The following is a 54,430-nucleotide window of genomic DNA, read 5'->3' on the forward strand; positions in this document are numbered from 1 at the left end:
CAGCCGCCGGCACCCCCCGCGCCTCCAGCGCCTCCCGCGCCCCCCGCGGCGCCGCCCGTCGAGCCCGCGCCGCCGCCGGTCGAGCCACCCGCGCCGCCCCCGGCGCCTCCCGCCCCGGCACCGGCGTCGATGTCCGCGACCACCCCGCCGGCCGGCGTCGAGCTCAGCCCCGGCGCCGCGACGAACCTGCCCGTCACCGTGCGCAACGACGGCGGGAGCCTGTCCGAGCCCGTCGCCGTCGCGCTGAACCTGCCGCCCGGCGTGCGCGCGATCGACGCGGCCGGTGGCGGCGCGCCGATGGCGTTCGCGCAGGACGGCGCCCCGATGTCGGTGAACTGCCCGGGCGGCGAGGGCACCGTCGTCTGCAAGACCGGCGCGGGCCTGCAGCCCGGTCAGAGCGCGACGCTGAACTTCCGGCTCCAGGCCGACGAGGACGCCCAGGGCGGCACGGTCACCGGATCCGTCACCGCCGGCGTGCAGATCAACGTCGCGGTGAGCGTCAAGGTCACCGTGAAGCAGCCGCAGGAAGCGGTGGTCCTGGAGGCGCAGGGCGACGGGCTTTCGGCGTTCCCGTGGACCCGCAACCCGCTTGTCTACGTGCGAGTCCGCAACACTGGCGAGACGACCAAGCCGGTCACGGTCACCTTCGACCACCCGCTGTGGCAGTGGTGGAGCCTGCGCGGCTTCCCGTGCGCGCCTTCCGGCGAGGGCGCGACCTGCACGACGAAGACCGCGCTGGCGCCCGGCCAGCACGTCAACCTGTGGGTGCGGCTGAAGGGCCGTCCCGACGACGGGCGCGTCACGATCACGGCCCAGCTCGGCAAGGCCTCGGCGGGGCCGGTGACCGTGGACTTCGGCTGCTACCACCACTGGTGCGGCCAGGATCCGCTGCCGACGACGACACCGCCCACACCGTCGACCACACCCACCAAGCCCACGAAACCGACTCCGTCGAAGCCGTCGTCCACCCCGCCGGCGACGACGACGGAAACCAAGCCGACGACCGAGCCCCCGACGTCGACGACCACGACGAGCGCGCCGCCGCGGCCGACCGGCAAGCCCGGCAACCAGCCGCCGACCGTCACCCCCGAGAAGGGATTCGGCTGGCTGACCGGGTAGCGTCCGCGCGGTGCGCGAGCTGCTGAAGAAGCATCGCGAGCTCCTCCGCTTCGCCGTCGTCGGCGGGATCAGCTTCGTGATCACGATGTCCGTCAACTACGGCTTGAAGTTCACCGTGCTGCGGACCCACCCGGTGACGGCGCTGATCGTCGGTGTCCTCGTCGCGACGATCTTCTCCTACGTCGCCAACCGCGAGTGGTCGTTCCGCACCCGCGGCGGCCGGGAACGGTCGCACGAGGCCGCGTTGTTCTTCGTGATCAGCGGCATCGCGCTGGGCCTGAACGCGCTGCCGCAGTGGTTCTCGCGGTACGTGCTGGACCTGCAGGCACCGCACCTGACGGCGTTCGGCGTCGAGGTGGCCGACTTCGTCAGCGGGATCGTCATCGGCACCCTGCTCGGCACGGTGTTCCGGTGGTGGGCGTTCAAGAAGTGGGTCTTCCCGGAAGAGGACGCGCGCGGGGTGGTCGTGGTCGCGGAAGATCCGGACATTCAGGACCGCAAGGCCGCCTGACCACGAGTAAACGCCGTGTGCTTCTAGACTGCACGGTGTGACCGTTGTGGAAACCGTGCTCAAGCGCACGCCCGAACCACTGCGTTCGGTGCTGATCAAGCACCGGGAGCTGCTGAAGTTCGCGATCGTGGGCGGCACGACGTTCTTCGTCGACAACGGCGTCTGGTACTTGCTCAAGCTGTCCGTGCTCGAGTCGAAGCCGACGACCGCCAAGGCGATCGCGATCATCGTCGCGACCATCGTGTCCTACATCCTCAACCGCGAGTGGTCGTTCCGCACCCGCGGCGGCCGCGAACGGGCGCACGAAGCCACGTTGTTCTTCGTGATCAGCGGCATCGCGGTCGTGGTGAACCTGATCCCGCTGTACGTCTCGCGGTACGTGCTCGACCTCGAGGTCCCCCACGTGACGCGGCTGGTGCAGGAGGTCGCGGACTTCGCGAGCGGGTCGATCATCGGCATGCTGCTGGCGATGTTCTTCCGCTTTTGGGGCTTCAAGAAGTGGGTCTTCCCGGACGAGCTGGGCGAGCGCCGGCGCGACAACGGTGACGTGACCCGGCTGCACTGACCGTCCCGGCCCCGATCACCGCGAGCCGGCCTGTGGATCTCGCGTGCTCCGGACCGCGACTCGCGTGATGGAAGACGTAACTGGCGTGATTGCCGCCGGAACTCGCGAGTCACGGCCCCGATCACGCGAGTCACGAGTCCCATCACGCCGGTTCCGTCCCTGATCACGTGATCCAGCGGGCATCACGCGTGTTTTGGCGGGGCATTTCGCGTGATCAGAAAGGCATCGGCCTGGCACCGCTCGAAACTACTTGTCTTTAGACATGTAGTTGTCTACAGTCATCCTCGTCAGTGTTCCTTCGTGAGGACGCCGTCCGGGTTCGGCCGGGCGAGCGGGACGATTCGAGGTGGTTTCCGAGCGCGAAGAGGTCGCACCCGTTCGCGGGTGACGATGGAGCCTTTTCCCGACTCGACGGGACGCGTGCCCCTGGCCGCGTCCGCATCTCTCGTCCCTTCTGACGAAACAAGGACTTCTCTTGAGCACCACCGCGCTGAAACGCGCTCAAAATCCTGCCCTCGCGAGCCTGTTCCTGTCCGTCTTCCTCGCGATGCTCGACGCCCAGGTCGTCGCCACCGCCCTCCCCCGGATCGCCGCCGAGTTCGGCGGGGCCGGGTCCTACGCCTGGGTCACCACCGCCTACCTGCTCGCCGGGAGCGTCACCGCTCCCCTGTACGGCAAGCTCGGCGACGTCTTCGGCCGCAAACGCGTGCTCCTGGGCGCGCTCGCCCTGTTCCTGCTCGGTTCGCTCGCCTGCGGCCTGGCGCCGTCGGCCGGCGCGCTCATCGCCGGCCGGGTTCTGCAGGGCGCTGGCTCCGGTGGCCTCTTCGTCTCCGTCGGCGCTTCGCTCGGCGAGATGTTCACGCCTCGCGAAGGCGCGAAGTACTTCGGGTGGTTCTCGATCTGCTTCGCCGTCGCGTCGCTCGCCGGCCCGGTCGTCGGCGGCGTGCTCACCGGGGTCGCCGGGTGGCGGTCGATCTTCCTGGTCAACCTGCCGCTCGGACTCGTCGCCGTCGCTCTCCTCAAGAGCCTCGACCTGCCGAGACGACGACGTGAAGCGCCCTTCGACTTCGCCGGCGTCGTCCTGCTGGGCGGGGCGATCACCGGGTTCACCCTGCTCACGCCGTGGTCGATCGGCCTCGGGACGGTGGCGGCCGTCGCGTTCGTCTTCACCGAGCGAAAAGCCGAAGCGCCCGTGCTGCCCCTACGTCTCTTCAAGGACCGCACGTTCACCGTGTCCGTCGTGCTCAGCGTGCTCGCCGGCTTCGCGTTCCTCGGCTCGATCAACTACATCGCGGTCCTCCTGCAGGCCGACGCCGGCCCGGCGGAAGGCGGGCTGCGGCTGGTGCCGATGACGCTCGCCGTCTCGCTTTCCTCGGTCGTCGCGAGCAAGATCATCGCCCGCACCGGCACCTACCGCTGGGCGCCGCGGCTGAGCATGGCCCTCGGCCTGCTCGCCGTGCTCGGCCTGACCACGCTCGACGCACTACCCCTGGTGCTGGCCTGCCTGGTCGTCTTCGGCCTCGCGGCCGGGCTGAACCTGCAGGTGCTCGCCATGGCGACGCAGAACACCGCACCACCGGCGGATCGCGGCGCCGTCGCCGCCGGCGTCAACCTCGCCCGCGCGCTCGGCTCGAGCCTCGGCCCGGTCGCGCTCGGCTTCGCCTACCAAGCCGGCACGCACGGTGTCTTCCTCGCCCTGCTGCCGGTGCTCGCGCTCGCCCTCGTCACGGCGTTCGCGCTCCCGCACGTCCCTCTCAAAACCGGAGAATCCCGATGATCTTCGTCCTCGGCGCCACCGGCAAGGTCGGCCGCGCCCTCGTCCCCGCCCTGCTCGACGCCGGCGCCGCCGTCCGCGCCCTGACCCGCGACCCGGCCCAGGCCCGCATCGACTCGCGCGCCGAAGTCGTCCAGGCCGACCTGGACACCGCCGACCTTCCCGCGCTCCTCGACGGCGCGGACCGCGTGTTCGTGCTGACGCAGGGGCACAGCGCCGGCCGCGAACAGGCGGTCGCGCAAGCCGCCGCGCGGGCCGGTGTCGCCCACCTCGTCAAGCTGTCCACCACCGGTGTCCACTTCGGACAGACAGATCCGATCACCCGCGCCCACGCCGAAGCCGAGCAGGCGGTCCGCGAAGCCGGGCCGGCGTGGACGATCCTGCGGCCCGGCGCGTTCATGGACAACCGGTTCGCCTGGCGCGAAACCATCCGCGACGAGAACGCCGTGTACGTCCCCGAAGGCGATCCGGCGTCCGCGCTGATCCACGTCCGGGACATCGCCGCGGTCGCGACGCTCGCCCTCACGACGTCCGGGCACGAAGGCGCCACCTACGAACTCACCGGCGGTGCGGCCCTGACGACCGGACAGCAGGTCGCGATCCTCGCCGACGTCCTCGGCCGTCCGGTGAAGTACGTGGAAGAGCCCCAGAGCGCCGCGCGCGACCGCATGATGCGGAAGTACGGCTGGCCCGCCGAAGCCGTCGACGGGTTCTTCGCGCTGAAGCGGGAGTCCGCCGAGCACGAACACGTCGTCTTCGACACCGTCGAGCGCGTGCTCGGCCGGCCGCCGCGCACGTTCGCCGATTGGGCACGTGAGAATGCGGCCGCGTTCCCCTACCATTACCGGGGGTGACCGGGGAGGTGACCGGATGGGCAAGAGCCTGCGGGTCCTCGTCGTGGACGATCACCCGCTGTTCCGCTTCGGCGTGTGCACGCTGCTGGACGCCGAACCCGGGATCGAGATCGTCGGCGAAGCCGCCAGTGGTGGCGCCGCGATCGACGCCGCGGGCGCCTTGCTCCCCGACGTCGTGGTCATGGACCTGCACCTGCCCGACCTGTCCGGGATCCAGGCGACCCGGCACATCGCGGCCGTGAGCCCGGACACCGGCGTGCTGATGCTGACGATGGCCGACGAGAGCGAGTCTGTCTTCGCGGCGATGCGCGCCGGTGCCCGCGGCTACCTGCTCAAGGACGCCGAGCCGGACGAGATCATCCGCGCGGTGCAGGCGGTCGCGCGACGAGAAGCCATCTTCGGCCCGGACATCGCGAACCGCGTGCTCGGCTTCTTCAACCAGCCACCGCCCGCGAGCGAGCCGGTGTTCCCGGAGCTGACCGTGCGCGAGCGGGAGGTCCTGTCCCTCATCGCGGCCGGGCACAGCAACGGCGTCATCGCGAACACCCTGTGCCTGAGCCCGAAGACCGTGCGCAACCACATTTCGAACGTCTTCAGCAAGCTGCACGTCGCGGATCGCGCCGAAGCGATCGTCCGCGCCCGGGACGCGGGCCTCGGCCGGTCCTGACGGGCAGCCCGTCCGGGCAACATCGGGACGCCGGTCCCATGCGCCCGGGACACCCGGACGGGCACTCTGGTCAGGTGAGGGGTGGAACTCTCGCACCGTTCGAGGGGAATGGGTGACGATGTTCGAATCCGACAGGACGCCGGTGGTGGTCCGCGCCACCGACCCGATCCTGCACAACGGCGTCTGCATGGCGCTGCGTTCGCGGGACGAGGTCCGCGTGGTGGACGGCGAAGCGGGTGATCCGGCCGTGGTCGCGCTGCTGGTCGCCGACCGGCTCGACGAGACCATGACGCAGCTGCTGTCCGCGCTGCGCCACCAGGGCTTCACCCGCATCGTGCTGGTCGCGGGGGAAGTCGACGACAACGAGATCCTCAACGCCGTCGAGCACGGGGTCTGCGCGGTCGCCCGCCGCGCCGACGCCGGGCCGGAGGTGCTCGTCCGGCTGATCAAGGCGGCCGCGGCCGGGGAGGGCGCGCTGCCGCCCGACCTGCTCGGCCGGCTGCTGAACCGGGTTTCCCGCCTGCAGCGTCAGGTGCTCGAGCCGCGTGGTCTGCACCTGGGCGGGATGAGCGACCGGGAGACGGAGGTGCTCCGGCTCGTCGCGGCGGGGTACTCGACGCAGGAGATCGCCGACCAGCTGTGTTATTCGCAGCGGACGGTGAAGAGCATCCTGCACGACGTGACCAACCGGTTCCAGCTGCGCAACCGTTCGCACGCGGTGGCTTACGCGCTGCGAGAAGGGTTGATCTGAGCACCCGGGTGGGAGGGCGCGCCCTCCCACCCGGGCACCACCGAAAGCGCTTCCCCAGCACGAAGTGCTTTAGCCGCAAGGAGATCCGGCAGCGCTAACGTGGGACGCGCTCGGCGGGCCAGCGCACTTCGGGGACGTCGCTCGGCCGCGGCACCTTCAGGAAGAGGCTGAACACCGCCGGGCGCCGGTTCGACAGCTCCAGGCGTCCGCCGTCGGCCTCGACGAGCGCCCGGGCCAGCGCCAGCCCGACACCCGTCGAGCCGCCGCCGGAGAACCCGCGCTCGAAGATGTGCGGGGCCAGTTCGTCCGGCACGCCCGAGCCCGTGTCGCTGACCTCGATCACCACCGTGCCGTCGGCGTCGCCGCGACGCGCGGCCACCGTGACCGTGCCCGAGCCGTGGCGCAGGGCGTTGTCCAGCAGCACCCCGACCACCTCGCGCAGCCGGCCCGGTGTCGCGCGCGCCATCAGGCCGTCGGCCACGCGCATCCGCAGGTTGCGCCCCTCCGAGCGGAGCAGCTCGCGCCACTCCTGCGCCATCTCCGGCAGCTGCGTCGGCAGGTCCACCGGTTCCGCGCCGACCTCGCGGGCCGCCCGCGCCGCCGCGAGCAGCTCGTCGAGCGCCTCGGCGAGCCGGTCGGCCTGTTCCTGGGCCGCCTTCGACTCGTCGGCCACCTCTTCGTCCGGGTGCACGGTGAGCGGTTCCAGCCGCAGCTGCAACGCCGTCAGCCGGCTGCGCAGCTGGTGCGAGACGTCGCCGACGAGCTGGCGTTCCCGCTGCACGAGCTGGGCGAGCGCGGTGCCGGACGCGTCGAGCGCCTCGGCGACCATGTCGAGCTCGCCGACGCCGTAGCGGCTCGGGTCGGGCCGGAAGTCCCCGCCGCCGAGCCGGGACGCGCGTTCGGCGACGTGCCGCAGGGGCTTCGCCAGCCGCCTCGCCGTCGCGATCGCCACCACCGCGCCGGTGCCGATCGACAGCAGCACGAGCAGCACGACGACCAGCGTCACCGTCGTCTGCCGTTCGTGCATCGGGCCGGCCGGGACGGCGATCGCGACCTTGCCGTCGCGCGCCAGGTCGGCCGTCTCGGTGACGGTGTCGGGACCCGGGTCGTTGCCGTAGCGCTTTTCCTGCTGGTTGGGGACCTGCACGGTGAGCAGCCCGTTCGCCGGGACGGCCGCGCGCACCTGGTCGAGGTCGATCTCCTGGCCGTTGGCGATCTCGGTGTCGAGGATCGCCGCCGCCGCGCGGGCGTTTTCGGCGAGCGTCTCGCGGTAGCTCGACTCGATCTGCCAGCTCGCCACGATGCCCAGCGGGATGCCGAGGACCGCCGCGGTGACGGCGACGGCCAGCAGGATGGCCAGCAGGATGCGACGGCGCACGGCTTATTCGGCGTTGAACCGGAAGCCGACGCCGCGGACGGTCGCGATCCGCCGCTCGCCGTCGTGGGCCTTGCTGGTGCGGCCGGCGGCCTCGTCGGCGGCGATGGCGAGCTTCCGCCGCAGCCACGACATGTGCATGTCGAGCGTCTTGGACGTCTTCGACTCGAGGTCGTTCCAGACCTCGGCGAGGATCTCGTCGCGGCTGACGACCTGCCCGGCGCGGCTCATCAGCACGCGCAGCAGCTCGAACTCCTTGTTCGCCAGCTGCACCTCGTGCAGGTCGACGGTGACCAGCCGCGCGCCGAGGTCCATCCGCACGCCGCCGGCTTCGAGGACCTCGGGCACCCGGCGGCGCAGCAGCGCGCGGATCCGGGCGAGCAGTTCCGCGAGCCGGAACGGCTTGGCGACGTAGTCGTCGGCGCCCGCGTCCAGGCCCACGACGAAGTCGACCTCGTCGGTGCGCGCGGTGAGCATCAGGACGGGCAGCTCGGTGCCGTTCGCCCGGAGCCGCCGGCAGACCTCGAGACCGTCCATGCCGGGCAGCCCGAGGTCGAGCACGAGCAGGTCGACCTTCCGGGCGGCGGTGGCGTCGAGCACCGAAGGGCCGTCGGTGACGACGTGGATCTCGTATCCCTCACGTTCGAGGGCGCGGGAGAGCGGTTCGGCGATGGCCGGATCGTCTTCGGCAAGTAGGACCATGCTCACCTGGCCAACTCTACGGCGAAGAGGCGTGAAACCATCGTGACCGTGCCTGGCTACGGAGATGATCTGGCCCTCGCCACCCGGCTGGCTGACGCCGCCGACGCGATCACGACGGCGCGCTTTCGCGCCCTGGACCTGAGGATCGAGCGCAAGCCCGACCGCACCCCGGTGACGGACGCGGACACCGCGGTGGAAGACGCGATCCGCTCGTTGCTGGCTTCGGAGCGTCCGGACGACGCGGTGCTCGGCGAGGAGCGCGGCGGTTCGGCCGCGACCGGCCGGGCGTGGGTGCTCGACCCGATCGACGGCACCAAGAACTTCCTCCGGGGTGTACCCGTGTGGGCGACCCTGATCGCTCTCGTCGAAGACGGCGACCCGGTCGTCGGCATGATCAGCGCGCCGCTGCTGGGCCGCCGCTGGTGGGCCGCCACGGGTTCGGGCGCGTTCTCGTCCGATTCCGCCGGGACCCGCCGGCTGTCGGTTTCCGGCGTCTCGTCCCTTTCGGACGCTTATCTGTCCACGACGGACGTGAACTCGTGGCGCGAGCACCACTCGCGCGAGAAGTACCTGGAGCTGGTCGACGCGTGCTGGGAGTCCCGCGCGTTCGGCGACTTCTGGCACCACGTGCTGGTGGCGGAGGGCGCGCTGGACGTGGCGGCGGAGTGCATCGTGAACCCGTGGGACGTCGCGGCGGCGCAGGTGATCGTCACCGAGGCGGGCGGCCGGTTCAGCGACCTGGACGGCGCCGGCCGGTACGACAACGGGAGCGCGTTGTCGACGAACGGCCGTCTGCACGACGAAGCGCTGGCGATCCTCAAGCGCTGACGCAAAGCCGTGAATGTCGCATCGAGGGACTTGAAGTCCGTCAATGCGACATTCACGGATTTCAGGAACCCGGCAGCAGGCCCACGGCGCCGCGCGCGACCTGCGCCCAGGCCAGCCGGCCGAAGAGGTAGTGGCACGCCACCTGCTCGCTGGTGAACCGCGCCCAGTCGTAGCGGTTGCCCTGCTCCCGCCAGAAGACCTCCCACGCCTCGTCCTCGCCCTGCATCAGGCACCAGGCGTTGTCGACCTCGGCGCCGAGCGAGACGACCTCCGGCGGCACGCCCAGCACGCCGAGCCAGCGCTGGATCGACTGCGTGTTCATCAGTCCTCTTCCCCCTTGGCCTCGGCGAGGTAGCCGAGGGTCACGAGCTCGTCGGCCGCCAGCAGCGCACGGTACCGGGTACCGCCGCCGACCTGGCCGAACCAGTTCGCGGTCTCCGACCGCCACATCGGCACCGCGCGCACCACGACGTACCGGCGGTACTCGGCGTCCAGCATCCCGGGCGGCAGCGAGCGTTCGGCGAACGGCGTGCCGTCGGCGAAGAACACCCGCCCGTACGCCGGCCCGAAGCGGTCGAGCACGGTGTTCATCGGGACCATCACCGGCTCGCCGTGATCGACGCACCCCTCCGGGTAGTGGTCGCCCGGCGGCCACGCGTACTCCGGCCCGAGCTCGCTGTGCCCGACGACGAACCGGCGGATCCACACGGCCTGCGTCGCCCGCGCGTACGGGACGTAGCCCTCGGTCAGGTGCCGGGGCACCGGCCGCGGCGGCGCGGTCGGCGACCGGCGGAACCCGGCGGTGACGTTGGTGAGCGCCTGGTCGTCGAAGATCAGCCGGGCGTCCGGGTGGTCGTTCGGGCCGAAGCCGTCCGGGTCCTCGGGCAGCGGCAGCTGCAGCGCCGGGCGGTCCATCGCCACCGGCAGGTGCCCGATCGGGAACATGTGCACCAGGAACAGCGCGACGACGCTGCCCCGCTCGGTGCGCGGCGACCCGAGCGCCGGCAGCGGCACGGGCGAACCGGGGTTCGGCGGCGGGCCCGCCACGGGCGGAGGCGGTCCGGCCGGCGCGGGCGGCACCGGCGCGGGCGGGGCCGGGGCCAGCGGGAACGGCGGCAGCAGCGGCGACACCGCGTGCGGCCACGCCGCGGGGGTGCCCGAGGGCGGGGTCGGCGCCTCTTCGAAGGCGCCGGAATCCGTCAGGCCGTACTCAGGCAGCCGGATCGGCCCGGTGTCGAGGTCGGCCTCGACCGGTTCGGAGCCCGCCTCGGAAGGCTCGGTCACACCCATCCTCCGGCTCGGTCGGTGCCCGCGGGCACACTGTTCGACTCGGCCGCGGCCGGTCCCCCTTGATACCGCACGCACCGCGTGCGGGTGCGGGTGAGGTCAGCTTTTTTCCGGGGGCTCCGGGTGGCGGAGCCCCCGGCCCGGGGCGAAGCCCCGGATGTCACCGCTGAGCGCGGCAACCACGCGGGACGGGCTCGGGCGGCCGAGCTGTCCCGCCATCCACGCGCTGGCCGCCACCAGCGTGTCCAGGTCGACCCCGGTGGCCACCCCGAGGCCCTCCAGCATCCACACCAGGTCCTCGGTCGCCAGGTTCCCCGTGGCCGACTCGGCGTACGGGCAGCCGCCGAGCCCGCCCGCCGAAGAGTCCACTGTCGACACTCCACATCGGAGCGCCGCCAGCGTGTTGGCCAGAGCCTGACCATAGGTGTCGTGGAAGTGCACGGCCAAAGTACCGACATCGCCGAACAGCCCGACCAGGTTCTCGACCTGGCCCGCGGTCGCGACGCCGATGGTGTCGCCCAGCGAAAGCTGCGAGCACCCCATGTCCAGCAGGCGGCGGCCGGCGGCGGCGACCTGCTTCGCCGGCACGGCGCCCTCCCACGGGTCGCCGAAGCACATCGAGAGGTAGCCGCGCACGTCCAGGCCGGCTTCCCGCGCCCGCGTCACGACCGGCTCGAACATCGCGAACTGCTCGTCCAGCGACGAGTTGAGGTTCTTCCGCGCGAACGTCTCCGTCGCGCTGGCGAAGATCGCGATGTGCTCGACACCCGCGTCGAGGGCCCGGTTCAGGCCCTTCTCGTTCGGCACCAGCACCGGGTAGCGGACGCCTTCGCGGCGCTCGAGCCCGGCCAGCAGCTGCTCGGCGTCGGCCAGCTGCGGCACCCACTTGGGGTGCACGAAACTCGTCGCCTCGAGCGTCGTCAGGCCAGCGCCCGCGAGCCGGTCGAGGAACTCCAGCTTGACCTCGACCGGGACGATCGTCTTCTCGTTCTGCAGCCCGTCCCGCGGGCCGACCTCCCAGATCGTGACCCGCTCCGGCAGCTCGCCCGCCGAGGGGACCCGCTCCGGCAGGCCCAGTTCGCGCGTGCCCATCAGCGGCGTCGGTCGCCGCGCGGCGGGTGCCCGCCCTGGGGCGGCAGCGGCTCGGTCTGCTGCGGCTGCTGCGGGCCGCCCGCGCGGTAGTCGTCGTACGGGTTGTCGTTGACCTCGCGGTAGATCACCGTATGCACCTTCTCGACGTGCGGGATGTCCTCGAACCGCAGCGGCTCGGCCGACGCCGACTCGATGATCAGCGTGCCGCAGCCGAAGACCCGGTCCAGCAGGTCGTGCTCGAACTGGACGCTGTTGATCCGCCCCATCGGGATGTCGATGCCGGTGCGCTTCAGGACGCCTTCGCGGGCGATGAGGCGGTCGGTGGTCACGATGAAGTGGGTGGTGCGCCAGCGCACGAGCGGCACCAGGAACAGCCACACGATCAGCACCAGGGCGACGACGCCGATGGCGATCAACCCGACCGTGTTCCACGGCGAGCCGGCGTCCTTCGCGAGGATCGCCAGCCAGATACCGGCGCCCAGGGTGACCAGGAACGCGAGCGTCGGGAAGATCAGCATCTTGAAGTGGGGGTGACTGTGCACCACGACGTGCTCTTGCTCGCTGAGCAAATCGTCCGGATAAGCCACGGCGGACGCTCCCAAGGTCGGTGCGGCGATGTCGCTTCACCGTACCGGCGAGACGCCCGGCCGGTGAGTGCAACGCCCCGAAGAATCAGGCCGGGCGGACGTGGACCACGTCACCCGCGAAGACGGTGTGCCGGCGGCCGCCGGTCAGGTCGACCTGCAGCTGGCCGGCGGCGTCGATGTCGGCCGCGCGGCCGACGAGCGACGTACCGTCCGGCAGCTGCACCTCGACGTCCTGGCCGAGGGTCGCGCAATGGGCGCGGTAGTCGCCCAGCAGGCCGGCTTCGGTGAGGTCGCCGCCCGCGAGCCGCCAGCGCTTCTCGAGGTCGTCGAGCTCCGTGAGCAGCGCGATCGCGACGTCGGTGCGGTCGGTGTTCGTGGCGCCCAGCTCGGCGAGCGACGTCGCGGGCAGGCCGCCCGGGCCCGGCTGGACGTCGCCGAGCGGCAGGACGTTGAGGCCGACGCCGAGCACGAGCGACGGCGGGTTCCCGGCGACGGCCTCGGCGAGGATCCCGGCGCACTTGGCGCCGCCGGAGAGGACGTCGTTGGGCCACTTCAGCACGGCGTCGACCCCGACGCCGGCCGCGGCCGCCCGGACGGCGAGCCCGGCGACGACGGAGAGTGACCCCAGCGCCGTGAACGGGACGCCCGGCCGCAGCGCCACGCTGAGGTACAGCCCGGCGCCCTTCGGCGAACTCCACTGGCGCGCTCGCCTGCCTACCCCGGCGGTCTGCTCCTCGGCCAGCAGAACGGTCCGGTCCGCGGCGCCGTCGTCGAGGGCTTTCCGCAGGTCGGCGTTGGTGGAGCCGGTGCGCTCGACGACGTCGATCTTCGCGTACCGGTCCTTGAGCGCCGCGGTCAGCCGGGCGGCGTCGATCTCTGCCATGTGTCCACCATATGGGAGTCCCCCTAACGTGCAAGGCGTTCGCTCGTTCACACAGAGGTGCGCTCTTCTAAATTGGACCCCGTGACGACCAAGCCGACCTCCTGGGCTCGTGGCGCGGCCTTGCGTGGCCTCGTCGCGCTGCCGCTCGTCGCGGGTCTGGTGGCCGCGGGCTGGCTGCTGGCCGACCGGTCGCCGGAGCCCGCTCCGGCGGCGCCCCTGCCGGTGGCGCGGGACGCGGCGTCGGGCCCCTCGGTCCTCGAAGTCAGCGCACCCGTGAAGGCCCAGGAACCGGGCCAGGGCGCGTCCGGCCAGGGTGGCAAGAGTCCGCTGCAGCAGTGGGCCGGCCAGCTGGCCGGGCCCCTCGACATCCCGGCGGACGCGTTGATCGGCTACGCGAACGGCGAGCTGGCGCTGCGGAGCGAAGACCCGTCGTGCCACCTCTCGTGGGTGACGCTGGCGGGGGTCGGCTCGGCCGCGTCGAACCACGGCCGGTCCGGCGGGAACCTCCTGGGCCTGACCGCGGCCCAGAGCAAGAAGTACGGCACCGACGCTTCGATCGCGGCCGGGCGCGCCCTGTGCGCGGGCGGCACCGACCTCGGCGCGGGCGCGGGCTGGTGGAAGGCCATCGCGGCCTACCACCCGGGCAGCGACACGGAGCTGTTCCGGCAGCGCGTCCTCGGCATGGCCCAGCTGTACGCGACGCTCTCCCTGGACCCGGCGGCGGCCGATTCGGCCCGGGTCCGCGCGACCCGGTTCGCCCTGGGCCAGCTCGGCCTCCCGTACGTCTGGGGCGGCAACGGCCCCGACGCGGGCGCGGCGGGCTTCGACTGCTCCGGCCTGACGAAGGCGTCGTACGACAGCGCGGGCGTGGCCCTTCCGCGCACGGCGGACAGCCAGTTCCGCGCGCTCCCGCCAGTGCCGGCTTCGCAGGAGCCCCGCCTGGGCGACCTGGTGTTCTACGGCAGCCCGGCGACGCGCATCCACCACGTGGGCCTGTACCTGGGCAACGGCCTGATGATCAACGCCCCAACCGAGGGCCAGGCGATCCAGATCCACACGTACCACTCGAAGGGCGACGACTACGCGGGCGCGGGCCGTCCGGCCTGAGTCAGCTCCCCCATCGCCCGGGCCAGCAGCGCGGCCTCCTCCTCGGGCAGCGCCTGTCCCAGCCGCACCATCTGCACGGCGGTCAGCAACGCCGTCCGGTCGTCCACCGTGCCGAGATCACCGAGGTACGGCGGCAGCAGCACCCCGAGCGCGCGGAGGTCCTTGCGCTCGCACAACTTGCCGAGCAGTTCGGTCAGCGCGGCGCTCCCGCCGTCGTCCGTCCGCAGGGCGGCGGCGATCGTGAACCGCATCCCGTCGCGGTACGGCCCGGCCGGCACGTCTTGGAGGCGCGCGGCCGCCTGCCGGTAGTGCTCCTGCGCCCGCTCGGCGTCACCGAGCTCTTCGTGCGCGCGGGCCAGGTTCAGGTGCAGCGACGGGTAGAACCCGCGGACCCGCTCGTCCCCCACGCGGTCCGCGCGCTCCAGGCACTCCTGGTTCCAGCGCAGCACGTCCTCGGGAGTCGTCTGATGCCGGGCGAGGTAGTGCGCCGCGACGCAGGCGCCGTAGTCGTCGGTCGCCGCGTCCCAAGCCTGCTCGAACAGCGCGTGCGCGGCTTCGTTGCGGCCTGCCGCTTCGGCCTGCATGCCTTCCGCGCACAGGCGAACGACCGCGTCATCGAGATCCATGGCGCTCAGGCTAGCGTTTTTGTCGGTGGTCGCCGCTAGCTTCGGCACCATGTACGAAATCGACTTCGCCGAGTTCCCGTCCACGTCGGCCACCGCGTCCGGCGAGTTCTTCGCGCGCGCCTTCGGCTGGGAGGTGACGCCGTACGGGCCGGCGTACGCGGACGTCCGCGGGCCCGGCCTCACCTTCGGTTTCCAGGCCGACACGGCCGAGCAACCCCGCGCGCCCCTGGTCACGATCCGCACGGACGACCTGGCGGCGGCCCGCACCGCGGTCGTCGCGGCCGGCGGGGAGGTGACGAAGGAACCGTTCGGCTTCCCCGGTGGCCGCCGCTTCCACTTCCGCGAGCCCGGCGGCAGCGAGCTGGCGGTGTGGTGCCCGGAATAGCCGTCACGACACCGCGGTGACGCCGTAGTACGTCGCGGGGTCGGCGGTTTCCAGCGGCAGGCCGAGCGCGAACCGCGTCACGAGGTCCGGGTTCGCGACGAAGTGCCGGGAGTACGACACCGCGTCGGCGATCCCGGCCCGGATCACGGCGTCCCCGGAGTCGCGGTCGAAGCCGTTGTTCACGATGAGCGAGCCGCCGAACAGGCGTCGATACCGCGCGAAGCCGGTGAAGTCCGGCCCGGCGTCGGGTCCGCGGAGGTGCAGGTACGCGACGTCGAGCCCGGCGACCAGCTCGTCGTATGCGGCGCGCAGGGATTCGTCCACAGTGAACAGTCCGCCCGTCCACCACGGCGAAAGCCGTACCCCGACAGCGATTCCGGAGGCACGCACGGCGTCGACGATCTCCAGCAGCAGCTTGGGGCGGCAACGCCCGTACGCGTCGGTGCGGCGGTTCGACCGCGGGTGCAGGAACTGCGCGAGCAGGTACACGCCGTTGGCCGCCACCTCGACGCCGTCGAAGCCGGCCCGCCGCGCGTTCTCCGCCGCCGCACCGTAGTCCGCGACGACGGCCCGGATCTCGGCCACGCTCATCTCGCGCGGAGTCACCGTCGGCCGCCGACCCGAGGTGGTGTGCACGGACTGTTCCGGGTTCACCGCCGACGGCCCGGCCGGCCGCGCGCCGAGGAAGTCCGGGTGCGAGACCGCGCCGGTGTGCCACAGCTGCACCACGATCCGGCCGCCGAGAGCGTGCACGACGTCCGTGACCTGGCGCCAGCCGGCGACCTGGTCCTCGGTGTACAGCCCGGGAACGTCCAGGAATCCGACAGCCCTCTCACTCACCCAGGTGCCTTCGGTGACGATCAGCCCGGCGCCGGCACGCTCCGCGTAGTAGACGGCCTGCGGTTCACCGGGCACGCCGCCGGGAACGTGCGCGCGGGTCGTCGGCGCCAGCACCACGCGGTTCGGCAGGCGCCATCCGCCCAGGTCGGCGGGGGTCAGCAAGCTCATCGGTCACCTCTGGTCGCAGCGATTCGTCGGGAGTGCGACGGTGGGTGCGGGTGAAAGGTGACCGATGGACGAGCTGGCCCGGCAGTTCGAGGCCGAACGCACGAGGCTGCGCGGGCTGGCCTTCCGGCTGCTCGGCTCGGCGGCCGAGGCGGACGACGCCGTCCAGGAAGCCTGGCTGCGGCTGAACCGGGTGGATTCGGTGGACAACCTGGCGGCCTGGCTGACGACGGTCGTCTCCCGCGTCTGCCTCGACGTCCTGCGCTCGCGGAAGGCCCGTCGCGAGGACCCCTTCGACGTCGTGCCGGAGCCCACGGCCGACGCCGATCCGGCCGACGAGGCCGAACTGGCCGACTCGGTGGGCCGCGCGCTGCTCGTGGTGCTGGACGCGCTGGGCCCGGCCGAGCGGATCGCGTTCGTGCTGCACGACCTGTTCGCGGTGCCGTTCGACCGGATCGCCCCGGTGCTCGACCGCACACCGGTGGCGGCGAAGAAGCTCGCGAGCCGCGCGCGGCACCGGGTCCGCGGCACGTCTCCGCTACCCCCGGCCGACCTGACGCGGCACCGCCGGGTCGTTGACGCGTTCCTGGCCGCGGCCCGCGGCGGCGACCTCGAGGAGCTCCTGGACGTCCTGGCCCCGGACGTCGTCCGCCACGCCGACGCGGCCGCCCTGCCGGCCGGAGCGGCCCTCGAGACCCGCGGGGCCCGTGCCGTGGCCGAGGAGACGCAGGTGTTCGGCAAACGGGCTCACTTCGCGGAAGCGGCCCTGGTGGACGGCGCGGTCGGCGTCGTCGTGGCCCCGCGCGGCCGGCTGCTGCTCGCGCTCGCGGTGACGGTCGAGGGCGAGCGGGTGGCGGCGTACGAGGTGATCGCCGACCCCGCCCGGCTCGCCGCGCTGCACGTCACGCTCCTCAGCGCTTGATCCGGTAGGAGAGGTGCGTGACGCCGGTCCCCTCGACGACCTCGGGCCCGGTCAGCTCGGTGGTGGCGTCGAGCTGGTCGAAGAACCGGACACCCGAGCCGAGCAGCACCGGGACGAGGTCGACCTGGATGCCGTCGAGCAGGCCGAGGTTGAGGCACTGCTGCGCGATCTTGGTGCTGGCGACCGCGACGTTCTTATCGCCGGCGACCTTCTTGGCCTGCTCGACGGCGCTTTCGACGCCGTCGGTGACGAAGGTGAACGGCGCGTCCGGGTGCGGCCAGTCCGCGGGTGCCTCGTGGGTGACGACGAAGACCGGCGCGCCCATCGGGTGCTGCCCGCCCCAGCCTTGGGTGATGTCGAACAGGTGCCGGCCCGCGATCAGCGCGCCGACGTTCTCCATGGCGTCGCGGAGCATCTTCGCGCTGGCTTCGGAGGTCTTGAAGGTGGCCCACTCGACGGCGGTCGGCACCTCGACGTCGCCGTTGCCGAACCACCCGAACAGGTGGTCGATGCGGTCCTGCGGGTCGGCGACGAAGCCGTCGAGGGACATGGACATGTTGGCGATGACGTCGGCCATTTCTAGCTCCTTCGTGCTGGTCGGAGGCAGTTTGCCTCGCTGATGAGAAGTCTTGCGCGATCGCCCGGCCGGAAGATCTGCCACCTGGCCGACATCCGGCGGCGGGTGGCCGATGCCTTGACAGGCACCCGCGGCTTGACGACCATGAACGTGTGTTCATGAACGCGTGTTCACGATGAAGGAGATGGGGATGACCGGGATCGTCAACACCGCCCAGGCCGAGGCGTGGAACGGCTACGAAGGGGAGCATTGGGCGTCGCACGCCGACCGCTACGACGCGGTGAACGACGGGTTCAACGGCTACGTGCTCGACCGGGTGGGCAGGGACGACCGGGTGCTCGACATCGGCTGCGGCAACGGCCGGCTGACGCGGCTCGCGGCGGCGCGGGCCCGGTCGGCGACCGGGGTCGACCTGTCCGGGCCGATGCTCGCGACCGCGCGGGCACGGGCGGCGGAGGTGCCGAACGTGGCCTTCGAGCAAGGTGACGTCCAGGTGCACCCGTTCGCCGAAGGCGGGTTCGACCTGGCGGTCAGCCGGTTCGGGGTGATGTTCTTCGCCGATCCGGTGGCGGCGTTCGCCAACGTCCGGCGGGCCCTGAGCCCCGGCGGACGGCTCGCGTTCCTCTGCATGGCGGCGCTCGCCGGCACCGATCTCGGCAAGGTATTCGGGGCGATGGCGGCGTACCTGCCCCAGCCGACGGGTCCGGACGGCAGCGGCCCGACGTCGTTCGCGGACCCGAGCCGCACGACGGCGATCCTGACCGAAGCCGGCTTCGAGGACGTGGAGTGCACCCACGTCGAGGCCGACCAGGTCTGGGGCCGTGACGTTCCGGACGCGGCGCGGTTCATCAGCGACTGGGGACCGGTCCGCCACCACCTGGGCATGGTCGACACCGCGACCGCCGCCAAGGCGACCGAAGCACTGACGGCGGCGCTCGAGCCGTTCGCGTGCCCGGAGGCGGTCCGCCTGCGCGGGGCGGCGTGGCTGGTCACGGGAAGGAGGTCCTAGGACGCTGGTTCTACGATGGCGGTGATGTCACCGAGGAAAGCCGCGGCTCAGCGGGACGGCCAGTCCCTGCACGACCTGCTGGTCGAAACCGCTCAGAAGATGATCGCCACGCACGGGACGACCGGGATGACCGTGCGCGAGATCGCGCGCATGGCGGGTGTCGCCGACGGCGTGCTCTACAACCACTTCTCCGACAAGGAGGAGCTGGTGGCCAGGGCCCTCCTGGAGCACGTGCGCACGACGGAAGCCGAGCTGGGCGAGCTGCCGGTGGCCGGCGAAGGGACTTTGGAGGGAAACCTCCGCCGCCACCTGGAGTTCGGCCTCGCCCTGCACGAGGTGATCGTGCCGGCGTTCAGCGGCCTGCTCGGGCAGCCGAGGGTGCTGGAGCGGTTCGCCGAGATCAGCGAGCGGTCCGGCTACTGGCGCGACCGCCTGCTGGCCTACCTGAGGGAGGAGCGCACCCTCGGCAGGCTGCGCCTGGAGTCCGAAGTGGACGCGACGGCGGCCATGCTGGTCGGCTACTGCCACGCCTCGGTCATGGCGGCGGTCTTCCCGCACACGGGCCCGCTCGACCCGCCCACGGTGGACTCGGTGGTGCGGGCGGCCCTCGACGGCATCGCACCCTGACACCGGCCTTCGCCCGCTTCACAGGGTTTCCGCCATCGGTATCCGTCCTTTGTGGAATTCTCGACACCAAAGCCGCCATTCGCACGGCAGAAAGGCAAAGACCGATGGACTCTGCCGCGATACCCTCGCGGCGTGGACGACGTCGAGGTCCGTGAGCTGCGGTACTTCCGCGCGGTCGCCGAAGAGCTGAACTTCTCCCGCGCCGCCGAGCGGCTCGGGATGGCGCAGCCACCGTTGTCCCGCGCGATCCGGTTGCTGGAGCGGCGGCTGGGCGTCCAGCTCTTCGAACGCACCAGCCGGCACGTCGAGCTGACACCGGCCGGGAACGTCCTGTTCATGGAGTCGGCGAAGGCACTGGACGCGGTCACGGCCGCGGTCCGGCGCACTCGCCGGGCGGCGCAGGAGCCGCCGGCGCTCGTCGTCACCGCGAAGCCCGGGTTCGCCACCGAACTGCTGCGGCGGATCGCCGACCAGCACCCGGACCCAGTCGAGATCCGGCTCGGCGAGTTCGGCGGGTTCGGCGCGCGGACGGCCACACTGCGCGACGGCCCGGCCGACGTGGCCTTGGTCGGCTGCCCGGGCGGCCACCGCGACCTGGACGTCGAGGTGCTCGTGACCGAGCCTCGGGTCGCCGCGCTCCCGGTGCGGCACGAGCTGGCGCACCGGGCGTCGCTGACCTGCGCGGACTTCACCGGTCGGGCGACGCCGTCCTGGCCGGACGCGTCGGCCGACGACCGGGCCTACTGGTCGGGCCGGGACGTGACCGGCGGCCCGGTCACGCCGGGGCCGGTGGTGCACGACAGCGCGCAGCTGCTGGAGACGGTCGCACTCGGGCAGGCGATCGCGCTGCTGCCGGTGTCGTTCGCGGAGGGGCACCCGCGGGCCGACGTCGTCTACCGGCCCGTCGCCGACGCGACGCCGTACTCACTCGCGCTCGCCTGGCCGGCGGGCGCCCGGGACCTGCGGATCGCGCGGTTCGTCCGGACGGCCGTCGAGGTCAGCGAAGCACTGCCTCGACCGGGAGCCGTCCCGGCGGGGTGACCGAGGGATCACCGGTGGCGCCCGCACGTCCGCGGCCTCGGCCTCGGCCTCGGGCTCGGGCTCGGGCTCGGGCTCGAACAGCGCACGCAGCTGTTCGGCGGGCGACCACGCCTCCGTGACCACCTTGAGCCGTGCCGGGTGCTGTCGCCCCGGGATTCAGCCCGCCTGCGCCGTCAGCTCGCCGCGGAACGTCGTGCGGTATGCGCTCGGTGACACTCCGAGGGCGGCCTGGAAGTGCTGGCGCAGCGATGCCGCCGTGCCGAAGCCGGCCTCCGTCGCGACGCGGTCGACCGGCAGGTCCGACTCCTCCAGCAGCTGGCGGGCTCGCTCGATCCGTTGCTGCGTCAGCCATTGCAGGGCCGAGATGCCGACCTCGTCGCGGAAGCGGCGGGTGAACGTCCGGGTGCTCATCGCCTCGCGGGCGGCTAGTTCGCGCAGCGTCAGCGGGCGGTGCAGGTTCTCCAGTGCCCACGCTCGCGCCGCTTTCGTGGACGACGTGCGCGGCTCGGGTACCGGCCGCCGGACGAACTGGGCTTGGCCGCCTTCGCGGTGCGGGGACACCACCGTGCCGCGGGCGACCTCGTTGGCGACGGCCGCGCCGTGGTCGCGGCGGATCATGTGCAGCACCAGGTCGATCCCGGACGCGACGCCCGCGGACGTCAGGACGTTGCCGTCGTCGGTGTAGAGGACGCACGGGTCGACCTCGACCTCCGGGAACCGGTTCTGCAGGTCGTCGGCGGAGCGCCAGTGGGTCGTCGCGCGGCGGCCGTCGAGGAGGCCGGCCGCGGCGAGCACGAACGCGCCCGTGCAGATCGACGCGATCCGCGCGTCCGCCGGGATCCGGTCCAGCGCCGCCGCGAGGGGCGGGGTCAGCACGCGCGCCATCGGCTCGTACTCGGCCAGCGATGCCGGGACGATCACCGTGTCGGCCTCCGCCAGCACCTCGGGACCGCGGTCGATCGGGATGGTGAAGTCGGCGTCGGTGCGGACCGGGCCGGGTTCGAGGGTGCAGGTCACGACCTCGTACAGCGGCTCGCCCGACGCCGAGCGCGCCTGCCCGAAGAGCCGGTGGACGATGCCCAGCTCCATCACGAGCATGCCGTCCCTGACCAGCACGGCGACGTGGTGACGCGAAGGGTGCACGAAAGCGGCCATGGCTCGATTCTTGCACATGTTGGCTATCAGGCCACTCGATCGAGGCGCCGGCCCGCGTGACCATCGAGGTCATGAACGTCTTGTGGGTTTTCGCGCATCCCGAGCCGCGCTCGCTGAGCGGGGCCCTCCGCGATGACGGGCTCCGGACGCTGCGCGAGCTCGGTCACGACGTCCGGGAGTCGGACCTGTACGCGGTGAAGTGGAACCCGGTGGTCGACGCGGCCGACTTCGGCGCCGAGGCGGGCGACGAGCGGCTGGTCGTCGGGGCGACGTCGGCCCGGGCGCACGCACGCGGCGAGCTGAGCCCGGACATCATGGCCGAGCAGGAGAAGCTCGACTGGGCGGACGCCGTCGTCGTGCAGTTCCCGTTGTGGTGGTACGGCATGCCCGCGATCCTCAAGGGCTGGTTCGACCGCGTGTTCGTGAAGGGGTTCGGCTACGGCGTCCGCGCGGCGGACGGCCGAACACTGCGCTACGGCGAAGGCAGGCTCGCGGGCAAGCGCGCGATGGTGGTGCTCACCGCGGGCGCCCGCGAGCCGGCCCTGGGTCCGCGCGGGGTGAACGGCGAGCTGAACGAGGTCCTGTGGCCGCTGCAGCACGGAACGCTGTTCTACGCGGGAATGTCGGTCCTGGAGCCCCTCCCGATCTACGGTGCCGACCGGTTGCCGGACGACCAGTTCACCGAAGCGCGGGAACGCCTACGCGAACGTCTGCGCACGCTGGAGACGGCCGACCCGATCCCCTTCCGGCCCCAGAACGGCGGCGACTACGACGAAGACCTGGTCCTGCGTCCCGACCGCGCACCCGGCGAGACGGGCCTGGCCGTCCATCTCACCTGAAGTGAGGGGCACATCGAGAGACCTGAAGTCCCTCGATGTGCCCCTCACGGCTTACGCGGGGAGGGTGAGCCGCTGACCCAAGCCGCCGTCCACCGGGAGGTCCGCTCCCGTGGTGAACGTCGCCTCGAACGCCAAGAACAGCACCGCCGCCGCCACTTCCTCCGGCCTCGCGTGTCTCTTCAGCGGCGTCACCTCGTCGCCCGTCGCTTTGAAGGCCGCCAGTACCGAAGAAGGCACCCCCGTCACCCCCATCGTCGGAGTGTCGGTGTAGCCCGGGCTGACCACGTTCACCCGGATCCCGCGCGGGGCCAGCTCGGCCGCGTACGTCAGCGCGAACGACCGGACCGCCGCCTTGGCCGCCGAATACGGCCCCATTCCGGCGATTCCCGCCCCGGCGGCCACCGACGTCGTGAACACGAACGACCCGCCCGGCCGCACCAGCCCCGCCAGTCGCTGGGCCGTGAAGTACGCGCCCTTCGCGTTGACGTCGAACGTCCGGTCGTAGATCTCCGGTGTTGTCTCGGAAAACGGTGTCAACGTCGCGAACCCGACGTTGATGAACACCAGGTCCACCGAGCCGAGGGTGTCCGCGGCGACCGAGGCGAGCGAGTCGATGTCGGCCAGCGACGAAGCGTCCGACGACAGCAGGTGCGCCGGCAGGTCCAGTCCCGACACGTCGCGGCCGGTCGCCAGCACCTCCGCGCCGCCGTCCGCCAGCGCCCGCACCACCGCCAGCCCCATTCCGTGCGTGCCGCCCGTGACGACGGCCTTCTTCCCCGAGTACTTCACCGGATCTCCTCGATGACGCTGGCGATCGCGTGCGCACCGTGGCCCGCCGCCACCGCGCGGTCGAACAGCTCCCGTACGGCCGCCGGCACCGAAGACCCGATCCCCTGCGCGCGGCTCGTCTCCACCAAGAGGCCGAGTCCGGCCGCGTTGATGTCCAATGCGGACACATCCGTCTCGTACTCGCCACTGGCCACCTGCGCGCCGATCCCCGGCAGGAACCCGCCGACCGCCGAAAGCCACGACAACGCCATCGGCGTGAACGTCGAAGGCGTGACGCCTTCGGTCTCCACCAACGCCAGCGCGTGCAGGTACCCGGCCATCGTCGACCACATGATGCCCAGCAGCACCAGGTCGTACAGCGCGGCCAGACCGGCGTCCTCGCCGAGGAACACCGGCTCCCCCAGCACCGACAACACCTCGCGCTGCGCCGAAAACGTCGAAGCCGAGCCGCTGTACAGGATCCGTGATTCCGCGGTCCCGATGCCCTGTGGCACCGCCATGATCACGCCGTCCACGTAGTCGATCCCCGCGGACGACGCCCACGAAGCGACCTCACGAGCCTGCGCGGGTGTTCCCGAAGTGAGGTTGACGAGCACCTTCGGGGAAGCGGCTTCCAGCACCGCCCGCTGACTGTCGTATGTGGACAGACAGCTGACGACGACGTCCGCCGAGGCCACCTCCGCCGGCGTGGCCGCGAGCCGCGCGCCGCGGTCGAGCAACGGTCCTGCCTTGAGCGGCGACCGGTTCCACACCACGACGTCGTGGCCCGCCCCCAAAAGCGCGCCGGCGAGGGCCGAACCCATCCGGCCCAGGCCGAGCACGCCCACTTGTTTCTTGCTTTCTCCCATGCCGATCATGCTGCGGGCGCGCTTTACGATGGACAAGTACCGACTAATAAGTCAGGTACCCACCCGAAGGTAAGGATCCTGCATGCTGGCGAGAACCTACCGCTGCGGACTGGACGCGGCGATCGACGTCGTCGGCGGTCGCTGGAAGGCCTTGATCCTCTGGGCCTTGCACGCCGAGCCGCTGCGGTTCGGGGAACTCAAGCGGAAAGTGAGCGGGATCAGCGAAAAGATGCTGATCCAGGCGCTGCGGGAGCTGGAGGCGGACGAGGTCGTGCACCGCGAGGTGTTCCACGAGATCCCGCCGAAGGTCGAATACTCCCTGACCGAGCTGGGGCAACGGCTGAACACCGCGTTGCTGCCGCTGGGCGACTGGGGCGAGGAGAACATGGCCGGCATCGCGAAGCGCCGTGGCGTCACCCCCGCGCCGCCGCACACTCCTCGAGCGTGATCGCGGCGCCTAGGCGGTCACCAGGTCCGCGCCGGTGAAGAACGTCGAGGCCGCGGACATCGCGTCGGCGTCCAGGAGCACGTCGCCGGGGCGGCTGCCGTTCCCCAGGAGCACGCCACCCCAGTTCATGCCGAGGTACTCCGCGCACAGCTCGAGCGTGCCGATCAGCGGCTGGGCCTCGCGCGCCGTCTCGCTCAGGACGCTCACGCCCCACAGCGACTTGCCGCGCATCTTCGGCTTGAAGTCGACGGGCAGCCGCATCCAGCCTGACCAGTAGTCCAGGTAGAGCTTCACGCTCGCCGCGACCGAGTACCAGTACACCGGCGACACGATCACGATGTCGGTCGCCGCGAACGTCGCGTCCATCAGCAGCTGCTCGTTCTCGCCGGGCTCCGGGTGCGAACCGGCGCCGTGGCGGCGGTCCTCGAACGGCGGCAGCGGCAGCTCGGGCAACCGGAGCCACCGCTGCTCGACATCGGAAGGCAGCTCCTTCGCCGCCCGCCGGGCCAGCATCTCCGTGTTCCCGCCGGCCCGCGCCGCGCCGACCAGGAAGAGGAAGTTCCGCGTCATCTCGAGTTCCCTCAGTTACTTGCATGTACATATAAAGACTGTCCCTGGACTATGCTGGTGTCAAGAGGAGGGCGGGAAATGACCGTCGACGAACAGTCCTGGGGACGCATGCTCGTGCTGCACGCCCGCATCGAGCAGGACCTGGGGAAAGCACTGCAACGAAGGCACGGGCTGGGCCTGTCCGAGTACCGCGCGCTCGGCAAGCTGGTCGCGGGTCCGCGCGGCGGCCTGCGGATGCAGGAGCTCGCCGAGGCGATCGGGCTCAACCAGAGCTCGGTCAGCCGGATGTGCGCGCGTCTCGAAGACGCCGGCCTGACGATCCGCGACCTGTGCGAAGACGACCGCCGCGGCGTCTACTCGGTGATCACCGACGCCGGTCGCAAGCGCTACGCCGAGACCGAGCCGACGTACTGCTCGGTGCTGCGGACCTCGCTGGACAAGGCCGCGAGCGATCCGGAGCTCGCCGCCGCGGTCAGTGCAGTCCGCGGCGCTTGACCCACATATGCCTCAGTGGTTATATACGGGCACAGGCAACCCAACGGGAGGACGCCGTGTCCGCGAAGCTGCTGACCGTCGATGATCGCCCTGTCCTGCGGCTGGAACGCCGGCTGAAGCACGCGCCCGAGAAGGTCTGGCACGCCATCACCGACCCGGCCGAGCTCGCGCACTGGTTCCCGGCGAAGGTGGACGTCGAGCTGCGCGACGGCGGCGCGATCCGGTTCACCTTCCCCGGCGAGGACAGGACGACGACCGGGAAGGTCGTCACCGCCGACCCGCCGCGCGAGTTCACGTTCGCCTGGAACGACGACACCCTGCGCTGGCTGATCACCCCCGACGGCGACGGCAGCCTCCTGGAGTTCACGCACACCTTCGGCCGCGGCGACCCGGCGATCGCGAAGCTCGCGGCGGGCCGCAACGCGAGCGGCTGGGACGTCTGCCTCGACGCCCTCGACGCGCGGCTGGCCGGCCGCGGCTTCGAGCAGCCGGCGGACTGGCACGCCCGCATGGCGTCCTATGTGGAGGACTTCGGCCTCGGGTTCGGCGAGGTCCTCGCCGACGGCACGATCCGCTTCCGCCGCGACCTCGTCTGGAAGCCGGTGGACGAGGTCCGCGCGCTGCTCCCGGACGAACCCGGCTGGCACGTCGTCCAGGATCCCCTCGAAGGCACCCGCGTCGAGTTCACCGAGCCCGCGCCCGGCGACGTCGTCGCGGAGCTGGCCCGGCGCCACGAGCAGCTCGACAAGCTGTTCGCCGCCACGCATGGCGTCGAACTGCCGGACTGGACGCCCGACCGCGTCGAGGCTGTGAAGAAGCATTACGCGGAGCGTCCGACCCAGGGTTGACGCGCGGCGCGGGCGTCCGCATTACGTTCGGTGCATGCGAATTCGCGTGGTGCTGGACGCGCTCGCGGTCCTGGTGCTGGCGTTCGGGGCCGGCGGGAACCTCGCCGCGGGGGCGTGGGCGCTGCCGCCGTGGCTGCCCGAGTGGCTCGGCTGGACCATCCTGCTGACGAGCGTCACGCCGATCCTGCTGCGGCGCTGGTGGCCGCGGCCCGCCTACGTCGCGGCGCTCGCGCTGACCGCCGCGGCCGTGCCGATCGGCGGGCCGGTGCTGGCGGTCGCCGTCGTGGCGGCCGGGTGCGCGCTCTACACCTTCGTGGTGCACCGGGGCAGCCGCGCGTCGCGGTTCGGGTTCGGGGCCGGGCTGGCCGGGATCGGCCTGGCCGCGTTCGTGGTGCCGAACCCGAGCGTCGCCACCACCGTCAACTTCGGGACGTCGGCGCTGATCGTCGGGTTCGCGCTCGGCGTCGCCGTGCACGGGCGCCGCGAGTACGCCGCGGCCGAGCGGGAAAACCACGCGCGGGAAGCGGTTTCGGCGGAGCGGCTGCGGATCGCGCGCGAGATGCACGACGTCGTCGCGCACAGCATGAGCCTGATCGCGGTGAAGGCGGCTGTCGGCAACCACGTCGCCCTGGAACAGCCCGCCGAGGCGCGGGAAGCGTTGCGGGTCATCGAGGACACCAGCCGCGAGACGCTCGCCGAGCTGCGGCGGATGCTGGGCGTGCTGCGCGACGGCACCGGCGTCCCGGCGCTCGCCCCCGCCCCGACGCTCGACGACCTGCGCACACTCGCCGAACGCGCGGAGCAGGCAGGCCCGTCCGTGGATCTCGCCGTCGAGGGGCTCGACGAGCTGCCGGGCGGCGTCGGCCAGTCGGTGTACCGGATCGTGCAGGAGGCACTGACCAATGTGGTCAAGCACGCGGGCGCGACGACGTGCCGCGTCCGCGTCACGGGTGGCGAGGGGGAAGTGAGCATCGAGGTGCGCGACGACGGCCGCGGCGGCTCCGCGACCCCGGGCCACGGCCTGATCGGCATGCGCGAGCGCGTGGCCGTCTACGGCGGCGACTTCTCCGCGGAGCCGGCGGAGGCCGGGTTCCGCGTGTTCGCGCGCCTCCCCTACGAGACGGTGGTGGCCGGATGACCCGCGTCCTGATCGCCGACGACCAGGCGTTGCTGCGCGGCAGCTTCCGGGTGCTGGTGGACAGCGCACCCGGCCTGGAGGTGGTCGGCGAGGCGTCGGACGGCGTCGAGGCGGTGGCCCTGACGCGGCGCGAGCAGCCGGACGTCGTGCTGATGGACGTCCGGATGCCGTCGATGGACGGCATCGAGGCGACGCGCCGGATCTGCGCGGAGTCGGCGGTCCGGGTGCTGATGCTCACGACGTTCGACCTCGACGAGTACGTGTACGCGGCGTTGCGCGCGGGCGCGAGCGGGTTCCTCCTGAAGGACACGCGGCCGGCGGACCTGCTGGCGGCGATCGAGGTCGTGGCTTCGGGGGACGCGCTTCTGGCGCCTTCGGTGACGCGCCGGCTGGTGGCGGAGTTCGCGCGGCTGCCGACGGGCCCGGTGAAGCGGCTGGAGGGGGTGACGGCGCGTGAGCAGGAGGTGCTGGCGCTGATCGCGCGGGGGTTGTCGAACGACGAGATCGCTTCGCGGCTCCACCTGGGGATCGCGACGGTGAAGACGCACATCGGGAGGCTGCTGCACAAGCTGGCGGCGCGCGACCGGGCGCAGCTGGTGATCGCGGCGTACGAGTCCGGCCTGGTGCGCCCGACCGCGTCGTGACCCGGCCGAGGACGTTGCCTACGCCACACGCGAAGTGACCGGCAAGTAGCTAAGCTCCCGTGGCATGAGCAGTGCGACGGAGCCGCTCGGGACGCCGCCCGAGGATGAACCGGACATCCACACCACGGCCGGCAAGCTGGCCGACCTGTACCGCCGGTACGACGAGGCGGTGCACGCGGGCTCGGCCCGCGCGGTGGAGAAGCAGCACGCCAAGGGCAAGAAGACCGCGCGCGAGCGGATCGAGCTGCTGCTCGACGAGAACTCGTTCGTCGAGCTCGACGAGCTGGCCCGGCACCGCTCGACCAACTTCGGGCTCGAGAAGAACCGCCCGTACGGCGACGGCGTCGTCACCGGCTACGGCACCGTCGACGGCCGTCCGGTGTGCGTGTTCAGCCAGGACGTGACGGTGTTCGGCGGCGCGCTCGGCGAGGTCTACGGCGAGAAGATCGTCAAGGTGATGGACCTGGCCATCAAGACCGGCCGGCCGATCATCGGCATCAACGAAGGCGGCGGCGCGCGCATCCAGGAAGGCGTCGTCTCGCTCGGCCTCTACGGCGAGATCTTCAACCGCAACGTCAAGGCGTCCGGCGTCATCCCGCAGATCTCGCTGATCATGGGCGCGAACGCGGGCGGCCACGTCTACTCCCCCGCGCTCACCGACTTCGTCGTGATGGTCGACGAGACCTCGCAGATGTTCATCACCGGCCCGGACGTCGTCAAGACGGTCACCGGCGAAGACGTCACCTTCGAGGAGCTCGGCGGCGGCCGCACCCACAACACGAAGTCCGGCGTCGCGCACTACCTCGGCAACGACGACGAAGACGCCATCGCCTACGTCAAGGAACTGCTCTCCTACCTGCCGCAGAACAACCTCTCCGACGCGCCGGTGTTCGAACCGTCGGACAACCCGGCGGGCTTCTTCGACGACGTGACCGACTCGGACCGCGAGCTGGACACGATCATCCCGGACTCGCCGAACACCCCGTACGACATGCACGAGGTCATCAACCGGGTGGTCGACGACGGCGAGTTCCTCGAGGTCCACGAGCTGTTCGCGCCGAACATCATCGTCGGCTTCGGCCGCGTGGACGGGCAGAGCGTCGGCGTCGTCGCCAACCAGCCGACGCAGTTCGCCGGCTGCCTCGACATCGACGCGTCCGAGAAGGCGGCGCGGTTCGTCCGCACCTGCGACGCGTTCAACATCCCGGTGCTCACCTTCGTCGACGTCCCGGGCTTCCTCCCGGGCACCGACCAGGAGTGGAACGGCATCATCCGCCGTGGCGCGAAGCTGATCTACGCCTACGCGGAGGCGACGGTCCCGCTGGTCACGGTCATCACGCGCAAGGCGTACGGCGGCGCGTACGACGTCATGGGCTCCAAGCACCTCGGCGCCGACATCAATCTCGCCTGGCCGACCGCGCAGGTCGCGGTGATGGGTGCCCAGGGCGCGGCGAACATCGTGCACCGCAAGACCCTCGCGAAGGCGGCATCCGAAGGCCAGGACGTCGACGCGCTGCGCGCCGAGCTGATCCAGGAGTACGAAGACACGCTGCTCAACCCGTACGCGGCGGCCGAGCGCGGCTACGTCGACTCGGTGATCGTGCCGGCGCACACCCGCGGGCACGTCGCGCGGGCGCTGTCGCTGCTGCGCGACAAGCGCGAGTCGCTGCCGCCCAAGAAGCACGGGAACATCCCGCTGTGAGCGAGGAGAAGCCCCTGCTGCGGGTGGTCCGCGGAAACCCGAGCGACGCCGAGCTGGCGGCGCTGACGGCGGTCGTCGCCGCGGCGTCGGCGGCCCGGCCCGCGCGGAAGCCGAAGCCGCGTACGTCGTGGTGGGGCGATCACGCCGCTTCGCTGCGTAAGCCGCTTCACCCCGGCGAAGGCGCTTGGCGCGCTTCGGGTTTCCCCAGCTGACCTTTCAGCGCTGAACGGCGTCGAGGAACACGGTCGGGACTTGGTTCTCGCGGACGACCCGGCCCAGCAGCGCCGCCAGCTTTTCCCGGTCCGCGGCGGGCAGGCCGTCCGCCAGGTCGGCGACGCGCCGGCACGTCGCCGCGTAGAAGTCCTCCGCCAGGTCGCGGCCTTCCGCCGTCAGCACGACCCGCACCGCGCGGCGGTCGTCCGGGTCCGACTCGCGGCGCACGAGCCCGCGCCGGACCGCGCGGTCGACCAGCCCGGTCAGGCTGGACTTCTCGAGGCCGAGCGTCGCGCCGAGGTCGCCCATGCCGTACGGCCGGCCCATCAGCACGCACAGCAGCTGTCCCTGCTGGACGGTCAGCCCGTACTCGCGGGCGGATTCGGCGTAGACGGCGTTCACCAGGAACGACGCCCGCACGAGCCCGGCGACGACGCCGAGGTCCTCCCCGTGTTTCCCCATCCCGCCAGCCTACTTCGCGACGGCTTCCCGCACGGCGGGCACGATTTCCCCGGCCCAGCGCGCGGCGGCGTCCGCGTCGGGGGTGCTGCCGCCGGGGTCGAACAGCACGAATCCCGCGGCGTCGTGCTCGAGGACCGCGCCGGTCAGCTCCTCGATCCACTGGTCCGGCGAGCCGCCGATCCAGCGGCCGTCGTCGGCGCGGGTGGCGCGCAGCGGCTCCGCCGTGATGCGACCGGGGAAGTTGTAGACGGTGGCGATGTCACCGGGGTCGCGCCCGGCGTCCACCGCGGCGGCGTCGATCAGGGGGCGCGAAGTGCGGTAGCGCTCGCTGAGCCAGTCGGCGGCGCGGCCGGGCATCCACCCGTCGGCCACGCGTCCGGTGACGGCGAGCGACTTCGGCCCCACCGAGCCGGTCCACACCGGCGGCATCGCTTCCGCGGCCGGCTCCAGGGCGGTGACCTGGTAGAACTCGCCGTCGAAGGTGACCGGCTCGCCGCCCCCGCCCAGCAGCTTCACCAGCCGGATCCCCTCCTCGAAGGCACGGACGGCCTGTCCGGGGGTCAGCTTGGTGAACCCGAGCCGCGCGATGTCGTCCCAGAGGCCACCGACGCCCATCCCGAGCACGATCCGGCCGCCGGTCAGCGCGCTCAGCGACGTGACGGTGCGGGCGAGCATCGGGGCCGGGCGCGTCGGCAGGTTGGTGACGCTGACCAGGCCGGAGATCCGTTCGGTGCGCCCGAGCAGGACCCCGATCTCGGCATAGGCGTCGAGCCGGTCGGCGTAGTACGGGTGATCGGACACGGTGAGCAGATCAAGCCCGGCGCGATCCGCCTGGACGGCGAGGTTCAGGGTGTCGGGCACGGCGGTGACCGCCGTGGACACTCCGATGCCGAAGTACGTCATGATCCCTCCCAGTGTTAGTTCGCTACACGAACTGAATATACATAGTTCTTAGCACGAACTACTGGAGGTTTGCCAGATCGGAAGCGCTAACCCGCCATGTGCCGGCGGGCTCGCATGACGAGCGCTTCGGCACTCCGGCCCGCACGCTTGAACTCGTCTGCCGTTGCCGGAGTGTGGCTGTAGCCGGCCTTCGTCTTCAGCCCCAGCAAGGCGCGAAGGGCGCGGCTCGCCTCCGCGTCCACCTTCGCCAAGAGCTGGACCGCGTCGTTGTGGTTCTCGCCTTGCGCGTGCTCGCCGAGGCCGGCGCAGCACAGCGCGTCGGCGGCGGCGATACCCGCGTGCACGCAAAGAGTCACGTACGCATCCCCGATTTCACTCGGATCCTGTTCGTCGGCGAGGCCACGCACCAGGCCGGCGACCTCCCAGAACTGTTCCGCCTTCCCCAGCCGACCCTGCAGCACATCGGGACTGCATCTCTTCGTGCGCACTTCAGCTCTTTCTCTTCCGGATCTGCCCAGCCAGCCAGGAGTGACGCCCGGCCACGGTCAGGCCATCGCGCAGGGCGTCGGCCAGCACCGGCTCGTCGCGGCCACGAGTCGCGACCTCGGCCACGGTGAACTCGAGGATCCGGGCGTCATTGCCCGTCCACCGGGAAACATCGGCAGCCAAGCCGTCAACCTGAAGGGCCCAGCGATCTTCGTCCGCGCCGTCCGGCCGGACCAAGAGCAGATCGATGTCGCTCTCGGCGACCATGGAGCCGCGCGCGGCCGAACCGAACACCGCACCGTACTGCGGGCGAAGCCGCCAGTCCGCCAAGGCGGATTCAATCCGTTCCAGCAGCTTTCCCCGCAGATCCGACAATCCGATGATGTGCTCCGCGGCCAAGTGGTCGCGGTTGAGCCGGTAGGCGAACGCATTGCCGACCCGGTCGGCGTGCACGACGCCCTGCCGGACCAGCCGTTGCAGGACCTTCCGGATCCCTTCTTCCGAACGCCTGCCCAGCACCCGGTGCAGCTGACCGGTCGTGAACGTCCCCTCGGAGCCGGCCAGGACACCGAGCACATCGCCGTCCAAAGTCGGAGTCACCGTGGTCAGCGGCCTGTTCAGCTCCATCGCCCTCACCCGTATTTTAGTACGTTTACACCAACTATAGTACGTGCGCCGCACCAGGGAAAATCAGTTTCCGTTGCACTGGCTCGGCGGCTAACGTGGGTCTCGCCCGGTGCGGCGGTGAGGGTTACTTCTCTGGTATCCCATGGGTTCGACTCCCGAAAGCCTTCACCACTTCGATCTCGGGCAACGCACTCCCGGTGCGGAAAGATCTCGGGAGCCGCGGCCACACCGATGCCCGGTGCGCAGGCGAGGGTTACTTCCTTGTAATGGGCAGGTCGGGGGTTCGAATCCCTCCCGGGCCGTTCCGGTCCGGTAGCTCAGCCTGGCAGAGCAGCAAACGTACCTTCACCGACTTCGAACTCGGGCATCGCCGTGGCCGCGGCTCCCTCATCACGAGGGGGAGAAATGAGCAAGTTCAACACCGCCCGCGCGCCCGCCGCGACCTCGCCGGTCCGCGGTGAGGCCACGCCGTCCGCCGTCACCCACGAAGGTGGCGCCGGCTACGCGCGCGACGCCCGGTCCGAGCTTTTCCTGCTCGCCGTCACCAACATGGTCGGTGAGCACACCTTCTACGAGTCCGCCGGTGCGCGCGACGCCCGCTACACCGCGCTCGTCCACGCCGCGACCCTCGAGGATCCACAGTGGACGGCCCGATTCCTGCGCTGGCTGCGCACCGAAGCGAACCTGCGCACCGCGTCGCTCGTCGGCGCGGCCGAGTTCGCCAAGGCACGCCTCGACGCCGGGCTCGACGGGCTCGGCCGCCAGGTCGTCGCCGACGTCCTGCAGCGGGCCGACGAGCCCGGCGAGCTGCTCGCCTACTGGACTTCCGTGCACGGCAAGACCATTCCGAAGCCGGTCAAGCGCGGCGTGGCCGACGCGGCCCGGAGGCTCTACGACGAGCGCGCGTACGTCAAGTGGGACTCGGCCGCGCGGGCGTTCCGCTTCGCCGACGTCCTCGAGCTGACCCACCCGGGCCCGCGCGATCCCGCCCAGGGCGAGCTGTTCAAGCACGTCCTCGACGAGCGGCACGACCGCGAGAACCCGCTCCCGGACGCACTGGAGGTCCTGCGCGCCCGCGCCGAGCTGACGGCGTGGGACGTTCCGCGTCGCCGTGCGCTGTTCGCGCAGCCGGACGCCGCGGACGTCCTCCGCGCGGCCGGCATGACGTGGGAGTCGGTCGCCGGCTGGCTGCAGGGTCCGCTCGACGCGCGTGTCTGGGAAGCGCTGATCCCGTCGATGGGTTTCATGGCGCTCCTGCGGAACTTGAGGAACTTCGACGAGGCCGGCGTTTCGGACGAGGTCGCGCAGCGCGTCGCCGGGCGGCTGGCCGATCCGGCGCAGGTCGCGAAGTCGCGGCAGCTGCCGATGCGGTTCCTGTCGGCCTACCGGGCCGCGCCGTCGCTGCGCTGGGCGTGGGCACTCGAGCAGGCGATCGCGCTTTCGCTGGCGAACGTGCCCGAGCTGCCCGGCCGGACGCTCGTGCTCGTCGACACCTCGTCATCGATGAACATGGGGTTCAGCCGCGACGGCACCCTGATGCGCTGGGACGCCGCCGCGGTCTTCGGCCTCGCGCTGGGCCGCCGGTGCGCGGACGCCGACGTCGTCTCGTTCTCGGACCGCCTGCTGGGCGGCACGCGCACCAAGGTGTTCAGGCTGCGCCGGGGCGGGTCGCTGCTGAGCGACGTCGAGCGCTGGAGGTCCGGCGGCTTCTTCCTCGGCGGCGGCACGAACACGGCGGGCGCGCTGCGGAAGCACTTCGCGAAGCACGACCGCGTCGTCATCCTCACCGACGAGCAGGCCGGCTTCGGTGACGTCGGGCAGGCGCTGCCCGCGCACGTGCCGCTGTACACGTGGAACCTGGCCGGCTACCGGTACGGTCACGCGCCGTCCGGCACCGCGCACCGGCACACGTTCGGCGGCCTGAGCGACCAGGGGTTCCGGATGATTCCCCTGCTCGAGGGCGGACGGAACGCCGACTGGCCGTTCTGAGAGAAGCCGTGGAGGCCCCCGTGACGGGATCATGGGGGCCTTCGCGGTGTGTACGGACCGTCACAGAAGTAGCCGTGGACCGGGCAGTAGTCTGCGCCGTATAGTCCACGTGGAATAAACGACCTGGAGTCATCCGGAGGGACTAAGGATCATGGCCTCGGCCAAGCTGACCCCGCTCGGCATCGCCGTGCTGGAGCTGCTCCACGAGAAACCCATGCACCCGTACGAGATGGCCCAGCTCATGCGCGAGCGGTACGTCGACACCCGGGTCAACGTGAAGGCGGGATCGCTTTACCACACCGTGGAACGCCTGCACCGCGGCGGTTTCATCGAGGTCGTCGACACGCAACGCGACGGCCGGCGGCCCGAACGGACCGTCTACGGCATGACGCAGGCCGGGCTGGACGAGTTCAGCCAGCGCGGCCGCGAACTGCTGGGCGACGTCATCAAGGAGTTCCCCGCCTACCTGTCCGGGCTCGCCGTCATCGACGAGCTGGGCAAGGAGGCGTCACTGCTCGAGCTCGAGCACCGCGTCACGCGGTTGCGCGCCGGCGTCGCCGCCGACCAGGCCGTACTCGACCACCTCACCGGGGACGGCACGCCGGAGATCTACTGGCTCGACTGGCGCTACCAGTGCGACCACCGCAAGTTCGAGCTCGAGTGGACCGAACGGCTCCTCGACGACCTGCGCTCCGGGCGGATCCCGTTCCAGGACCACCACCACCAACGCCACCTGAGCCTCATCACCAGGGAAGACGACGATGAACGCAAGACAAGCTAACCCGTGGGCCGCGCTGGGCGCGCTGTGCCTCGGCTTCTTCATGATCCTGCTCGACACGACGATCGTGTCGATCGCGATCCCGACCATGCTGCGCGAGCTGAACGCCGGGCTGAACTCCGTCGTCTGGGTGATCAGCGTCTACCTGCTGACCTACGCCGTGCCGATGCTGTTCACCAGCCGGCTCGGCGACCGCTTCGGCCCGAAGCGGGTGTTCCTGGCCGGGCTGGTCGTGTTCACCGGCGCGTCGCTGTGGTGTGGTCTCTCCGGCAACGTCGAGATGCTGATCGCCGCGCGGGCCGTGCAGGGCCTCGGCGCCGCGCTGATGACGCCGCAGACGCTGGCGTTCATCACGCACCTGTTCCCGCCGGCCAAGCGCGGCCCGGCGATGGGCATGTGGGGCGGCGTCGCCGGGCTGGCGACGATCACCGGCCCGCTGCTCGGCGGCGTGCTCGTCGACCACCTCGGCTGGGAGTGGATCTTCTACGTCAACGTGCCGATCGGCGTGGTCGCCATCGTGATGACGCTGCTGCTGGTGCCGGACTGGCAGCCGAAGCACTCGCACTCGTTCGATTTCATCGGCATCCTGCTGTCCAGCCTGGCGCTGCTGTTCATCGTGTTCGGCGTGCAGAACGGCCAGCAGTACGACTGGGGCACCGTCTGGGGCGGGATCACGGTGTTCGAGATCATCGGCGCCGGCGTGCTGCTGCTCGTGGCGTTCGTGGTGTGGCAGCGGGTGAACAAGCGCGAACCGCTGCTGCCGCTGCAGGTCTTCGCCAACCGCAACTTCTCGGCGGGCACGCTCACGGCGACGACGGTCGGCTTCGCGATGACCGGCATGTTCCTGCCGCTGGTGATCTACATCCAGTCGGTGCTCGGCCTGAGCCCGACGATGGCGGGCCTGCTGACCGCGCCGATGTCGCTGCTGTCGGGGATCGTGGCGCCGTTCGTCGGGAACCTGTCCGACAAGGTGAACGGCAAGTACCTGGTGATGTTCGGCCTGGCGGCGCTGGCCGGCGGGCTCGGGGTCATCGCGCTGCAGGCGTCGCCGACGAGCAGCCCGTGGAGCTTCATCCCGGCGCTGCTGCTGTGCGGGCTCGGCATCGGCTGCATCTTCTCGCCGATGAGCAACATGACGATGGGTTCGGTCGAACCCCGGCTGGCCGGCACGGCTTCGGGGATCTTCAACACCTCCCGCCAGGTCGGCGGCGTGCTCGGCTCCGCGGCCATCGGCGTGCTGCTGCAGGCCCAGGTCAGCTCGTCCATCGCGGACGAGGCGGCGAAGGCGGCTTCGCAGCTGCCGGAGCAGTATCGGGCGCCGTTCGCGGAAGGCATCGCGAAGGCCGCGGCGAGCACCGGGGAGTTCGGGTCGGCCGGCGGGCCGTCGCCGATGCCGGGGCTGCCCGCGGAGGTCGCCGCCCAGGCCGGCCGGCTCGCGTCGGACGCGGTCCACAGTGGACTGACGGACGCCGCCCGCGTGACGATGCTGCTGCCGATGGCCGTGCTGCTGCTGGGCGTGCTCTCGGCGGCCGTGCTGCGGCAGGTCAAGCCGCGCTGGGAGACCCCGGCGCCGGCTCCCGAGGCCGCCACGGCCTGACGAAAAGGCCTCTGAAGAACCGTGTGGGCCTCCGCGCCGGGTGTCGGGACCGGAGCGGAGGCCCGCACGAACCGCGGGAGCGGTGGTCAGCGCGCGGTCTTCGGCGCCGAAGCCGAATCCGCCCGGATGGTCGCCCGGCCCTTCGTCGCGCGGAGCCTGGTCCACAGCGATTGGGTCCTGGTGAGGGGCGTCGATTCCGTGACTCGTACGGTCATCGGTCACCTCCGCGTCTTCCCGGCGCCATATGTTGCGAGCCACAACAAACTAACTCCGAACCCGCGGTGACGCCGGTCACAATTCGGTTACGACGACGTCCGGGTACCTTCGCCGTGTGCAGTTCGTCCTCGCCTCCCAGTCCCCCGCCCGACTCGCCCTCCTGCGGTCCGCCGGCCTCGATCCGGCCGTGTTCGTCTCCGGCGTCGACGAGGACGCCGTCGCCGCCTCACTGACCGACCCGGCGCCGTCCGAGCTCGTCGCGGCCCTCGCCGCGGCCAAGGCCGAGGCGGTTCTCGACCAGGTCGCCGCGGCCCACCCGGACGCCGTCGTCGTCGCCTGCGACTCGATGCTGAACATCGGCGGGCAGATGGTCGGCAAACCGGCGAACCCGGACATCGCGCGGCAGCGCTGGGCCGCGATGGCGGGGTCATCCGGTGAGCTCCTCACCGGGCACGCGGTCGTCCGGCTCGACGGCGGGACGCGCGCGAAGGAGACCAGTGGCTGGGAGTCGACGACCGTCCGGTTCGGCACGCCGAGCCCGGCGGAGATCGACGCGTACGTCGCTACCGGCGAGCCGCTGCACGTGGCCGGCGGGTTCACGATCGACGGCCTGGGCAGCTGGTTCGTCGAGGGGCTCGACGGCGGGCACACGAGCGTGATCGGCATCAGCCTGCCGCTGACGCGCCGGCTGCTGGCCGAAGTCGGCGTGAGTGTCGTGGATCTCTGGCGGCGTCCCGCATCCTGAGAAGGGCGCCACACGAACGGGTGATCCGGAAGAGTCCTGCCTTGCCTAACGTTCTCTTTACCCGGCAAGACAAGAAACTTTCGAGCTCCGGAGTCGCCCCGTGTCTTTCGTACGGACATACACCAAGCCGCGGGTGTTCGCGGCCGCGGTTCTCGGCTCGCTCGTCGTCGGCGCCCTCCTGGGCGTCGTCGCACGGCAGACCGAAGCCGGCTGGCTGACCGATCTCCTCGACCAGATCGGCACCATCTTCACCACGCTGCTGCAGATCGCGGTGATCCCGCTGGTCTTCACGGCGATCGTGGTCGGCATCAACAGCCTCCGGAAGCTCGGCGGCGGCCGCACCGCCGCGCGCCTCGGCGGCAAGACGGTGCTCTGGTTCGCCATCACGTCGTTCATCGCCTCGCTGATCGGCATCGCCGTCGGCCGGCTCTTCGACCCGGGTTCGGGCGGCCTCGGCGGCGTCACGGCGACCGCCAAGAACGCCGACAAGGCGGCGCAGAGCGTGGACCACTGGGGTTCGTGGAGCGCTTTCGTCGACGGGCTCCTGCCGGAGAACTTCGTGAAAGCGTTTGCCGACGGCGAGACGCTGCAGGTGCTCTTCCTCGCGCTGGTCATCGGCGCGGCCGCGTACAGCCTGGGTGACAAGGCGAAGCCGTTCGTGGACTTCACGACGAGCGTGTTCGAGATCATCCAGCGGTACCTCGGCTGGATCGTCCGGCTGGCCCCGATCGGCATCATCGGCCTGATCGGCGCGGCGGTCTCCAACTACGGCGACGCGCTGTTCCGCCCGCTGTTCTCCACCACGCTCGCGGTGTACGTCGGCTGCCTGCTCGTGCTGTTCGTCGTCTACCCGATCCTGCTGCGGTTCGTGGCGAAGGTCAGCCCGATGAAGTTCTTCGCGAAGGCGGGCACGGCGATCCAGTTCGCGTTCGCTTCGCAGTCCTCGGCCGCGACGCTGCCGCTGACCCGCCAGTCCGCGGTGAACCTCGGCGTCCAGCCGGCGTACGCGGCCTTCGCGACCCCGCTCGGCAGCGCGACGAAGATGGACGGCTGCGCGGCGGTCTTCCCGGCGATCGCGGCGATCTTCGTCGCCAACCTGGCCGGGGTGTCGCTGAACTTCTGGCAGTACGCCGGCATCGTCGTGGTCGCCGTGGTCGGCGCCCTGGCGACGGCCGGGACCACCGGCTGGCTGACGGCGTTCACGCTGACGACGTCGTTCATCGGCCTCGACGCGAAGCAGGTCGCGATCGGCCTGGCGCTGATCTACTCGGTCAACCCGATCATGGACATGATGCGCACGGCGACGAACGTGGCCGGCCAGATCGCAGTCCCGGTGATCGTGGCGCGCGGCGAAGGCCTCCTCGACGACGAGGTCCTCGACGCCCCGACGGACAACCCGGAGCACAGCGACGACGGCACGGAGGCCCGCCACACGGAACCCGCCCCCGCCTGACCGTCACTTTCGCCGTGAAAGTGTTGTGGAGGTCCCGCCTCCGCAACACTTTCCCGGGGAAAGCTCCGGGTTCGGTTCAGGAGGTGGGGCAGGTGCGGAGGTCGGCGCGGGTGAGGCGGATGTCCGGCCAGCCGCGCAGGTCCGACGGGGCCGTGTACCGGCGCGTGCAGCCGACCGACTTGCCCGTCAGGTCGTACACCTGGCCCAGCACCGGGGCCGCGTCGCACTTCGGGGTTCCGGAATCCGCGCCGCGGCAGTCGTGGCGGACGACGATCACGTCCGGGCGGCCGTCGGCCGTGACGTCGTAGAGGGACAACGTCCCCGCGTCCGCGAAGTACGGCTTGCCCGGCGCGCGCCAGACCCCGCCGTTCGCGACGAGCAGTTCGCCGTACGCCGTGGTGCCCTGGTCGCCGACGTCGCCGCGGACCAGGCACGTCGGTGCCGCGCCGTCGATGCAGCGCAGCGAGTCCTGGTCCAGCCGCACGCCCAGCTGGCCGATCGACAGCTCGAACACCGTGCCCGGCTCCGGCCCGACGCGCACCCGCGCCGAACCGCCCACCGCGTCGGTCAGCAGCACCACCGGGGTCCCGCCGACGGTCATCGCCGCGAGCTGGCGGCACGGGCCGCCGCCGCACGTCACCACCGGCGGCACGGGCGCGGCCGCGGGCTCGGCCACCCCGGCGGGCTCCTCCGGCCGCGGCCGCAGCAGGAACACCGCGGCGATCGCGCCGAGGGTCACCACCGCGGCCAGCACCGCGGTGAGCAGCGCCGACCGGGGCGTGCGCGCCGCCGAAGTCCGCATGAGACAGAGCGTAAGCCGCGTCGCGACTGTGTGTGGGCAGCGGCCCGGCGGGGTGTGGCCGAAATCCCCCGGCCGGGCACCCGGCCGAGGCACCCCGCCTTCGCGGAGAGTGTCCGTCTATGTTGTCCGGGTGACCAACCCGAACCTTCCCCCCGCGCTCTACCTGCCGACCGGCCCGGCCAGCGCCGAGACCGAGGGCGCGTCGATCGAACTGCGCCGCACGCCGGACGGCCGGACCGCCCTGGTCGCGTTCACCGCGCTCGACCGGCTGATCGACTGCTGCGGCGAGCACCAGCCGTGGGCACTGGTGAACACCGAGCACCTGCCGAAGGTCCACGCGGCGAACCCGTACGACGTCATCGTGCTCGACTCCCCGCTGCCCCAGGAGCTGCGCCACCACGTCTGAGCGTGGTTCAGCTCTCACTCAAGAGACTCCCGACGTCAGATCCGTAGACTCCCCCGTACCGCGTGGGCGGTCAGCAAAGCAGCTGTCGGGACGCAGGAGGTGCGGGGTGGCCGAGCAGGTCGGCGAATCCACCGGTGGTCCGGTGACCAAGATCCTGGTCGCGAACCGGGGCGAGATCGCGGTACGCGTGATCAGAGCCGCCAAAGACGCCGGCCTGGCCAGCGTCGCGGTGTACGCCGACCCGGATCGCGACGCACCGCACGTGCGCCTGGCCGACGAGGCCTTCGCGCTCGGCGGCACCACGGCCGCCGAAAGCTACCTGAACATCGAGAAGCTGCTCGACGCCGCCAAGCGCGCCGGCGCCGACTCCGTCCACCCGGGCTACGGCTTCCTCTCCGAAAACGCGGACTTCGCCCAGGCCGTCCTCGACGCCGGGCTGACCTGGATCGGGCCGAGCCCGCAGGCCATCCGCGACCTCGGCGACAAGGTCACCGCGCGCCACATCGCCATGCGCGCGGGCGCGCCACTGGTGCCGGGCACGAAGGAGCCGGCCAAGAACGCCGACGAGATCGTCGCGTTCGCCGACGAGCACGGCCTGCCGGTCGCCATCAAGGCCGCGTTCGGCGGCGGTGGCCGCGGCCTCAAGGTCGCGCGCACCCGCGAAGAGATCCCCGAGCTGTTCGAGTCGGCGACGCGGGAAGCCGTCGCCGCGTTCGGCCGCGGCGAGTGCTTCGTCGAGCGCTACCTGGACAAGCCGCGTCACGTCGAGGCGCAGGTGCTGGCCGACATGCACGGCAACGCGATCGTCGTCGGCACCCGCGACTGCTCGCTGCAGCGCCGGCACCAGAAGCTCGTCGAGGAGGCGCCCGCGCCGTTCCTGAGCGACGAGCAGCGCAAGCGCATCCACGAGTCGGCGAAGGCGATCTGCAAGGAAGCCGGCTACTACGGCGCCGGCACGGTCGAATACCTCGTCGCCACCGACGGCACCATCTCCTTCCTCGAGGTCAACACGCGCCTGCAGGTCGAGCACCCGGTCTCGGAGGAGACCACCGGCCTCGACCTCGTCCGCGAGATGTTCCGCATCGCGCGCGGCGAGAAGCTGCGGATCACCGAAGACCCCGAGCCGCGCGGTCACTCGATCGAGTTCCGCATCAACGGCGAGGACGCCGGCCGCGGCTTCCTGCCCGCGCCGGGCACGGTGACGAAGTTCGTCGCGCCGAGCGGGCCGGGCGTGCGCGTCGACTCCGGTGTCGAGTCGGGCAGCGTCATCGGCGGGCAGTTCGACTCGATGCTGGCGAAGCTGATCGTCACCGGCTCGGACCGGAACAACGCCCTCGAACGCAGCCGCCGCGCGCTCGCCGAGATGGTCGTCGAGGGCATGGCGACGGTGCTGCCGTTCGACCGCGTGATCGTGGACGACCCGGCGTTCATCGGCGACGAGAACGGCTTCAGCGTGCACACGCGCTGGATCGAGACGGAGTTCGACAACAAGATCGAGCCGTTCGTGGCGCCGGACGTCGAGGCCGCCGAGGAAGAGCCGCGGCAGAACGTCGTCGTCGAGGTCGGCGGCCGTCGCCTGGAGGTGTCGCTGCCGGGCGGGTTCGCGCTCGAAGGTGGCGGCGGGGGCGGCACCGCCGTCAAGGCGAAACCGCGCAAGCGGGCCGGCGGCGGCAAGGCGGCGGTGAGCGGCGACGCCGTCACCGCTCCGATGCAGGGCACCATCGTGAAGGTGGCCGTCGAAGAGGGCCAGACGGTCGAAGCCGGTGAGCTGATCGTCGTCCTCGAGGCGATGAAGATGGAGAACCCGGTCACCGCACACAAAGCGGGCACCGTCACCGGCCTTTCGGTCGAGGTCGGCGCCGCCGTGACGCAGGGCACGCAGCTTCTCGAGATCAAGTAGGACAGAACGTTGCAGATGTCGTGGTGGGCCGCCCCCGAGGCGGCCTACCATCGGCAAGGTGACCGAAGTCCCGTCTCCGCAGCTGCGGATCAGCGACCAGAACCGCGAGTCCGCGCTGTCCGCGCTCGGTGAGCACATGAGCGCGGGGCGGATCGACATCGACGAATACGGCGAGCGCTCGGCGCGGATCACCGCGGCGAAGACGCGCGGCGAGCTCGTCGAGCTCTTCGCGGACCTGCCCGCGCCACACCCCCGCTACGACGACGTCCCGCAGGCTGTTGCCACGCCCGAGCCGGCGGCCGCGCCCGCGCCGCGGCAGCCCGCTTCGCCGGAAGGCTGGACCGGCCCGCAGCGGTTCGTCGCGGCGTTCGTCCCGCTGGTCTGGATCGCGGTGATCGCGCTGATCGCCACCGGCGTCGTGCACGGGGCGCTGATCCTCGTCCCGATCGGGCTGAGCGTCTTCGGCCGGTCGATGTGGGGCCACAGCGGGCACGACGACAACCACCGCCACCACGATCACCACGACCGCCGCCAGCGGCACCTGCGCGACCGGGAGCGCCGCCGCGAGCTGCGCGACTCCTTCCGCGACCACCGGCGCGGCCTGGGCCGCTGATCCGCCGTGGGCGACATGCGGTTGAGCGACGACGAACGCCAGGACGCCCTGGACGTCCTCGAAGAGCACGTCCGCTCCGGGCGGCTCGACATCGACGAGTACGGCACCCGCTCGGCGAAGGTCACCGCGGCCAAGCGGGTCAGCGAGCTCATCCCGCTGTTCGACGACCTGCCCTCGCCGCGCCCGAGCGCCCTGCTCAACGGGGCCTCCGCGCCCCAGGTGCCGGTGATGTCCGGGGAAAGCGCGCTCTCGCAGTTCCTGACCCGCGGCGCGGTCCCGATCGCGATCATCCTGGCGGTCGCGGTGCTCATCCTGTCCCGCGGCCGGCTGCTCATCATCTCGATCGCGCTGCCGCTGGTGGTCGCGATGATCGCCGGGACCCGCCGGCGGCGCTGAGCCTGCGAGAATCACCGGCGTGATGGGCGTGGTGCCGGGCGCGCTGGACGCCCGAGGCGAACGGGTGGCGGGGCCGATCTTCACCGGCGTCGGCCTGGCCGGGCTCGCCGCGTGCGTGCTCTGGGGGCCCGGCATCCGGGGCGCCACGCTGGTCGCCGTCGTCGTCGCGGCGGTGTGGATACCGCTGCTGATCCCGCTGTTCCCGCACCGGCGCACGCATCCGTGGCTCGTCGCGGGCTACTACGCCGGGGTGCTCGCGGTCGCGACCGTGCTGGTGGCGCGCGAGGACACGTTCATGGGCTTCGCGTCCTTCGGCTATCCACTCGCCTTCGTGCTCTTCCCCGCGCGATGGGGGTTCTTCGCGGTGGCCGCGACGGCGACGTTGCCGCTGCTGGCCGCCGATCCGGACTCGCGCAGCCCGACGTGGGTGCTGGTCCTGTCGATGGCCGGGCCGCTGCTGTACGCCGCGTGGTTCGTCGGCGCGGAGAGCGAGCGGCGGCGGAAGGCGAACGTCCGGCTGGAGGCCGCGCTCGAGGAGAACGCGGACCTGCACGCGCGGCTGGTCGCCCAGGCGCGGGAAGCCGGCGTGCTCGACGAACGGCAGCGGATGGCCCGCGAAATCCACGACACGCTCGCGCAGGGCCTGACCGGGATCGTCACGCAGCTGCAGGCCGCCGACGGCCCCGACCGGGAGCGGCGGCTGGAGCAGGTGCGGGTGCTCGCCCGCGACAGTCTCGGGGAAGCGCGTCGCGCGGTGCAGGCACTGCGGCCGGAGCCGCTGGACGCGGCCCAGCTGCCGGAAGCGCTTTCCCGGCTGGCCCGGCGGGTCTCCGAGACGTCGGGGGTGGCTGTCCGCGTGGAGACGACCGGGGACGCCCGGCCGCTGCTGCCGGATCTGGAGGAGACGCTCTACCGCGTCGCGCAGGAGGCGCTGGCGAACGCGGAGAAGCACGCGAAGGCGTCCCGGATCGGGGTGACACTGTCCTATGCGGACGATCTGGTGCTGCTCGACGTCGTCGACGACGGTGCCGGCTTCCGCCCCGGCGACCGCGGTGACGGCACCGGGTTCGGCCTGGAGGCGATGCGGCAGCGCGTCCGCCGGGTCGCGGGGACGCTGACGATCGAGAGCGCGCCGGGCGGCGGCACGGCCGTGAGCGCCCAGGTCCCGGCTCTCTGAAGATTGCTCCTTTCGCCGAGCAACCGGCTGCCCGCCTCGGACGTGGTGATCGTGCAGGTCGGGGAAGGGAACGAAATGATGAAGATGTGGAAGCGGGCGGGGGTGCTCGCCACCGTGGCGATCGCCGTCGCCGCACTGGGGGTTCCTGCGGACGCCGCGGCGATCCGGCTCGCCTGGCGCCCGACGATCCTGCCGCTGCCGCCCGGCGCGGGCGCGGGCAACATTACCGGGTCGGACGGGAAGGGCGAGTACACCGGCACGTTCCGGGTCAACGACGTCACCCAGGCCGTGAGCTGGCGCAACGGGCAGCCGTTCTTGCGTGGCGTGCCGGATGGGTACGAGAGGGTCGACGCCAACGGCGAAAACTCGTCCGGCGTCGTGGTCGGCACGATCCACGACTACGAGACCTTCACCAGCCGGACGTTCACCTTGGACGAGTCGTGGTACCACATCAAGGACAACCCGGCGGGCTACCAGGAAGTGACCGGCGTCGCGATCAACACCCGCGGCGACGTGCTGGGCGAGGCCTACCAGCCCGGGGTGCCCCGGGCCATCGTCCTGTGGCGGGCCGACGGCAGCGCGCCGGTGGTCATCCCGGAGACGGGGGACGTCTCGTCTCCGCGCGACCTGGACGACGACGGCACGATCCTGCTGAGCACCGGCACCGGCTCGGCGCTGTGGAAGGACGGCGTCCTGCGGAAGCTCACGCCGAGCCCGTCCGGACAGGCCGAGGGGTACGCGATCCGCAACGGGGTCGTCGTCGGGTGGCGCTTGTCGGGTGGCGGCCAGGCGGCCAGGTGGTCCACGCCGGACGGGACGGTCGGTCTGGAGGGCGGCGGGATCGCGCAGGACATCAACAAGTCCGGGTTGACCGTGGGCCTGGTGCCGACGCCGTCGGGGCCGCAGATCTACGGCAACGCGGTGGTGTGGCGCGGCACGGTCCCGGGCGTGGTCCAGGGCCCGAGCGGCTATTCGGTGTTCCGGGCCGAGGTCGCGGCCGACGACGGCACGCTGGCCGGCTACGCGTCGAACGACGCGACCCCCAGCAGCGGGGTGCCGGTGATCTGGCGCTTGACGCCGTGACGCGGCCTTGATCGCCGGGCCGGGAGCGGCGTGCTCCCGGCCTGGCTAGGCTGGGCGGAGTGGAACCGGTGGAGATCAACGCGGGCACCTACTACCTGCGCCAGCTGCGCGCCGACCGGCACATCGACGACCGGCCGCTGCTCATGGAGGCGTTCGCCGACCCGACGCACCGCAAGTACGTGCTGAACTACCGCTTGCGCACCCTCGACGAGGCAACGGAGTACGTGGCGCTCCGGGCGGCCCAGTGGGCGGGCGACGAGCGCTGCTCGTGGGCGATCGCGGAGCCGACGTCGGGCCGGTTGCTGGGCGAGGTCGGCCTGCGCGAGCTGAACCTGTCCGCGAACTACGCCGAGGCGACGATCTGGGTTCACCCTACCGAGCGAGGCAAGGGCATCGCGACGACGGCGTTGAACGCGGCCTTGCGTTTCGGCTTCGGCGGCCTGGAGCTGACCGAGGTGAGTTACCGCTACGAGGAGAGCAACACGGCATCGGCGATCGTGGCGGAGCGCTGCGGGTTCACGTTGGTAGGGCCGGAGCCGGATCCCGCGCCGACAGGCGAGCGCCTGATCCGCTGGCACCGCACGGCCTGACAACAGCCCCGCCGCTCCCAGGGGGGCGGCCCCGAGGCCAGTCTATCGGCGCCTTCGGACGGAACCCCGTCCGAAGGCGCCCCGCAGCCGCTGTTGTCCACAACTCACCAGGGCTGGGGACAACCTCAGCTCACCGGCTCCGTGATGCCCGCGCGGGCCTCCGGGGCCGCCGACCTCAACGCGTCCGCCGCCTCGTCGCTCGGCTGGGACTGGGACTCACGCTCCGCCTCCACCCGGGCGTTGTAGACCTCGATCTCCCGCTTCACCGTTTCGGGTGACCAGCCGAGGACCTCGCCGACCAGCTTCGCCACCTGCTCGGCGCAGTCGACTCCGCGGTGGGCGTACTCGATCGAGATGCGCGTCCGGCGGGCCAGGACGTCCTCCAGGTGCAGCGCCCCCTCGTGCGAAGCCGCGTACACCACCTCGACGCCCAGGTAGTCCGGTGCGTGCTCGATCGGCTTCAGCAGCTCCGGGCGGCCGTTCGCCGTCGCCAGGACCTCGTTGACCAGCGAGCCGTAGCGATCGAGCAGGTGCCTCACCCGATAGGGGTGCAAGCCGTGCTCGGCGGCCAGGTGGTCGGCCTGGTTGACCAGCGCGTGGTAACCGTCCGCGCCGATCAGGGGAACCTTGTCCGTGATCGACGGCTGTGAACGACCCGGCAGGTCCACCGCCGCCGCGTCGACCGCGTCCGCCGCCATCACGCGGTACGTCGTGTACTTGCCGCCCGCGATCGCGACCAGGCCCGGCGCCACCCGCGCCACCGCGTGCTCGCGCGAAAGCTTCGACGTCTCTTCGCTCTCCCCCGCCAGCAACGGGCGAAGCCCCGCGTACACGCCTTCGATGTCGTCGTGCGTCAGCGGCGTCGCCAAGACGCTGTTGACGTGCTCGAGCAGGTAGTCGATGTCGTGCTTCGTCGCCGCCGGGTGGGCCAGGTCCAGGTTCCAGTCCGTGTCCGTCGTCCCGACGATCCAGTGGTTGCGCCACGGGATCACGAACAGCACCGACTTCTCGGTGCGCAGGATCATCCCCGATTCCGAGACGATCCGGTCGCGCGGCACGACGATGTGCACGCCCTTGCTCGCGCGCACGCGGAACCGCCCGCGACCGCCGGAGAGCCGTTGCAGCTCGTCGGTCCAGACGCCGGTGCAGTTGATCACCGCGGCCGCCGAAACCTCCGTCTCGCGCCCGTCCTCGACGTCGCGCACGCGCACGCCGGACACCCGGTCGGCCTCCCGCAGGAACCCGACGACCTGGGTCGACGTCCGCACGACCGCGCCGTAGTGCGCCGCCGTCCGGGCCACCGTCATCGTGTGGCGGGCGTCGTCGGACTGCGCGTCGTAGTAGCGGATCCCGCCGATCAGCGCGGACCGCTTGAGCGCCGGCACCATCCGCAGCGCACCCGCGCGGGTGAGGTGCTTCTGGCCCGGGACGCTGCGGGCGCCGCCCATCGTGTCGTACATCAGCAGGCCGGCGGCGGTGTACGGCCGTTCCCACACGCGGCGCGTCAGCGGGTAGAGGAAGCTGACCGGCTTGACCAGGTGCGGCGCGATGGTCGTCAGCATCAGCTCACGTTCGCGCAGCGCCTCCCGGACCAGGCCGAACTCGAGCTGCTCCAGGTAGCGCAGGCCGCCGTGGAAGAGCTTGCTCGACCGGCTCGACGTCCCCGAAGCGAGGTCACGGGCTTCGACGAGCGCGACCCGCAGGCCGCGCGTCGCGGCGTCGAGCGCCGTGCCCGCGCCGACCACGCCGCCGCCGATGATGACGACGTCGAAGGTCTCGTTGCCGAGCCGCTGCCAGGTCTCTTCCCGCTTGGCCGGGCCCAGTCGAGCCGGGTTGGTCTCCGCTGCGTGCTGCGCCACGTGACATTCCTCCTCGTGCCGGCGAGGGTTCCAGCATCGCACGACCTGGTGATCATCCGCCCGCCCACGCATGACACTTGTGGCGTAACCCTCCGCGATCATGGAGAGATTCGGCTACCCAGTGCCTGGAATGATCTTCGTCACCCCGGTAACGTCGCCCGGACGTGGGTCGGCAACGGTGCCGTGGCACGCCGTGATCGACCCTGCGCAGAGTGTCCAGTGTGGAGGTGCAGCGGTGAGTGCTGGGGCAATAATCGTCTGGGAACTACTGGGAACGGCCGCCCTGATCCTGCTCGGCAACGGTGTGGTCGCGAACCACGTGCTCCGCAAGACCAACGGCAACAACGGCGGAATCCTCTTCATCAACTTCGGGTGGGCGTTCGCCGTCTTCACCGGCGCCAGCATCGCCGCACCCAGCGGCGCGCACCTCAACCCGGCGGTGACCCTCGGGCTCGCCATCGCCGACAAGACCCCGTGGGCCGACGTCCCGTTCTACTTCATCGGTCAGATGGCCGGCGCGATCATCGGCGCCATGCTGTGCTGGGCGACCTACAAGCTGCAGTTCGACGACCACCCCGAGCCCGAGAACACCCTCGGCATCTTCTCCACCGCACCGCAGATCCCGAACACCGTGTGGAACCTCGTCACCGAGGTCATCGGCACGTTCGTCCTGGTGGCCTGGATCCTGCTCAGCCCGGTGGTCACCGTCGGCGACGGCGGCACCCCGAACTTCGGCAACTCCGCGCTGGGCTACGCGGGCGTCTCGTTCGTCGTCCTCGTGATCGGTACCTCCCTCGGTGGCCCGACGGGGTACGCCATCAACCCGGCGCGTGACCTCGGCCCCCGGATCGCGTACGCGTTCCTGATGCCGATCCGCAACAAGGGGAACGCCAACTGGGGCTACTCGTGGATCCCGGTCGTCGGCCCGCTGGCCGGCGGCGCGATCGCCGCGCTCCTGTACCTCCTCGTGCACAACCTGACCTGATCGCCGAACCTCCCGAATTCCTGGAGCACACATGACTTCGTACGTAGCCGCGATCGACCAGGGCACCACGTCGACCCGGTGCATGATCTTCAACCACGAAGGCCGCGTCGTCTCGGTCGACCAGCGCGAGCACGAGCAGATCTTCCCGAAGGCCGGGTGGGTCGAGCACAACGCCGAAGAGATCTGGGAGAACACGCGCCGGGTCGCCGCGGGTGCGCTGGCCAAGGCCGACCTGACCGCGAAGGACATCGCCGCCGTCGGCATCACCAACCAGCGCGAGACCGCGCTCGTCTGGGACAAGAAGACCGGCAAGCCGGTCTACAACGCGATCGTCTGGCAGGACACCCGCACCGACCGGATCGTCACCGAGCTCGGCAACCTCGGCGGCGGCCAGGAGCGCTACCGCGAAAAGGTCGGCCTCCCGCTCGCGACCTACTTCTCGGGGCCGAAGGTCAAGTGGATCCTCGACAACGTCGAAGGCGCGCGCGAGAAGGCCGAAGCCGGTGACCTGATCTTCGGCAACATGGACACCTGGGTGCTGTGGAACATGACCGGCGGGGCCGACGGCGGCGTGCACGTCACCGACCCGACCAACGCGTCGCGCACCATGCTGATGGACCTCGACACCCTGCAGTGGGACGCCGAAATCGCCGGTGAGATGGGCATCCCCCTTTCGATGCTGCCGGAGATCCGCTCCTCGTCCGAGGAGTACGGCAAAGTCCGCGAGAAGGGCGCGCTGGCCGGCGTGCCGATCGCGGGCATCCTGGGCGACCAGCAGGCCGCGACGTTCGGCCAGGCCTGCCTTTCGCCCGGCGAGGCCAAGAACACCTACGGCACCGGCAACTTCATGCTGCTCAACACCGGCACCGAAAAGGTGATGTCGCAGAACGGGCTGCTTACCACGGTCTGCTACAAGATCGGCTCGAACGACACGATCTACGCGCTGGAAGGCTCCATCGCGGTGACCGGTTCGCTGGTGCAGTGGCTGCGCGACAACCTCGGCATGATCGCGACCGCGGCCGAGATCGAGGAGCACGCGCGCAGCGTCGAGGACAACGGCGGCGCGTACTTCGTCCCGGCGTTCTCGGGTCTGTTCGCTCCTTACTGGCGGTCCGACGCCCGCGGCGCGATCGTCGGGCTCACCCGGTTCGTGAACAAGGGCCACCTCGCCCGCGCGGTCCTGGAAGCGACGGCCTTCCAGTCCCGCGAGGTCATCGACGCGATGAACGCCGACTCGGGTGTCCCGCTGAAGTCGCTCAAGGTGGACGGCGGCATGGTCGTCAACGAGCTGCTGATGCAGTTCCAGGCCGACATCCTCGGCGTGCCGGTGATCCGCCCGGTGGTCAACGAGACGACGGCGCTGGGTGCCGCGTACGCCGCCGGCCTGGCGGTCGGGTTCTGGGAGTCCGAGGACGACATCCGCAACAACTGGGCGCAGGACAAGCAGTGGGACCCGTCGATGGACGACTCCCGCCGCGAATCCGAGTACCGCAACTGGAAGAAGGCCGTGACGAAGACCTTCGACTGGGTCACGGACGAGGACTGACCGGCCCTGGGCCGGAGGCGTCGTTCCGGCGCCTCCGGCCCGCGGTCGCCCTCCCCTACCGCGCTTCGTCCCTCAGTCCTCCCAGCCCTCCGGTTTCCCGGACTGCTCGTTCGGCGCGATGACCAGGAACGGCGCCCCCTGGTCGTCCACCACCCGCACCTGCCGCCCGTACGGTGAGTCGAACGGCTGGTCCAGTGCCCGGCCGCCCAGCTCCGCGACCTTGGCCGCGCTCTCGTCCGCATTCGCCACCGAGAAGTACGTCGACCAGTTCGACGGCACCTCGGCCGGCACCGAATCGGGCAGGGCGCCGAGCCCGCCGACCGGGCGGCCGTCGAGCAGCAGCACCGCGTACGTGAAGTCGTCGTTCGACAGGTCCTGGAACCCGTAGCCGAACACCTGCTCGTAGAACGCCTTCGCCGCCGGGTAGTCGCGGCTCATGCATTCGTTCCACGCCAGCGTGCCCGGTGCCGCCGTGACCTGCGTGCCCAGGTGGTTGCCCGGCTCCCACAGCCCGAACACCGCGCCCGCCGGGTCGGCCGCCACGGCCATCCGGCCTTCCTTCAGCACTTCCATCACCGGCACGACGATCTGCCCACCGGCCTCGGTGATCGACGCGGCCGTCTTGTCCACGTCGGACACCGACAGGTAGGTCGTCCACACCGGAGGCATGTCCTGCCCCGGCGGCGTCTGGCCGATTCCGGCGACCGGACGGCCGCCCAGCTCGGCCATGCCGTAGAAGCCGGTTTCCTCACCGCCGGTCTGCACGTCCCAGCCGAACAGGCCGCTGTAGAAGGCCACCGCCTTCGCCTGGTCGGGCACCATCAGGTCCACCCAGCTGGGCGTGCCGTCCGGCCACCGCTCATCCCGGAACACCATGTCGACTCCAACCCCTCGCCTACGCCGTCTCGGGTGACGGCCGACACAGTCTGGCACCCACCACCGACAAAACCAGGGCCGAAGGCCTCCCCACCACGGAACCGGCCCGGTCGGGGACGGTCGGTGAAGGCGCCTCGGACCGGCACCCGTTCAGTCGTCCCAGCCCCGTGGTTTGCCGGACTGTCCGGTCGGCGCGATGACGAAGAACGGCACGCCCTGGTCGTCGGCGAGCCGAACGTGCCTGCCTTCCGGCGAGTCGAACGGCTCGCCCAGGATCCGGCCGCCGAGCTCGACCGCCCGGGCCGCACTCGCGTCGGCGTCCGCCACCCAGAAGTAGACGCGCCAACTCGACGTCGCCTCCGCGGGCAGCGCACCGATTCCCCCGACGGGACGGCCGCTCGCCAGCAGCGCCTTGTAGGTCGAGTCACCGCTGGTCTCGTCTTCGAAGCCGTAGCCGAAGACCCGCTCGTAGAACGCCTCGACGGCCGGGTAGTCCGGGCTCATGCACTCGTTCCAGGCCAGCGCGCCCGGCCCCGCCATGACCTGCGTGCCGTGGTGGCCACCGGGTTCCCAGAGGCCGAACGCCGCACCGCCCGGGTCGACCGCGATGGCCGACCGGCCCTGCGCCGGCACGTTCGTCACCGGTACGACGACCCGACCGCCGGCTTCGCCGATCGCCGCCGCTGTCTTGTCCACATCGGACACCGACAGGTAGGTCGTCCACCCGGCGGGCAGCTCCTGCCCCGGTGGGGTGTGGCCGATCCCGGCGACCGGACGGTCTCGCAACGTCGCCATGCCGTGGAAGCCGTTCTCTTCACCGCCCGGCCGCACGTCCCAGCCGAGCAGGCCACGGTAGAAGGCGACCGCCTTCGCTTGGTCGGGCACCACCAGGTCCACCCAGCTGGGCGTCCCTTCGGGCCACGGCTCGTCCCGGAACAGCATGTCGGCTCCCCTGCCCTCGTCGGCGCCGTCTCGGTGACGACAGGCACAGTGAAGCACCGGGGTCCGACAAAAACCGGAAATCAGCTCCGGACCAGGCGGGCGTACACGACGATGTTGTCGACGTAGTTGTGCGCGCTCCGGTCGAAGACGCCGCCGCAGGTGATCAGCCGCAGCTCGGGGCCGGCCGTGTCGTCGTACACGCCTTCCTTTTCGAACTCCTGCTTCGGCACCTGGTGCACCTTGGTCACCTCGAACAGCGCCGTCGTCCCGTCCGCGCGCGCGATCGAGACGCGGTCGCCGGCGGCCAGCTCCTTGAGGCGGTAGAAGATGCCCTTCTGGTGGTTGCCGTCGACGTGCCCGAGGACGACGGCCGGGCCGACCTCGCCCGGCGTGGGCGCGTAGGTGTACCAACCCGCCTGCAGCGGCGTGGTCACCGGCGGCACCTGGATCGTGTCGTCCGCGTTGACACCCAGCGGGACCAGCGACGAATGCGCGCCGATCTTCGGGATGTCGATCGAAACCGGATCGGACTTCGGCAGTGCGGCGACGGCGTCGGCGGGCTGCTCACCGGCCGGGTTCACCGCGACGGGCTGCGCGGGCGGCGGCTGCGCGGCCGGCGGCTCGGCCTCTCCGCCGAGCGTCAGCGCCAGCACCACCAACGCGGCCAGAAGCGCCACGACGAGCGCGATCAGGTAGCCCCGCCTGCTCGTGATCTTCGTAGTCATGTGCTCCCCCTTCGCACGGGTTTACACGTCTGGGCGGCCCGATCGGTTGGGCCGCCCAGACGCTACCCCCGCTCCCCTCGGGACGTCAGCGGCGCCGAGCCCGCCGGGCCAGCACCAGGCCGCTGCCGCCGAGCGCGAGGACGCCCATGGCCGCCGCGGCCGCGAGCGGTGCGCCGGAGTCGTCGGCCGGACCGTCGGTGCCGCCGGTCTGCGGCGCGCCCGCCGGCACCTTGGTCACCTGCTTGCCGGCCGGGCTCTTCGTGGTCACCCGGTCCACGACGAACGGCACGTCGACGAAGGTGTCGGGACGGCCGTCCCGGGGGTGGCAGCGCAGGTTGACCGGGTACTCACCGGCGCGGACGTCGCGCACGACCCCCGTGTAGGCCCGCACCGAGCCCTTCGGATCGGCGTCCGCGAAGGCGTCGACCGCCCTGGAGGTGACGTAAGCCTCGCCCTCGCAGCCGACGGTGAGCCGCACCTCCGTGCCGGGCACCCCGTGGCCCGGGGCGATGGTGAGCTTGGGCGCGGCCGGCTTGGCGGTGGTGCCCGGAGTGGGGCTCGCGCTCGGCGAGGTGCTCGCGAGCGCCACGCCGGGCGCGAGGACGAGGAAGGCCGCGGCGATACCCGCGACGACAGCTGTGTTCTTCATTCTTTTCTCCCCGGTGGAATGCGCGAACAAAGCAAGGATGTGGACGCCGTTCGCAGTTCCCCCTGCTTCGGCTTCGTCCGCTTGCTTGTGCACCTAGAGACGTCTCCACCTGCGGAAGGTTGCGCTAGCAGGTCACGAATACGTCGCGAAATCGCGCGTCGGGAACCCATGAAAAAACCACCCCGGAGCGCGGCTCCGAGGTGGTTCGTGTTGTGCGGATTCAGCCGGCCATGCTGCCGTCGCCCGCTTTCGCGGCACCGGAAGGCACCTTCGAAACCTGCGGCGCGGGCACCGAGAACTGGGTGCTGTACGTCTGGTCGCCGCAGGTCACGGTCAGCGGGTACGTTCCGGCCGGGGTACCCGGGTTGAGTGCGGCGTCGGCGCTGATGTTCGCGTCGGCGCCCATGAACGGGCCCGGGGTGTAGTTGGAGAAGGTCAGCGCCGGCGAAGAGAACTTCGGCGAAGCACCTTCGCACTTGGCCAGCGCGACGTTCGGCGCGTCACGGACGTACTTGCCCACGAGCGACTGGTTGATCGCGGTGTTGACGTTGAGCTGGACGCTGCCCTTCGCCGGCGCGGCGCTCGGCGTCGGACTGGGACTCTGCTGCTGCGCTTGCGCCGGCCCAGCCAGCGTCGTCGCCC

The 54,430-nt window shown here is 71.3% G+C and carries 60 protein-coding genes and 1 pseudogene (1 of these 61 cut by a window edge); 36 read left to right on the forward strand and 25 right to left on the reverse strand.

Annotated elements, in window-relative coordinates; genetic code table 11:
- Positions 1-129 precede the first annotated feature (129 nt).
- The 7 genes from AB0M83_RS19240 (at position 130) to AB0M83_RS19270 (ending at position 6,241) form a co-directional block, all read left to right on the forward strand.
- A complete protein-coding gene (locus tag AB0M83_RS19240) occupies positions 130-1,119 on the forward strand; it encodes a hypothetical protein (RefSeq protein ID WP_364518751.1) in 990 nt (329 codons plus the stop codon).
- A 10-nt stretch (positions 1,120-1,129) separates the two neighbouring features.
- Positions 1,130-1,630 (forward strand): GtrA family protein, encoded by a 501-nt coding sequence (locus AB0M83_RS19245; RefSeq protein ID WP_364518753.1) that lies wholly within the window; start codon positions 1,130-1,132, stop codon positions 1,628-1,630.
- A 37-nt stretch (positions 1,631-1,667) separates the two neighbouring features.
- On the forward strand, positions 1,668-2,195 hold the full coding sequence (locus AB0M83_RS19250) for a GtrA family protein (RefSeq protein ID WP_364518755.1): 528 nt from the start codon (positions 1,668-1,670) through the stop codon (positions 2,193-2,195).
- 475 nt (positions 2,196-2,670) lie between these two features.
- Positions 2,671-3,972 (forward strand): MFS transporter, encoded by a 1,302-nt coding sequence (locus AB0M83_RS19255; RefSeq protein WP_364518757.1) that lies wholly within the window; start codon positions 2,671-2,673, stop codon positions 3,970-3,972.
- On the forward strand, positions 3,969-4,823 hold the full coding sequence (locus tag AB0M83_RS19260) for an NAD(P)H-binding protein (protein ID WP_364518759.1): 855 nt from the start codon (positions 3,969-3,971) through the stop codon (positions 4,821-4,823). The genes AB0M83_RS19255 and AB0M83_RS19260 overlap by 4 nt, the downstream gene beginning before the upstream one ends.
- Positions 4,824-4,839: 16 nt before the next feature.
- Positions 4,840-5,490, forward strand: a complete 651-nt coding sequence (locus tag AB0M83_RS19265) for a response regulator transcription factor (RefSeq protein ID WP_364518761.1) — start codon at positions 4,840-4,842, stop codon at positions 5,488-5,490.
- A gap of 118 nt (positions 5,491-5,608) precedes the next feature.
- Positions 5,609-6,241 (forward strand): response regulator transcription factor, encoded by a 633-nt coding sequence (locus tag AB0M83_RS19270; protein WP_364518948.1) that lies wholly within the window; start codon positions 5,609-5,611, stop codon positions 6,239-6,241.
- A gap of 94 nt (positions 6,242-6,335) precedes the next feature.
- Here AB0M83_RS19270 and AB0M83_RS19275 read toward each other — a convergent pair whose 3' ends face one another.
- Together AB0M83_RS19275 and AB0M83_RS19280 are read right to left on the reverse strand one after the other, a co-directional pair.
- Positions 6,336-7,619 (reverse strand): ATP-binding protein, encoded by a 1,284-nt coding sequence (locus AB0M83_RS19275; RefSeq protein ID WP_364518763.1) that lies wholly within the window; start codon positions 7,617-7,619, stop codon positions 6,336-6,338.
- Between the two features lie 3 nt (positions 7,620-7,622).
- A complete protein-coding gene (locus AB0M83_RS19280) occupies positions 7,623-8,318 on the reverse strand; it encodes a response regulator transcription factor (protein WP_364518950.1) in 696 nt (231 codons plus the stop codon).
- A gap of 42 nt (positions 8,319-8,360) precedes the next feature.
- Between AB0M83_RS19280 and hisN the strand changes: the two genes are divergently transcribed.
- Entirely contained in the window at positions 8,361-9,146 is a 786-nt protein-coding gene (hisN, locus tag AB0M83_RS19285) for a histidinol-phosphatase (RefSeq protein WP_364518764.1), read from the forward strand.
- Between the two features lie 61 nt (positions 9,147-9,207).
- Here hisN and AB0M83_RS19290 read toward each other — a convergent pair whose 3' ends face one another.
- From AB0M83_RS19290 to AB0M83_RS19310, 5 genes and pseudogenes are all read right to left on the reverse strand, one after another.
- Positions 9,208-9,468, reverse strand: coding sequence for a hypothetical protein (locus AB0M83_RS19290; RefSeq protein WP_003105220.1), 261 nt, complete (start codon positions 9,466-9,468; stop codon positions 9,208-9,210).
- Positions 9,468-10,430 (reverse strand): TNT domain-containing protein, encoded by a 963-nt coding sequence (locus tag AB0M83_RS19295; protein WP_364518766.1) that lies wholly within the window; start codon positions 10,428-10,430, stop codon positions 9,468-9,470. The genes AB0M83_RS19290 and AB0M83_RS19295 overlap by 1 nt, the downstream gene beginning before the upstream one ends.
- Positions 10,431-10,595: 165 nt before the next feature.
- Positions 10,596-11,525: pseudogene (locus tag AB0M83_RS19300) on the reverse strand (hydroxymethylglutaryl-CoA lyase); the annotation flags it as partial.
- The gene (locus AB0M83_RS19305; RefSeq protein ID WP_364518768.1) at positions 11,525-12,112 is read right to left on the reverse strand and encodes a PH domain-containing protein; all 588 of its coding nucleotides are present in this window, start codon (positions 12,110-12,112) and stop codon (positions 11,525-11,527) included. The pseudogene AB0M83_RS19300 and the gene AB0M83_RS19305, both read right to left, overlap by 1 nt.
- An 85-nt stretch (positions 12,113-12,197) precedes the next feature.
- A complete protein-coding gene (locus AB0M83_RS19310; protein ID WP_364518770.1) occupies positions 12,198-12,995 on the reverse strand; it encodes a biotin--[acetyl-CoA-carboxylase] ligase in 798 nt (265 codons plus the stop codon).
- An 81-nt stretch (positions 12,996-13,076) separates the two neighbouring features.
- Between AB0M83_RS19310 and AB0M83_RS19315 the strand changes: the two genes are divergently transcribed.
- The gene (locus AB0M83_RS19315) at positions 13,077-14,102 is read left to right on the forward strand and encodes a C40 family peptidase (protein WP_364518772.1); all 1,026 of its coding nucleotides are present in this window, start codon (positions 13,077-13,079) and stop codon (positions 14,100-14,102) included.
- Here the strand turns inward: AB0M83_RS19315 and AB0M83_RS19320 are convergent.
- Positions 14,075-14,728 carry a hypothetical protein gene (locus tag AB0M83_RS19320; RefSeq protein ID WP_364518774.1) on the reverse strand — a complete coding sequence of 218 codons (654 nt, stop codon included), beginning with the start codon at positions 14,726-14,728 and terminating at the stop codon, positions 14,075-14,077. The two genes, AB0M83_RS19315 and AB0M83_RS19320, sit on opposite strands and share 28 nt — an antisense overlap.
- Before the next feature lie 49 nt (positions 14,729-14,777).
- On the opposite strand from AB0M83_RS19320, the gene AB0M83_RS19325 reads away from it, so the two are divergent.
- Positions 14,778-15,113 (forward strand): VOC family protein, encoded by a 336-nt coding sequence (locus AB0M83_RS19325; RefSeq protein ID WP_364518776.1) that lies wholly within the window; start codon positions 14,778-14,780, stop codon positions 15,111-15,113.
- 3 nt (positions 15,114-15,116) lie between these two features.
- Here the strand turns inward: AB0M83_RS19325 and AB0M83_RS19330 are convergent, their stop codons facing one another.
- On the reverse strand, positions 15,117-16,121 hold the full coding sequence (locus tag AB0M83_RS19330) for an alkene reductase (RefSeq protein ID WP_364518778.1): 1,005 nt from the start codon (positions 16,119-16,121) through the stop codon (positions 15,117-15,119).
- 64 nt (positions 16,122-16,185) lie between these two features.
- Between AB0M83_RS19330 and AB0M83_RS19335 the strand changes: the two genes are divergently transcribed.
- On the forward strand, positions 16,186-17,040 hold the full coding sequence (locus AB0M83_RS19335) for a sigma-70 family RNA polymerase sigma factor (protein ID WP_364518780.1): 855 nt from the start codon (positions 16,186-16,188) through the stop codon (positions 17,038-17,040).
- Here the strand turns inward: AB0M83_RS19335 and AB0M83_RS19340 are convergent.
- Entirely contained in the window at positions 17,030-17,617 is a 588-nt protein-coding gene (locus tag AB0M83_RS19340) for a dihydrofolate reductase family protein (protein ID WP_364518782.1), read from the reverse strand. The two genes, AB0M83_RS19335 and AB0M83_RS19340, sit on opposite strands and share 11 nt — an antisense overlap.
- A 190-nt stretch (positions 17,618-17,807) precedes the next feature.
- Here AB0M83_RS19340 and AB0M83_RS19345 point away from each other — a divergent pair, with 190 nt between their 5' ends.
- From AB0M83_RS19345 to AB0M83_RS19355, 3 genes are all read left to right on the forward strand, one after another.
- The gene (locus tag AB0M83_RS19345) at positions 17,808-18,626 is read left to right on the forward strand and encodes a class I SAM-dependent methyltransferase (RefSeq protein WP_364518784.1); all 819 of its coding nucleotides are present in this window, start codon (positions 17,808-17,810) and stop codon (positions 18,624-18,626) included.
- A 15-nt stretch (positions 18,627-18,641) separates the two neighbouring features.
- Positions 18,642-19,253, forward strand: coding sequence for a TetR/AcrR family transcriptional regulator (locus AB0M83_RS19350; protein WP_364518786.1), 612 nt, complete (start codon positions 18,642-18,644; stop codon positions 19,251-19,253).
- Positions 19,254-19,385: 132 nt separating this feature from the next.
- Positions 19,386-20,294 carry a LysR family transcriptional regulator gene (locus AB0M83_RS19355; RefSeq protein WP_364518788.1) on the forward strand — a complete coding sequence of 303 codons (909 nt, stop codon included), beginning with the start codon at positions 19,386-19,388 and terminating at the stop codon, positions 20,292-20,294.
- A 156-nt stretch (positions 20,295-20,450) separates the two neighbouring features.
- Here AB0M83_RS19355 and AB0M83_RS19360 read toward each other — a convergent pair whose 3' ends face one another.
- Positions 20,451-21,449, reverse strand: coding sequence for a helix-turn-helix domain-containing protein (locus AB0M83_RS19360; RefSeq protein ID WP_364518790.1), 999 nt, complete (start codon positions 21,447-21,449; stop codon positions 20,451-20,453).
- Positions 21,450-21,520: 71 nt separating this feature from the next.
- Here AB0M83_RS19360 and AB0M83_RS19365 point away from each other — a divergent pair, with 71 nt between their 5' ends.
- A complete protein-coding gene (locus AB0M83_RS19365) occupies positions 21,521-22,288 on the forward strand; it encodes an NAD(P)H-dependent oxidoreductase (RefSeq protein WP_364518792.1) in 768 nt (255 codons plus the stop codon).
- 51 nt (positions 22,289-22,339) lie between these two features.
- Here the strand turns inward: AB0M83_RS19365 and AB0M83_RS19370 are convergent, their stop codons facing one another.
- On the reverse strand, positions 22,340-23,077 hold the full coding sequence (locus tag AB0M83_RS19370) for an SDR family oxidoreductase (protein ID WP_364518794.1): 738 nt from the start codon (positions 23,075-23,077) through the stop codon (positions 22,340-22,342).
- The gene (locus AB0M83_RS19375) at positions 23,074-23,925 is read right to left on the reverse strand and encodes an NAD(P)-binding domain-containing protein (protein WP_364518796.1); all 852 of its coding nucleotides are present in this window, start codon (positions 23,923-23,925) and stop codon (positions 23,074-23,076) included. The genes AB0M83_RS19370 and AB0M83_RS19375 overlap by 4 nt, the downstream gene beginning before the upstream one ends.
- Positions 23,926-24,007: 82 nt before the next feature.
- Between AB0M83_RS19375 and AB0M83_RS19380 the strand changes: the two genes are divergently transcribed.
- On the forward strand, positions 24,008-24,373 hold the full coding sequence (locus AB0M83_RS19380; protein ID WP_364518798.1) for a helix-turn-helix domain-containing protein: 366 nt from the start codon (positions 24,008-24,010) through the stop codon (positions 24,371-24,373).
- Between the two features lie 9 nt (positions 24,374-24,382).
- Here the strand turns inward: AB0M83_RS19380 and AB0M83_RS19385 are convergent, their stop codons facing one another.
- Complete coding sequence (locus tag AB0M83_RS19385; RefSeq protein WP_364518800.1) at positions 24,383-24,943, reverse strand: NAD(P)H-dependent oxidoreductase; 561 nt, start codon at positions 24,941-24,943, stop codon at positions 24,383-24,385.
- A 78-nt stretch (positions 24,944-25,021) separates the two neighbouring features.
- On the opposite strand from AB0M83_RS19385, the gene AB0M83_RS19390 reads away from it, so the two are divergent.
- The 6 genes from AB0M83_RS19390 to AB0M83_RS19415 all read left to right on the forward strand — a co-directional run bounded on the left by AB0M83_RS19390 (position 25,022) and on the right by AB0M83_RS19415 (position 29,982).
- Complete coding sequence (locus AB0M83_RS19390; RefSeq protein WP_285999899.1) at positions 25,022-25,438, forward strand: MarR family transcriptional regulator; 417 nt, start codon at positions 25,022-25,024, stop codon at positions 25,436-25,438.
- Positions 25,439-25,494: 56 nt separating this feature from the next.
- The gene (locus tag AB0M83_RS19395; protein WP_364518802.1) at positions 25,495-26,286 is read left to right on the forward strand and encodes an SRPBCC family protein; all 792 of its coding nucleotides are present in this window, start codon (positions 25,495-25,497) and stop codon (positions 26,284-26,286) included.
- A gap of 34 nt (positions 26,287-26,320) precedes the next feature.
- Complete coding sequence (locus AB0M83_RS19400) at positions 26,321-27,424, forward strand: sensor histidine kinase (RefSeq protein WP_364518804.1); 1,104 nt, start codon at positions 26,321-26,323, stop codon at positions 27,422-27,424.
- Complete coding sequence (locus AB0M83_RS19405; protein ID WP_364518806.1) at positions 27,421-28,068, forward strand: response regulator transcription factor; 648 nt, start codon at positions 27,421-27,423, stop codon at positions 28,066-28,068. Before AB0M83_RS19400 ends, AB0M83_RS19405 begins: the two co-directional genes overlap by 4 nt.
- 64 nt (positions 28,069-28,132) lie before the next feature.
- Positions 28,133-29,770, forward strand: coding sequence for an acyl-CoA carboxylase subunit beta (locus tag AB0M83_RS19410; protein ID WP_364518808.1), 1,638 nt, complete (start codon positions 28,133-28,135; stop codon positions 29,768-29,770).
- The gene (locus AB0M83_RS19415) at positions 29,767-29,982 is read left to right on the forward strand and encodes an acyl-CoA carboxylase subunit epsilon (protein ID WP_364518810.1); all 216 of its coding nucleotides are present in this window, start codon (positions 29,767-29,769) and stop codon (positions 29,980-29,982) included. The genes AB0M83_RS19410 and AB0M83_RS19415 overlap by 4 nt, the downstream gene beginning before the upstream one ends.
- Positions 29,983-29,986: 4 nt before the next feature.
- Here the strand turns inward: AB0M83_RS19415 and AB0M83_RS19420 are convergent, their stop codons facing one another.
- The 4 genes from AB0M83_RS19420 to AB0M83_RS19435 form a co-directional block, all read right to left on the reverse strand.
- Entirely contained in the window at positions 29,987-30,445 is a 459-nt protein-coding gene (locus AB0M83_RS19420) for a MarR family transcriptional regulator (protein ID WP_364518812.1), read from the reverse strand.
- 9 nt (positions 30,446-30,454) lie between these two features.
- The gene (locus AB0M83_RS19425; RefSeq protein WP_364518814.1) at positions 30,455-31,348 is read right to left on the reverse strand and encodes an LLM class flavin-dependent oxidoreductase; all 894 of its coding nucleotides are present in this window, start codon (positions 31,346-31,348) and stop codon (positions 30,455-30,457) included.
- A gap of 86 nt (positions 31,349-31,434) precedes the next feature.
- Positions 31,435-31,836, reverse strand: a complete 402-nt coding sequence (locus tag AB0M83_RS19430) for a hypothetical protein (RefSeq protein WP_364518816.1) — start codon at positions 31,834-31,836, stop codon at positions 31,435-31,437.
- A 1-nt stretch (position 31,837) separates the two neighbouring features.
- Positions 31,838-32,515: a nucleotidyltransferase domain-containing protein gene (locus AB0M83_RS19435; RefSeq protein ID WP_364518818.1), complete on the reverse strand. Its 678-nt coding sequence runs from the start codon at positions 32,513-32,515 to the stop codon at positions 31,838-31,840.
- Positions 32,516-32,866: 351 nt separating this feature from the next.
- Here AB0M83_RS19435 and AB0M83_RS19440 point away from each other — a divergent pair, with 351 nt between their 5' ends.
- The 5 genes from AB0M83_RS19440 to AB0M83_RS19460 all read left to right on the forward strand — a co-directional run bounded on the left by AB0M83_RS19440 (position 32,867) and on the right by AB0M83_RS19460 (position 39,239).
- The gene (locus AB0M83_RS19440; RefSeq protein ID WP_364518820.1) at positions 32,867-34,450 is read left to right on the forward strand and encodes a TROVE domain-containing protein; all 1,584 of its coding nucleotides are present in this window, start codon (positions 32,867-32,869) and stop codon (positions 34,448-34,450) included.
- Positions 34,451-34,601: 151 nt separating this feature from the next.
- On the forward strand, positions 34,602-35,231 hold the full coding sequence (locus AB0M83_RS19445) for a PadR family transcriptional regulator (RefSeq protein ID WP_364518822.1): 630 nt from the start codon (positions 34,602-34,604) through the stop codon (positions 35,229-35,231).
- Positions 35,212-36,825: a DHA2 family efflux MFS transporter permease subunit gene (locus AB0M83_RS19450; RefSeq protein ID WP_364518824.1), complete on the forward strand. Its 1,614-nt coding sequence runs from the start codon at positions 35,212-35,214 to the stop codon at positions 36,823-36,825. Before AB0M83_RS19445 ends, AB0M83_RS19450 begins: the two co-directional genes overlap by 20 nt.
- A 331-nt stretch (positions 36,826-37,156) precedes the next feature.
- Positions 37,157-37,786 (forward strand): nucleoside triphosphate pyrophosphatase, encoded by a 630-nt coding sequence (locus AB0M83_RS19455; RefSeq protein WP_364518826.1) that lies wholly within the window; start codon positions 37,157-37,159, stop codon positions 37,784-37,786.
- Positions 37,787-37,886: 100 nt separating this feature from the next.
- Positions 37,887-39,239, forward strand: a complete 1,353-nt coding sequence (locus tag AB0M83_RS19460; RefSeq protein ID WP_364518828.1) for a dicarboxylate/amino acid:cation symporter — start codon at positions 37,887-37,889, stop codon at positions 39,237-39,239.
- Positions 39,240-39,315: 76 nt separating this feature from the next.
- Here the strand turns inward: AB0M83_RS19460 and AB0M83_RS19465 are convergent, their stop codons facing one another.
- Positions 39,316-40,041, reverse strand: coding sequence for a hypothetical protein (locus AB0M83_RS19465; RefSeq protein WP_364518830.1), 726 nt, complete (start codon positions 40,039-40,041; stop codon positions 39,316-39,318).
- 130 nt (positions 40,042-40,171) lie between these two features.
- Here AB0M83_RS19465 and AB0M83_RS19470 point away from each other — a divergent pair, with 130 nt between their 5' ends.
- From AB0M83_RS19470 to AB0M83_RS19500, 7 genes are all read left to right on the forward strand, one after another.
- Positions 40,172-40,447: an SAV_915 family protein gene (locus AB0M83_RS19470; protein ID WP_364518832.1), complete on the forward strand. Its 276-nt coding sequence runs from the start codon at positions 40,172-40,174 to the stop codon at positions 40,445-40,447.
- A 106-nt stretch (positions 40,448-40,553) separates the two neighbouring features.
- Complete coding sequence (locus AB0M83_RS19475) at positions 40,554-42,347, forward strand: acetyl/propionyl/methylcrotonyl-CoA carboxylase subunit alpha (RefSeq protein ID WP_364518834.1); 1,794 nt, start codon at positions 40,554-40,556, stop codon at positions 42,345-42,347.
- 58 nt (positions 42,348-42,405) lie between these two features.
- A complete protein-coding gene (locus tag AB0M83_RS19480) occupies positions 42,406-42,960 on the forward strand; it encodes a DUF1707 domain-containing protein (protein WP_364518836.1) in 555 nt (184 codons plus the stop codon).
- A gap of 6 nt (positions 42,961-42,966) precedes the next feature.
- Complete coding sequence (locus AB0M83_RS19485; RefSeq protein WP_364518838.1) at positions 42,967-43,356, forward strand: DUF1707 domain-containing protein; 390 nt, start codon at positions 42,967-42,969, stop codon at positions 43,354-43,356.
- A gap of 22 nt (positions 43,357-43,378) precedes the next feature.
- Positions 43,379-44,533, forward strand: a complete 1,155-nt coding sequence (locus AB0M83_RS19490) for a sensor histidine kinase (RefSeq protein WP_364518952.1) — start codon at positions 43,379-43,381, stop codon at positions 44,531-44,533.
- 75 nt (positions 44,534-44,608) lie between these two features.
- Complete coding sequence (locus AB0M83_RS19495) at positions 44,609-45,616, forward strand: hypothetical protein (RefSeq protein ID WP_364518840.1); 1,008 nt, start codon at positions 44,609-44,611, stop codon at positions 45,614-45,616.
- A gap of 59 nt (positions 45,617-45,675) precedes the next feature.
- Entirely contained in the window at positions 45,676-46,206 is a 531-nt protein-coding gene (locus AB0M83_RS19500; protein ID WP_364518842.1) for a GNAT family N-acetyltransferase, read from the forward strand.
- Between the two features lie 125 nt (positions 46,207-46,331).
- Here AB0M83_RS19500 and AB0M83_RS19505 read toward each other — a convergent pair whose 3' ends face one another.
- The gene (locus AB0M83_RS19505) at positions 46,332-48,065 is read right to left on the reverse strand and encodes a glycerol-3-phosphate dehydrogenase/oxidase (RefSeq protein WP_364518844.1); all 1,734 of its coding nucleotides are present in this window, start codon (positions 48,063-48,065) and stop codon (positions 46,332-46,334) included.
- 235 nt (positions 48,066-48,300) lie between these two features.
- Here AB0M83_RS19505 and AB0M83_RS19510 point away from each other — a divergent pair, with 235 nt between their 5' ends.
- Together AB0M83_RS19510 and glpK are read left to right on the forward strand one after the other, a co-directional pair.
- On the forward strand, positions 48,301-49,050 hold the full coding sequence (locus tag AB0M83_RS19510; RefSeq protein ID WP_364518845.1) for an MIP/aquaporin family protein: 750 nt from the start codon (positions 48,301-48,303) through the stop codon (positions 49,048-49,050).
- Between the two features lie 31 nt (positions 49,051-49,081).
- Positions 49,082-50,596, forward strand: coding sequence for a glycerol kinase GlpK (gene glpK / locus AB0M83_RS19515; protein WP_364518847.1), 1,515 nt, complete (start codon positions 49,082-49,084; stop codon positions 50,594-50,596).
- 72 nt (positions 50,597-50,668) lie between these two features.
- Here glpK and AB0M83_RS19520 read toward each other — a convergent pair whose 3' ends face one another.
- The 5 genes from AB0M83_RS19520 to AB0M83_RS19540 all read right to left on the reverse strand — a co-directional run.
- On the reverse strand, positions 50,669-51,472 hold the full coding sequence (locus AB0M83_RS19520) for a VOC family protein (RefSeq protein WP_364518849.1): 804 nt from the start codon (positions 51,470-51,472) through the stop codon (positions 50,669-50,671).
- Between the two features lie 150 nt (positions 51,473-51,622).
- Complete coding sequence (locus AB0M83_RS19525; RefSeq protein WP_364518851.1) at positions 51,623-52,414, reverse strand: VOC family protein; 792 nt, start codon at positions 52,412-52,414, stop codon at positions 51,623-51,625.
- An 80-nt stretch (positions 52,415-52,494) separates the two neighbouring features.
- Positions 52,495-53,139 (reverse strand): class F sortase, encoded by a 645-nt coding sequence (locus AB0M83_RS19530; protein WP_364518853.1) that lies wholly within the window; start codon positions 53,137-53,139, stop codon positions 52,495-52,497.
- An 85-nt stretch (positions 53,140-53,224) separates the two neighbouring features.
- Positions 53,225-53,788 (reverse strand): hypothetical protein, encoded by a 564-nt coding sequence (locus AB0M83_RS19535; protein WP_364518855.1) that lies wholly within the window; start codon positions 53,786-53,788, stop codon positions 53,225-53,227.
- 220 nt (positions 53,789-54,008) lie between these two features.
- A protein-coding gene (locus AB0M83_RS19540) for a hypothetical protein (protein WP_364518857.1) crosses the window boundary here: on the reverse strand, positions 54,009-54,430 show its 3' portion. It continues 40 nt past the right edge of the window; 422 of the gene's 462 nt are visible here — the last part of the coding sequence; its start codon lies off the right edge, out of view; its stop codon occupies positions 54,009-54,011.

The organism is Amycolatopsis sp. NPDC051106 (genome assembly GCF_040682775.1).
Lineage (GTDB): Bacteria > Actinomycetota > Actinomycetes > Mycobacteriales > Pseudonocardiaceae > Amycolatopsis.

Bases quoted from the DNA above. Each gene is read 5' to 3' on its own strand.
- AB0M83_RS19240 (WP_364518751.1), top strand. From the start codon at position 130: ATGTCCGCGACCACCCCGCCGGCCGGCGTCGAGCTCAGCCCCGGCGCC.
- AB0M83_RS19260 (WP_364518759.1), top strand. From the start codon at position 3,969: ATGATCTTCGTCCTCGGCGCCACCGGCAAGGTCGGCCGCGCCCTCGTC.
- AB0M83_RS19265 (WP_364518761.1), top strand. From the start codon at position 4,840: ATGGGCAAGAGCCTGCGGGTCCTCGTCGTGGACGATCACCCGCTGTTC.
- AB0M83_RS19270 (WP_364518948.1), top strand. From the start codon at position 5,609: ATGTTCGAATCCGACAGGACGCCGGTGGTGGTCCGCGCCACCGACCCG.
- AB0M83_RS19280 (WP_364518950.1), bottom strand. From the start codon at position 8,318: ATGGTCCTACTTGCCGAAGACGATCCGGCCATCGCCGAACCGCTCTCC.
- AB0M83_RS19290 (WP_003105220.1), bottom strand. From the start codon at position 9,468: ATGAACACGCAGTCGATCCAGCGCTGGCTCGGCGTGCTGGGCGTGCCG.
- AB0M83_RS19310 (WP_364518770.1), bottom strand. From the start codon at position 12,995: ATGGCAGAGATCGACGCCGCCCGGCTGACCGCGGCGCTCAAGGACCGG.
- AB0M83_RS19320 (WP_364518774.1), bottom strand. From the start codon at position 14,728: ATGGATCTCGATGACGCGGTCGTTCGCCTGTGCGCGGAAGGCATGCAG.
- AB0M83_RS19325 (WP_364518776.1), top strand. From the start codon at position 14,778: ATGTACGAAATCGACTTCGCCGAGTTCCCGTCCACGTCGGCCACCGCG.
- AB0M83_RS19330 (WP_364518778.1), bottom strand. From the start codon at position 16,121: ATGAGCTTGCTGACCCCCGCCGACCTGGGCGGATGGCGCCTGCCGAAC.
- AB0M83_RS19335 (WP_364518780.1), top strand. From the start codon at position 16,186: ATGGACGAGCTGGCCCGGCAGTTCGAGGCCGAACGCACGAGGCTGCGC.
- AB0M83_RS19340 (WP_364518782.1), bottom strand. From the start codon at position 17,617: ATGGCCGACGTCATCGCCAACATGTCCATGTCCCTCGACGGCTTCGTC.
- AB0M83_RS19345 (WP_364518784.1), top strand. From the start codon at position 17,808: ATGACCGGGATCGTCAACACCGCCCAGGCCGAGGCGTGGAACGGCTAC.
- AB0M83_RS19350 (WP_364518786.1), top strand. From the start codon at position 18,642: ATGGCGGTGATGTCACCGAGGAAAGCCGCGGCTCAGCGGGACGGCCAG.
- AB0M83_RS19360 (WP_364518790.1), bottom strand. From the start codon at position 21,449: ATGGCCGCTTTCGTGCACCCTTCGCGTCACCACGTCGCCGTGCTGGTC.
- AB0M83_RS19365 (WP_364518792.1), top strand. From the start codon at position 21,521: ATGAACGTCTTGTGGGTTTTCGCGCATCCCGAGCCGCGCTCGCTGAGC.
- AB0M83_RS19375 (WP_364518796.1), bottom strand. From the start codon at position 23,925: ATGGGAGAAAGCAAGAAACAAGTGGGCGTGCTCGGCCTGGGCCGGATG.
- AB0M83_RS19380 (WP_364518798.1), top strand. From the start codon at position 24,008: ATGCTGGCGAGAACCTACCGCTGCGGACTGGACGCGGCGATCGACGTC.
- AB0M83_RS19385 (WP_364518800.1), bottom strand. From the start codon at position 24,943: ATGACGCGGAACTTCCTCTTCCTGGTCGGCGCGGCGCGGGCCGGCGGG.
- AB0M83_RS19390 (WP_285999899.1), top strand. From the start codon at position 25,022: ATGACCGTCGACGAACAGTCCTGGGGACGCATGCTCGTGCTGCACGCC.
- AB0M83_RS19400 (WP_364518804.1), top strand. From the start codon at position 26,321: ATGCGAATTCGCGTGGTGCTGGACGCGCTCGCGGTCCTGGTGCTGGCG.
- AB0M83_RS19405 (WP_364518806.1), top strand. From the start codon at position 27,421: ATGACCCGCGTCCTGATCGCCGACGACCAGGCGTTGCTGCGCGGCAGC.
- AB0M83_RS19410 (WP_364518808.1), top strand. From the start codon at position 28,133: ATGAGCAGTGCGACGGAGCCGCTCGGGACGCCGCCCGAGGATGAACCG.
- AB0M83_RS19420 (WP_364518812.1), bottom strand. From the start codon at position 30,445: ATGGGGAAACACGGGGAGGACCTCGGCGTCGTCGCCGGGCTCGTGCGG.
- AB0M83_RS19425 (WP_364518814.1), bottom strand. From the start codon at position 31,348: ATGACGTACTTCGGCATCGGAGTGTCCACGGCGGTCACCGCCGTGCCC.
- AB0M83_RS19440 (WP_364518820.1), top strand. From the start codon at position 32,867: ATGAGCAAGTTCAACACCGCCCGCGCGCCCGCCGCGACCTCGCCGGTC.
- AB0M83_RS19445 (WP_364518822.1), top strand. From the start codon at position 34,602: ATGGCCTCGGCCAAGCTGACCCCGCTCGGCATCGCCGTGCTGGAGCTG.
- AB0M83_RS19450 (WP_364518824.1), top strand. From the start codon at position 35,212: ATGAACGCAAGACAAGCTAACCCGTGGGCCGCGCTGGGCGCGCTGTGC.
- AB0M83_RS19465 (WP_364518830.1), bottom strand. From the start codon at position 40,041: ATGCGGACTTCGGCGGCGCGCACGCCCCGGTCGGCGCTGCTCACCGCG.
- AB0M83_RS19490 (WP_364518952.1), top strand. From the start codon at position 43,379: ATGGGCGTGGTGCCGGGCGCGCTGGACGCCCGAGGCGAACGGGTGGCG.
- AB0M83_RS19495 (WP_364518840.1), top strand. From the start codon at position 44,609: ATGATGAAGATGTGGAAGCGGGCGGGGGTGCTCGCCACCGTGGCGATC.
- glpK (WP_364518847.1), top strand. From the start codon at position 49,082: ATGACTTCGTACGTAGCCGCGATCGACCAGGGCACCACGTCGACCCGG.
- AB0M83_RS19520 (WP_364518849.1), bottom strand. From the start codon at position 51,472: ATGGTGTTCCGGGATGAGCGGTGGCCGGACGGCACGCCCAGCTGGGTG.
- AB0M83_RS19525 (WP_364518851.1), bottom strand. From the start codon at position 52,414: ATGCTGTTCCGGGACGAGCCGTGGCCCGAAGGGACGCCCAGCTGGGTG.
- AB0M83_RS19530 (WP_364518853.1), bottom strand. From the start codon at position 53,139: ATGACTACGAAGATCACGAGCAGGCGGGGCTACCTGATCGCGCTCGTC.
- AB0M83_RS19535 (WP_364518855.1), bottom strand. From the start codon at position 53,788: ATGAAGAACACAGCTGTCGTCGCGGGTATCGCCGCGGCCTTCCTCGTC.